This window comes from Ruegeria sp. CDSA236, from assembly GCF_059611285.1.
Map to the genome: position 1 here is coordinate 114,414 of NZ_JBXWPG010000009.1, position 55,259 is coordinate 169,672.

The 55,259-nt window shown below is 55.9% G+C and carries 60 protein-coding genes, 2 tRNA genes, 1 pseudogene and 1 riboswitch (2 of these 64 cut by a window edge); of the genes and pseudogenes, 22 read left to right on the top strand and 41 right to left on the bottom strand.

Annotated features, from left to right (window positions below; genetic code table 11):
• Positions 1–1,762, top strand: partial view of a hydantoinase/oxoprolinase N-terminal domain-containing protein gene (locus AC2FLB_RS14945; RefSeq protein ID WP_496709534.1) — the 3' portion only. The gene continues 242 nt to the left of window position 1, outside the view; the window shows 1,762 of its 2,004 coding nt (coding positions 243–2,004); its start codon lies off the left edge, out of view; its stop codon occupies positions 1,760–1,762.
• A gap of 21 nt (positions 1,763–1,783) precedes the next feature.
• Here the strand turns inward: AC2FLB_RS14945 and msrA are convergent, their stop codons facing one another.
• From msrA to AC2FLB_RS14960, 3 genes are all read right to left on the bottom strand, one after another.
• Positions 1,784–2,293: a peptide-methionine (S)-S-oxide reductase MsrA gene (msrA, locus tag AC2FLB_RS14950; protein ID WP_496709535.1), complete on the bottom strand. Its 510-nt coding sequence runs from the start codon at positions 2,291–2,293 to the stop codon at positions 1,784–1,786.
• Positions 2,290–2,739, bottom strand: coding sequence for a peptide-methionine (R)-S-oxide reductase MsrB (gene msrB, locus AC2FLB_RS14955; RefSeq protein ID WP_496709536.1), 450 nt, complete (start codon positions 2,737–2,739; stop codon positions 2,290–2,292). Before msrB ends, msrA begins: the two co-directional genes overlap by 4 nt.
• Before the next feature lie 93 nt (positions 2,740–2,832).
• Entirely contained in the window at positions 2,833–3,711 is an 879-nt protein-coding gene (locus AC2FLB_RS14960) for a DMT family transporter (protein ID WP_496703193.1), read from the bottom strand.
• A gap of 139 nt (positions 3,712–3,850) precedes the next feature.
• Between AC2FLB_RS14960 and AC2FLB_RS14965 the strand changes: the two genes are divergently transcribed.
• On the top strand, positions 3,851–5,047 hold the full coding sequence (locus tag AC2FLB_RS14965; RefSeq protein ID WP_142640264.1) for a BCCT family transporter: 1,197 nt from the start codon (positions 3,851–3,853) through the stop codon (positions 5,045–5,047).
• A gap of 222 nt (positions 5,048–5,269) precedes the next feature.
• Here AC2FLB_RS14965 and dxs read toward each other — a convergent pair whose 3' ends face one another.
• From dxs to AC2FLB_RS14995, 6 genes are all read right to left on the bottom strand, one after another.
• A complete protein-coding gene (gene dxs / locus AC2FLB_RS14970; protein ID WP_496692643.1) occupies positions 5,270–7,198 on the bottom strand; it encodes a 1-deoxy-D-xylulose-5-phosphate synthase in 1,929 nt (642 codons plus the stop codon).
• A gap of 16 nt (positions 7,199–7,214) precedes the next feature.
• Positions 7,215–8,081: a polyprenyl synthetase family protein gene (locus AC2FLB_RS14975; RefSeq protein WP_496709537.1), complete on the bottom strand. Its 867-nt coding sequence runs from the start codon at positions 8,079–8,081 to the stop codon at positions 7,215–7,217.
• A complete protein-coding gene (locus AC2FLB_RS14980) occupies positions 8,082–8,324 on the bottom strand; it encodes an exodeoxyribonuclease VII small subunit (protein WP_142640258.1) in 243 nt (80 codons plus the stop codon).
• The gene (locus tag AC2FLB_RS14985) at positions 8,321–9,247 is read right to left on the bottom strand and encodes a histone deacetylase family protein (RefSeq protein WP_496709538.1); all 927 of its coding nucleotides are present in this window, start codon (positions 9,245–9,247) and stop codon (positions 8,321–8,323) included. The genes AC2FLB_RS14980 and AC2FLB_RS14985 overlap by 4 nt, the downstream gene beginning before the upstream one ends.
• 68 nt (positions 9,248–9,315) lie before the next feature.
• Positions 9,316–10,017, bottom strand: a complete 702-nt coding sequence (locus AC2FLB_RS14990; RefSeq protein ID WP_142640254.1) for a response regulator — start codon at positions 10,015–10,017, stop codon at positions 9,316–9,318.
• The gene (locus AC2FLB_RS14995; protein WP_142640252.1) at positions 10,014–10,526 is read right to left on the bottom strand and encodes a MarR family winged helix-turn-helix transcriptional regulator; all 513 of its coding nucleotides are present in this window, start codon (positions 10,524–10,526) and stop codon (positions 10,014–10,016) included. Before AC2FLB_RS14995 ends, AC2FLB_RS14990 begins: the two co-directional genes overlap by 4 nt.
• 160 nt (positions 10,527–10,686) lie before the next feature.
• On the opposite strand from AC2FLB_RS14995, the gene AC2FLB_RS15000 reads away from it, so the two are divergent.
• From AC2FLB_RS15000 to AC2FLB_RS15010, 3 genes are all read left to right on the top strand, one after another.
• Complete coding sequence (locus AC2FLB_RS15000) at positions 10,687–11,553, top strand: branched-chain amino acid aminotransferase (protein ID WP_496709539.1); 867 nt, start codon at positions 10,687–10,689, stop codon at positions 11,551–11,553.
• 125 nt (positions 11,554–11,678) lie between these two features.
• Complete coding sequence (locus AC2FLB_RS15005) at positions 11,679–12,629, top strand: AraC family transcriptional regulator (protein WP_496709540.1); 951 nt, start codon at positions 11,679–11,681, stop codon at positions 12,627–12,629.
• Positions 12,630–12,738: 109 nt separating this feature from the next.
• On the top strand, positions 12,739–13,104 hold the full coding sequence (locus AC2FLB_RS15010; RefSeq protein WP_496692648.1) for an SPW repeat domain-containing protein: 366 nt from the start codon (positions 12,739–12,741) through the stop codon (positions 13,102–13,104).
• A 104-nt stretch (positions 13,105–13,208) separates the two neighbouring features.
• On the opposite strand, the gene cobO is transcribed toward AC2FLB_RS15010, so the two are convergent.
• The 5 genes from cobO to AC2FLB_RS15035 form a co-directional block, all read right to left on the bottom strand.
• Positions 13,209–13,808: a cob(I)yrinic acid a,c-diamide adenosyltransferase gene (gene cobO / locus AC2FLB_RS15015; protein ID WP_496709541.1), complete on the bottom strand. Its 600-nt coding sequence runs from the start codon at positions 13,806–13,808 to the stop codon at positions 13,209–13,211.
• A 56-nt stretch (positions 13,809–13,864) separates the two neighbouring features.
• Positions 13,865–14,800 (bottom strand): DMT family transporter, encoded by a 936-nt coding sequence (locus tag AC2FLB_RS15020; RefSeq protein WP_142640242.1) that lies wholly within the window; start codon positions 14,798–14,800, stop codon positions 13,865–13,867.
• A 54-nt stretch (positions 14,801–14,854) separates the two neighbouring features.
• On the bottom strand, positions 14,855–15,517 hold the full coding sequence (locus tag AC2FLB_RS15025) for an HD domain-containing protein (protein ID WP_496702828.1): 663 nt from the start codon (positions 15,515–15,517) through the stop codon (positions 14,855–14,857).
• Positions 15,501–16,601 (bottom strand): chorismate synthase, encoded by a 1,101-nt coding sequence (gene aroC, locus AC2FLB_RS15030; protein ID WP_271951712.1) that lies wholly within the window; start codon positions 16,599–16,601, stop codon positions 15,501–15,503. Before aroC ends, AC2FLB_RS15025 begins: the two co-directional genes overlap by 17 nt.
• A 94-nt stretch (positions 16,602–16,695) precedes the next feature.
• On the bottom strand, positions 16,696–17,136 hold the full coding sequence (locus AC2FLB_RS15035; protein ID WP_496694617.1) for a 6,7-dimethyl-8-ribityllumazine synthase: 441 nt from the start codon (positions 17,134–17,136) through the stop codon (positions 16,696–16,698).
• 128 nt (positions 17,137–17,264) lie between these two features.
• A riboswitch (FMN riboswitch) is annotated at positions 17,265–17,410 on the bottom strand.
• 54 nt (positions 17,411–17,464) lie between these two features.
• Between AC2FLB_RS15035 and AC2FLB_RS15040 the strand changes: the two genes are divergently transcribed.
• Positions 17,465–18,079 (top strand): FMN-binding negative transcriptional regulator, encoded by a 615-nt coding sequence (locus AC2FLB_RS15040; protein ID WP_142640234.1) that lies wholly within the window; start codon positions 17,465–17,467, stop codon positions 18,077–18,079.
• A gap of 13 nt (positions 18,080–18,092) precedes the next feature.
• On the opposite strand, the gene AC2FLB_RS15045 is transcribed toward AC2FLB_RS15040, so the two are convergent.
• Entirely contained in the window at positions 18,093–18,536 is a 444-nt protein-coding gene (locus AC2FLB_RS15045; RefSeq protein ID WP_496692653.1) for a c-type cytochrome, read from the bottom strand.
• A 485-nt stretch (positions 18,537–19,021) separates the two neighbouring features.
• On the opposite strand from AC2FLB_RS15045, the gene petA reads away from it, so the two are divergent.
• The 3 genes from petA to AC2FLB_RS15060 are packed head-to-tail and all read left to right on the top strand — an operon-like array spanning position 19,022 to position 21,752.
• Positions 19,022–19,606, top strand: coding sequence for a ubiquinol-cytochrome c reductase iron-sulfur subunit (petA, locus tag AC2FLB_RS15050; protein WP_142640296.1), 585 nt, complete (start codon positions 19,022–19,024; stop codon positions 19,604–19,606).
• Positions 19,607–19,617: 11 nt separating this feature from the next.
• Positions 19,618–20,949 carry a cytochrome b gene (petB, locus tag AC2FLB_RS15055; RefSeq protein ID WP_142640230.1) on the top strand — a complete coding sequence of 444 codons (1,332 nt, stop codon included), beginning with the start codon at positions 19,618–19,620 and terminating at the stop codon, positions 20,947–20,949.
• 17 nt (positions 20,950–20,966) lie between these two features.
• Entirely contained in the window at positions 20,967–21,752 is a 786-nt protein-coding gene (locus AC2FLB_RS15060) for a cytochrome c1 (protein WP_142640228.1), read from the top strand.
• Positions 21,753–21,831: 79 nt separating this feature from the next.
• Here AC2FLB_RS15060 and mtaB read toward each other — a convergent pair whose 3' ends face one another.
• Together mtaB and dapF are read right to left on the bottom strand one after the other, a co-directional pair.
• Positions 21,832–23,088: a tRNA (N(6)-L-threonylcarbamoyladenosine(37)-C(2))-methylthiotransferase MtaB gene (mtaB, locus tag AC2FLB_RS15065; protein ID WP_496709542.1), complete on the bottom strand. Its 1,257-nt coding sequence runs from the start codon at positions 23,086–23,088 to the stop codon at positions 21,832–21,834.
• Entirely contained in the window at positions 23,085–23,927 is an 843-nt protein-coding gene (gene dapF, locus AC2FLB_RS15070; protein ID WP_496703180.1) for a diaminopimelate epimerase, read from the bottom strand. The genes mtaB and dapF overlap by 4 nt, the downstream gene beginning before the upstream one ends.
• Before the next feature lie 212 nt (positions 23,928–24,139).
• Between dapF and AC2FLB_RS15075 the strand changes: the two genes are divergently transcribed.
• A tRNA-Lys gene (locus AC2FLB_RS15075) sits at positions 24,140–24,215 on the top strand.
• Between the two features lie 139 nt (positions 24,216–24,354).
• Here AC2FLB_RS15075 and AC2FLB_RS15080 read toward each other — a convergent pair.
• Positions 24,355–26,112, bottom strand: a complete 1,758-nt coding sequence (locus tag AC2FLB_RS15080) for an HMG-box domain-containing protein (protein WP_496709543.1) — start codon at positions 26,110–26,112, stop codon at positions 24,355–24,357.
• A gap of 199 nt (positions 26,113–26,311) precedes the next feature.
• Here AC2FLB_RS15080 and AC2FLB_RS15085 point away from each other — a divergent pair, with 199 nt between their 5' ends.
• Positions 26,312–26,524, top strand: coding sequence for a hypothetical protein (locus AC2FLB_RS15085; RefSeq protein WP_496709544.1), 213 nt, complete (start codon positions 26,312–26,314; stop codon positions 26,522–26,524).
• Between the two features lie 46 nt (positions 26,525–26,570).
• Here AC2FLB_RS15085 and AC2FLB_RS15090 read toward each other — a convergent pair whose 3' ends face one another.
• From AC2FLB_RS15090 to AC2FLB_RS15100, 3 genes are all read right to left on the bottom strand, one after another.
• Positions 26,571–27,062: a hypothetical protein gene (locus AC2FLB_RS15090; protein WP_496709545.1), complete on the bottom strand. Its 492-nt coding sequence runs from the start codon at positions 27,060–27,062 to the stop codon at positions 26,571–26,573.
• Between the two features lie 62 nt (positions 27,063–27,124).
• A complete protein-coding gene (locus AC2FLB_RS15095) occupies positions 27,125–27,316 on the bottom strand; it encodes a hypothetical protein (protein WP_496702812.1) in 192 nt (63 codons plus the stop codon).
• On the bottom strand, positions 27,313–27,549 hold the full coding sequence (locus AC2FLB_RS15100; RefSeq protein WP_496702810.1) for a hypothetical protein: 237 nt from the start codon (positions 27,547–27,549) through the stop codon (positions 27,313–27,315). Before AC2FLB_RS15100 ends, AC2FLB_RS15095 begins: the two co-directional genes overlap by 4 nt.
• Positions 27,550–27,605: 56 nt before the next feature.
• Between AC2FLB_RS15100 and AC2FLB_RS15105 the strand changes: the two genes are divergently transcribed.
• Positions 27,606–27,869, top strand: a complete 264-nt coding sequence (locus AC2FLB_RS15105; protein ID WP_496709546.1) for a helix-turn-helix transcriptional regulator — start codon at positions 27,606–27,608, stop codon at positions 27,867–27,869.
• Between the two features lie 485 nt (positions 27,870–28,354).
• Here the strand turns inward: AC2FLB_RS15105 and AC2FLB_RS15110 are convergent, their stop codons facing one another.
• A complete protein-coding gene (locus tag AC2FLB_RS15110; protein ID WP_496709547.1) occupies positions 28,355–29,071 on the bottom strand; it encodes a DUF4236 domain-containing protein in 717 nt (238 codons plus the stop codon).
• A 147-nt stretch (positions 29,072–29,218) separates the two neighbouring features.
• Between AC2FLB_RS15110 and AC2FLB_RS15115 the strand changes: the two genes are divergently transcribed.
• Complete coding sequence (locus tag AC2FLB_RS15115; RefSeq protein WP_496709548.1) at positions 29,219–29,902, top strand: hypothetical protein; 684 nt, start codon at positions 29,219–29,221, stop codon at positions 29,900–29,902.
• Between the two features lie 1,077 nt (positions 29,903–30,979).
• Here AC2FLB_RS15115 and AC2FLB_RS15120 read toward each other — a convergent pair.
• From AC2FLB_RS15120 to AC2FLB_RS15135, 4 genes are read right to left on the bottom strand one after another with little or no spacing between them, the layout of a single operon-like run.
• Positions 30,980–32,953 carry a hypothetical protein gene (locus tag AC2FLB_RS15120; RefSeq protein WP_496709549.1) on the bottom strand — a complete coding sequence of 658 codons (1,974 nt, stop codon included), beginning with the start codon at positions 32,951–32,953 and terminating at the stop codon, positions 30,980–30,982.
• The gene (locus tag AC2FLB_RS15125; RefSeq protein WP_496709550.1) at positions 32,950–34,848 is read right to left on the bottom strand and encodes a transglycosylase SLT domain-containing protein; all 1,899 of its coding nucleotides are present in this window, start codon (positions 34,846–34,848) and stop codon (positions 32,950–32,952) included. Before AC2FLB_RS15125 ends, AC2FLB_RS15120 begins: the two co-directional genes overlap by 4 nt.
• Positions 34,845–35,099 carry an HGGxSTG domain-containing protein gene (locus AC2FLB_RS15130; protein ID WP_496709551.1) on the bottom strand — a complete coding sequence of 85 codons (255 nt, stop codon included), beginning with the start codon at positions 35,097–35,099 and terminating at the stop codon, positions 34,845–34,847. The genes AC2FLB_RS15125 and AC2FLB_RS15130 overlap by 4 nt, the downstream gene beginning before the upstream one ends.
• The gene (locus tag AC2FLB_RS15135; RefSeq protein WP_496709552.1) at positions 35,075–35,500 is read right to left on the bottom strand and encodes a hypothetical protein; all 426 of its coding nucleotides are present in this window, start codon (positions 35,498–35,500) and stop codon (positions 35,075–35,077) included. The genes AC2FLB_RS15130 and AC2FLB_RS15135 overlap by 25 nt, the downstream gene beginning before the upstream one ends.
• A 196-nt stretch (positions 35,501–35,696) precedes the next feature.
• Here AC2FLB_RS15135 and radC point away from each other — a divergent pair, with 196 nt between their 5' ends.
• From radC to AC2FLB_RS15165, 6 genes are all read left to right on the top strand, one after another.
• Positions 35,697–36,635: a RadC family protein gene (gene radC, locus AC2FLB_RS15140; protein WP_496709553.1), complete on the top strand. Its 939-nt coding sequence runs from the start codon at positions 35,697–35,699 to the stop codon at positions 36,633–36,635.
• Between the two features lie 48 nt (positions 36,636–36,683).
• A complete protein-coding gene (locus AC2FLB_RS15145) occupies positions 36,684–37,082 on the top strand; it encodes a thermonuclease family protein (protein WP_496709554.1) in 399 nt (132 codons plus the stop codon).
• A 9-nt stretch (positions 37,083–37,091) separates the two neighbouring features.
• Complete coding sequence (locus tag AC2FLB_RS15150; protein ID WP_496709555.1) at positions 37,092–37,310, top strand: hypothetical protein; 219 nt, start codon at positions 37,092–37,094, stop codon at positions 37,308–37,310.
• 348 nt (positions 37,311–37,658) lie between these two features.
• The gene (locus AC2FLB_RS15155) at positions 37,659–37,838 is read left to right on the top strand and encodes a hypothetical protein (protein WP_496709556.1); all 180 of its coding nucleotides are present in this window, start codon (positions 37,659–37,661) and stop codon (positions 37,836–37,838) included.
• A 721-nt stretch (positions 37,839–38,559) separates the two neighbouring features.
• Complete coding sequence (locus AC2FLB_RS15160) at positions 38,560–38,922, top strand: hypothetical protein (protein ID WP_496709557.1); 363 nt, start codon at positions 38,560–38,562, stop codon at positions 38,920–38,922.
• A 236-nt stretch (positions 38,923–39,158) separates the two neighbouring features.
• The gene (locus tag AC2FLB_RS15165) at positions 39,159–39,479 is read left to right on the top strand and encodes a hypothetical protein (protein ID WP_496709558.1); all 321 of its coding nucleotides are present in this window, start codon (positions 39,159–39,161) and stop codon (positions 39,477–39,479) included.
• A 340-nt stretch (positions 39,480–39,819) separates the two neighbouring features.
• Here the strand turns inward: AC2FLB_RS15165 and AC2FLB_RS15170 are convergent, their stop codons facing one another.
• From AC2FLB_RS15170 to AC2FLB_RS15215, 10 genes and pseudogenes are all read right to left on the bottom strand, one after another.
• Complete coding sequence (locus AC2FLB_RS15170; protein WP_496702773.1) at positions 39,820–40,125, bottom strand: hypothetical protein; 306 nt, start codon at positions 40,123–40,125, stop codon at positions 39,820–39,822.
• Positions 40,122–40,565, bottom strand: coding sequence for a DUF5681 domain-containing protein (locus AC2FLB_RS15175; protein WP_496709559.1), 444 nt, complete (start codon positions 40,563–40,565; stop codon positions 40,122–40,124). The genes AC2FLB_RS15170 and AC2FLB_RS15175 overlap by 4 nt, the downstream gene beginning before the upstream one ends.
• A 145-nt stretch (positions 40,566–40,710) precedes the next feature.
• Positions 40,711–41,238, bottom strand: a complete 528-nt coding sequence (locus AC2FLB_RS15180; protein WP_496709560.1) for a hypothetical protein — start codon at positions 41,236–41,238, stop codon at positions 40,711–40,713.
• A complete protein-coding gene (locus AC2FLB_RS15185) occupies positions 41,239–41,445 on the bottom strand; it encodes a transcriptional coactivator p15/PC4 family protein (protein ID WP_496709561.1) in 207 nt (68 codons plus the stop codon).
• Positions 41,446–41,545: 100 nt separating this feature from the next.
• Positions 41,546–41,914, bottom strand: coding sequence for a hypothetical protein (locus AC2FLB_RS15190; protein WP_496709562.1), 369 nt, complete (start codon positions 41,912–41,914; stop codon positions 41,546–41,548).
• A 110-nt stretch (positions 41,915–42,024) separates the two neighbouring features.
• Entirely contained in the window at positions 42,025–42,231 is a 207-nt protein-coding gene (locus tag AC2FLB_RS15195) for a helix-turn-helix transcriptional regulator (protein ID WP_496702763.1), read from the bottom strand.
• Positions 42,232–42,327: 96 nt separating this feature from the next.
• On the bottom strand, positions 42,328–42,897 hold the full coding sequence (locus tag AC2FLB_RS15200; RefSeq protein WP_496709563.1) for a hypothetical protein: 570 nt from the start codon (positions 42,895–42,897) through the stop codon (positions 42,328–42,330).
• The gene (locus AC2FLB_RS15205) at positions 42,894–44,204 is read right to left on the bottom strand and encodes a tyrosine-type recombinase/integrase (RefSeq protein WP_496709564.1); all 1,311 of its coding nucleotides are present in this window, start codon (positions 44,202–44,204) and stop codon (positions 42,894–42,896) included. Before AC2FLB_RS15205 ends, AC2FLB_RS15200 begins: the two co-directional genes overlap by 4 nt.
• Before the next feature lie 266 nt (positions 44,205–44,470).
• A pseudogene (locus tag AC2FLB_RS15210) lies at positions 44,471–44,554 on the bottom strand (IS6 family transposase); the annotation flags it as partial.
• Between the two features lie 143 nt (positions 44,555–44,697).
• Positions 44,698–44,773, bottom strand: a tRNA-Thr gene (locus AC2FLB_RS15215).
• 176 nt (positions 44,774–44,949) lie between these two features.
• On the opposite strand from AC2FLB_RS15215, the gene AC2FLB_RS15220 reads away from it, so the two are divergent.
• From AC2FLB_RS15220 to arsJ, 3 genes are read left to right on the top strand one after another with little or no spacing between them, the layout of a single operon-like run.
• On the top strand, positions 44,950–45,783 hold the full coding sequence (locus tag AC2FLB_RS15220) for an arsenate reductase/protein-tyrosine-phosphatase family protein (protein WP_281973705.1): 834 nt from the start codon (positions 44,950–44,952) through the stop codon (positions 45,781–45,783).
• A complete protein-coding gene (locus AC2FLB_RS15225; protein WP_271951742.1) occupies positions 45,780–46,778 on the top strand; it encodes an ArsJ-associated glyceraldehyde-3-phosphate dehydrogenase in 999 nt (332 codons plus the stop codon). The genes AC2FLB_RS15220 and AC2FLB_RS15225 overlap by 4 nt, the downstream gene beginning before the upstream one ends.
• Positions 46,775–48,034: an organoarsenical effux MFS transporter ArsJ gene (gene arsJ, locus AC2FLB_RS15230; RefSeq protein ID WP_496699570.1), complete on the top strand. Its 1,260-nt coding sequence runs from the start codon at positions 46,775–46,777 to the stop codon at positions 48,032–48,034. Before AC2FLB_RS15225 ends, arsJ begins: the two co-directional genes overlap by 4 nt.
• Positions 48,035–48,445: 411 nt before the next feature.
• Here the strand turns inward: arsJ and AC2FLB_RS15235 are convergent, their stop codons facing one another.
• The 5 genes from AC2FLB_RS15235 to AC2FLB_RS15255 all read right to left on the bottom strand — a co-directional run.
• The gene (locus AC2FLB_RS15235; RefSeq protein ID WP_496709565.1) at positions 48,446–50,845 is read right to left on the bottom strand and encodes a trimethylamine N-oxide demethylase; all 2,400 of its coding nucleotides are present in this window, start codon (positions 50,843–50,845) and stop codon (positions 48,446–48,448) included.
• The gene (locus AC2FLB_RS15240; protein WP_142640214.1) at positions 50,842–51,213 is read right to left on the bottom strand and encodes a cupin domain-containing protein; all 372 of its coding nucleotides are present in this window, start codon (positions 51,211–51,213) and stop codon (positions 50,842–50,844) included. The genes AC2FLB_RS15235 and AC2FLB_RS15240 overlap by 4 nt, the downstream gene beginning before the upstream one ends.
• 1 nt (position 51,214) lies before the next feature.
• The gene (locus AC2FLB_RS15245; protein ID WP_271951749.1) at positions 51,215–53,197 is read right to left on the bottom strand and encodes an ABC transporter permease; all 1,983 of its coding nucleotides are present in this window, start codon (positions 53,195–53,197) and stop codon (positions 51,215–51,217) included.
• Positions 53,197–54,225 (bottom strand): quaternary amine ABC transporter ATP-binding protein, encoded by a 1,029-nt coding sequence (locus tag AC2FLB_RS15250; RefSeq protein WP_282027611.1) that lies wholly within the window; start codon positions 54,223–54,225, stop codon positions 53,197–53,199. Before AC2FLB_RS15250 ends, AC2FLB_RS15245 begins: the two co-directional genes overlap by 1 nt.
• Before the next feature lie 82 nt (positions 54,226–54,307).
• Positions 54,308–55,259, bottom strand: the 3' portion of a protein-coding gene (locus AC2FLB_RS15255; protein ID WP_142640207.1) for an ABC transporter substrate-binding protein. 2 nt of this gene lie beyond the right edge of the window; only the last 952 of its 954 coding nucleotides appear in the window; only part of the start codon is in view: it crosses the right edge, with 1 base visible at position 55,259; its stop codon occupies positions 54,308–54,310.

Consider the following 55,259-nt stretch of genomic DNA (forward strand, 5'->3'; position numbering starts at 1 on the left):
GGTTGCCCTTGTCTATATCGGGTTCAGGGAAGGAGATCTGGAAAAGCATGGTCTGCGGGATGCTTTGAAAGGGGATCCAGCTTTGGTTGTGGCGGGCGGTCACACGCATGCAGGAACAGAGGCCAGGCCATTGGATGTTCAGGCGATTGAAGCCTTTTTAGACTCTAATCCAGGGGTTTCAGGTTTCGCTGTGGCCGGTCAGTTCGCCACCAGAAACCCGGCGCATGAACTTGAGGTCGCCCGCATTATTACTGATCGGACGGGTGCGCCGGTGACATGTTCGCACCATCTGTCGGCCAAGTTGAATGGCCCAAAACGTGCGGTGACAGCGGTATTGAATGCACGGTTGATTGGCATGATCGACCGCTTGATCGGACGGGCACAGGATCAGCTTGTGACGCTAGGTATTTCAGCGCCAATGATGGTGGTTCGCGGCGACGGAGCGTTGATGAGCGCCGAACAGGCGCGGGATCGACCGATTGAAACGATTTTGAGCGGCCCTGCGGCCTCGATCGTCGGGGCGCGCTGGCTAACGGGAGCCGAGAACGCTCTGGTATCAGATATCGGAGGTACCACGACCGATGTCGCCTTGATCCGGGATGGCAAGCCCGCCATTGATCCCGAAGGTGCCAGGGTTGGCGGCTTTCGCACCATGGTGGAGGCCGTCGCAATGCGGACCCACGGGTTGGGCGGGGACAGTCAGGTACATGTTGTAACCGAAGGGCTGGGCGGCGGCATCTTCCTGGGACCGCGCCGTGTTTTGCCCGTATCTCTGATCGCGTCAGAGGCGCCCGACGAGGTTCACACGGCCTTGGATGCGCAGTTGCGAGCCCCAACCGTGGGTGAACATGACACCCGGTTCGCACGTCTGGTACCGGGTGTTCATGCCGAAGGTCTGGGGGCAAGGGAAACCGCCCTAGTGGATCGTTTGGGGCAGAAGGTCCTGCCGCTGTCCGATTTGCTTAAAACGCGGATGGAGACAGGCGCACTTACTCGTTTGGTGGATCGTGGAATCGTTCAGGTATCCGGCGTGACACCTTCGGATGCCAGCCATGTTCTGGGCCGTTTGGATGCCTGGGACGCAGAGGCTGCACGCAAAGCGCTGGAACTGGTGGCGCGAAAACGGATTGGCACCGGTGATATGCTGGCTGCAACACCGGATCTGTTGGCGCAGATGATCGTTGATCAGTTGACCGAACAGACCTCTTTGACCTTGTTAGAGACCGCTTTCTCAGAAGAAGCCGAGGAGTTCGGCGTTCCGGCACCCGATCTGGCCCGGCATGTTTTGACGCGGAAAGGTCTGGCCGGGCATCGCGGTTTGGTGGCGCTGGACGCGGCACTGAATGTGGATGTGATCGGTCTTGGGGCGTCGGCCCCCAGCTATTACCCCGCAGTCGGGGAAAGATTGCGATGCCGCATGATTTTGCCGGAACACACGGGCGTGGCCAATGCGATTGGAGCTGTGGTTGGCAGGCTGACACTGCGCCGGGCCGGGACCGTCACCGCGCCATCCGAAGGGCGGTACAGGGTGCATCTTGAAGACGGGCCTCAGGACTTTAGCGATTCTGACGAGGCGATGGCGCTGCTGGAATCCATCCTGAGGGCTGAGGCGGAAGGGGAAGTGCGCGGGGCCGGTGCCGAGGATATCCGAGTGATCGTCGACCGGGATATCCGCACCGCCCGTATCGAAGCGCAGGAGGTCTTTGTTGAGGCATTGGTCACCGTCGAGGCCAGTGGAAGGCCGCGGGTGGCGTCTGACTAGCCCCTGATTCGGGCCTAATCCTTACTCGGCCGCGTCGCGTTTGGGCAGAACCCAATCCGGGCGCGGGAAATGGCAGGTATAGCCGTTCGGGATGCGTTCAAGATAATCCTGATGCTCGGACTCGGCCTCCCAGAAATCGCCAACGGGTTCCAGCTCGGTCACGACCTTGCCGGGCCAGATACCACTGGCATTCACATCGGCAATGGTGTCCAGGGCGACCTTTTTCTGGGCGTCATCGACATAATAAATGGCCGAGCGATAGCTCATCCCCATGTCGTTCCCTTGCCGGTTCACCGTAGTCGGGTCATGGATCTGAAAGAAAAACTCAAGCAGATCGCGATAGGTGGTCACGGTAGGATCGTAAAAAATCTCGATCCCCTCGGCATGGGTGCCGTGGTTGCGATAAGTGGCGTTGGGCACGTCTCCACCTGTATATCCGACGCGAGTGCGGGACACGCCCGGGCGTTTGCGGATCAGATCCTGCATGCCCCAAAAGCAGCCCCCGGCAAGAACGGCGCGGTGTTCGGTCATTCGATCTCCTCCACATGAATCAGGAATTCGCCATAGCCTTCGGCTTCCATCTGATCGCGATGGACGAACCGTAATGAGGCTGAGTTGATACAGTATCGCAGCCCGCCATGTTCGCGGGGGCCGTCGGGAAATACATGCCCCAAATGGCTATCGCCATGTTTCGAGCGAACTTCGGTCCGGATCATACCCAGCGAGGCATCGTGAACCTCTTCAACATGCTCAAGTACGATCGGCTTGGTGAAACTGGGCCAGCCGCAGCCGGATTCGTACTTGTGCGCCGAGGCGAACAAAGGCTCGCCCGAGACGATATCCACGTAGATGCCGGGTTCTTTGTTATTCAGCAGTTTGCCAGTTCCGGGCCGTTCGGTGCCGCTGTTTTGCGTGACGTGGTATTCCTCGGGCGACAATGCGGCGATGGCCTCAGGGGATTTGGTGTAACGGGTCATGGCTCCTCCGGTCGCTTTGGTGGTTCGCTTTATAGATGGGGTTTGGCGGCGGAAAGCAAAGGGGGTTTTGCGTTCCTCGCGCTTATGTGTGGGTCAGGCCGGTTTTGCAGCGGGTTGGCGGGACAGTTGCACCGCCAGAATGCCCAGTGTTGTGATAAGAACCCCGACCGCATCCAGCGGCCCCAGTTTTTCGCCCAACAAGATCGCGGCGATGGTGACACCAAAGACCGGGTTGAGAAAGTGAAACGTGGCCGCCCGGGTTGCGCCGATCCGATCCAGCAGCAGGAACCAGATGAACGTGGCCAGAAGGCCGGGAAACAGAGTTGTATAGGTGAAGGCCAGGACCAGCGGCACCGTCAAGTGGATATGAATCGTTTCGAATACCGGTGCTGCAACAAACAGAATGGCCGATCCGACCAGCATCTGTAAGCCAACCACCATCATGAAATTCCCGCCCGATGTCGCCCCTCGCACTGCGAGCGTGGCAAATGTCAGCGCAAGCGCTCCAATGCCACAAAGCATGACGCCGAACAGATCAACGCCGTCGCCGATCCGACTGCTCATGATCAGAGCAACACCGGCGAACCCGGCACACAGGCCGACAATTCCAACTGGCCGTAATCTGTCGCCCATAAACAGCCAACTGGCCAAGGCAACCAGCAATGGCATGGTCGAGGCGATGATTGCGGCAACAGAGGCCTCGATTGTTTGCATCGCATAGAAGTTTAGGCCCAAATAAAGGGCATTTTGACATATCCCGAACAGGATGGTGGCATACCATTGTGACCGCGTCAGCCGCCAGCTTTGGCCCATCGCCCGTGCAATCACGACGCCAATCAAACCCGAGATCAGAAACCGCAGAGCCAGGGAAAACAACGGCGATGCGTCCGCCACGATGATCCGGGCCGAGGTGAAGGCCGAAGACCAGATAAACGCAAATGTCAGCCCCATGGCCATTGCGCGAAAATCCATCGCGACCCCCTGTTCAGATTTTCGCGCACTGTTGACCGAATAAGCGCGCACCGCAAGCAGTGCTGTTTTTATTGATTGATCAGCCAATAAACTATAACAGCGTCATGAACTGACATTAATGGGAGGATTGTCGGTGCTATTGGAGTACATACTATCATTTGGCGTCTTGCTGGCGTTGGGCCTTGTTGCCTTCTTTGTGGTGAAGTGGTGGAATCTGCGGATCGTTGGCGTAACGCCGGTTCATCTGTTCACCTTCATCGCGATTCTGTTCACATCCGGGTTGGATGTCGGCCTGATCATGTTTCCGCTGACCGAATTCGGCGGCTATGCCGAAGACCCCGCCTATGCGTTTGCCAACCCACTGGCGATCGAATTCGGGTTCTGGGGCTTTCTGATCTGGGCGTTCTACTTTCTGACCGCGTTCTATTTCTGTGTCATCGAGCCGCGCGTGAAGTTCTTTGAAATCCCACTGGTCAAGCTGATCAACAATGTGGTCATCATCGGCACCTGCGCTTTCACCGCCAGCCTGTTCCTGATCTACCTGCCCGGCTACCTGCCCGAGGTCGGAGACGGCGAGTCAGTGGTCACCACCTTCTATGTCATCGTGTTTGTCGTCATTCTGGCAGCGGCCTATTCTTCGACCGACCTGAAATACGTGCGTATCCTGTCGGTGGGCTCGACCTTTTTGTTCCTGGCACTGATCCTGGGCATGTGGGTTGCTGCGGGCATGGGCGTGAATGGCTTTGTGGAAACCGGAAGCAATGTTGGTGCCTATTTCACCAACCTGCACAAGTTTGTCCTGCCGCTGACAGATTATCACGCCTTCTACCTGTTCTGGTGGTTTGCCTGGTCGATCATGATCGGCCAGTTCACATCTCGCTTTGTAGGTGGGCTGAAGACCTGGCAACTACTGGCTGCTCTGCTGATCTTTCCGTCGATCCCTTTGGCGATCTGGTTCACCGTTCTCTACTATTACCACCTGAACGGCATCAGCACCGCAGGCATCACCAACATTGCGATGGTGATTGTGGGCGTGACCTTCGTGATCAACTCACTGGATTCGTTGATCAGGCTCTATACGGACAACCTGAACATGACAGTCGCCCGCTTTGGTAAAGCGATCTATGTGGCGGGCAATGTTGTGCTGCTGTTCGTCCTGACCTTGCTGTTCCAAAGCCAGTGGTTGCAGATCCAGTGGATCGGTGCAGTTGTTGTCGGCCTCTATCTGGCCTGTGTGGTTTATATCCTGATCACCAAACGCAAAGAGGTGCTGAGCATAACTGGGATGCCCGAAGACCGTGATCTGGATTTCCACAAGGTCGAGACGGTTCACTGATCAACATCGACAAAAAGCTAATACGGGCGCTGAGGCGCCCGTTTTTTTGGCCGGCACTGTGTAAGCAATGCAGAAAGAGTCAAAAAGGCGAAACAAAAGCGACACGTGTGAAATCACAAACTTGCAATATCTTTTACTTATGTTGGTTTAGTTCAATCTTCACTCACTGAAGAGCTATCTTGAGGCACGCTCTTCCTTGGAGTTGATAACCTTAATGGTCCCTCAGGCGCGTTTTTCACCAATCGTGGCCACACCCAGAACAGACAGGACCTTGGCCTCGATCTGTTCGGCATTCATACCGGCAACCGCATACATATCCGCCGGGTTTGCCTGATCAATGAAGATATCCGGAAACACCATCGAGCGGTATTTAAGGCCCTGATCAAACACACCCTCATCGGCCAGTAGCTGCGCCACATGGCTGCCGAAACCGCCAATCGCACCCTCTTCGATGGTAATCAGCGCCTCATGATCGGAGGCCAGATTCAGGATCAGGTCGCGGTCCAGCGGTTTGGCGAAACGTGCATCGGCGATGGTGGGGGTGATGCCGCGTGCGGATAAGGCCTCGGCGGCTTTTTGTACCTCGGCCAAGCGCGTACCGAAAGACAGCAATGCCACACGCGCGCCCTTCCGAATTATCCGGCCTTTGCCGATTTTAAGCACTACACCACGCTCGGGCAGGTCCACGCCCACGCCTTCACCGCGGGGATAGCGGAAGGCGATCGGGCCTTCGTCGTGGGCGACGGCGGTGGCCACCATATGCATCAGCTCGGCCTCATCTGCGGCGGCCATCACGACCATGCCCGGTAGGTTGGCCAGATAGGCAATGTCAAACGATCCGGCATGGGTCGCCCCATCAGCGCCCACCAGACCAGCGCGGTCGATGGCAAATCGCACGGGCAGGCGCTGAATGGCCACATCATGCACGACCTGATCATAGCCGCGCTGCAGGAAGGTCGAATACATGGTGCAGAATGGCTTCATCCCGCCCGCAGCCAAAGCCGCCGAGAACGTCACACCATGCTGTTCCGCAATCGCTACATCGAAACAACGTGACGGGTAGCGTTCGGCAAACAGGTTCAACCCGGTTCCATCGGGCATGGCGGCGGTGACGGCGACGATCTTGTCGTCCCGCGCGGCTTCTTCCACCAGGGTCTTGCCGAAGACCGACGTATAAGAGGGCGCGTTTGACGGCGCCTTCTTTTGCTCACCCGTCACAACATCGAATTTCGCGGTCGCGTGACCCTTGTCGCGGGCCTGCTCGGCGGGGGCATAGCCCTTGCCCTTTTTTGTCAGCACATGGATCAGGATCGGGCCGGTGGCCCGCGTCTTGACCGTGCGCAGCACCGGCAACAGCTGATCCATGTCGTGTCCGTCAATCGGGCCGAGATAGGAAAAGCCCAGTTCTTCGAATAAAGTACCCCCTACGGCCATGCCCTTGAGCATTTCCTTGGCGCGTTTGGCGCCTTCGCGGAACGGTTCCGGCAACAAGGACACCGCGCCCTTGGCGGCGGCCTTCAGATCGTGGAACGGTTCTTCGGCATAAATGCGCGACAGATAACTGGACAGGGCGCCAACCGGCGGTGCGATGCTCATTTCATTGTCGTTGAGGATAACGATCAGGCGCTTTTTCAGGTGGCCCGCATTGTTCATCGCCTCAAACGCCATACCCGCCGACATCGAGCCATCGCCGATTACCGCAATGGCATCGCCCAGACCTTCGGGCGTCACGCCACCCAGATCGCGCGCCACGGCAAAGCCAAGGGCAGCACTGATCGAGGTGCTGGAATGCGCCGCGCCAAACGGGTCATAGGGGCTTTCGCTGCGCTTGGTGAACCCGCTCAACCCGCCGGGTTGGCGCAGGGTACGGATCCGGTCGCGCCGCCCGGTCAGGATTTTATGCGGATAGCACTGGTGCCCGACATCCCAGATGATTTTGTCACGCGGCGTATCGAATACCGCATGCAGCGCAGTGGTCAGTTCCACCACGCCCAGACCCGCACCCAGATGCCCGCCGGTGACCGACACGGCCGAGATCGTCTCGGCCCGTAATTCCTGCGCCACCTGATGCAGCTGCGCGTCCGAAAACTGCCGCAGGTCGGCCGGGCGGTTCACAAGATCCAGCAGAGGAGTGTTCGGGCGGTCAGACATATGGCGCGTTCCTGGCTTAGCTGTCCCGGGCAATAACGAAGCGGGCGGCGTCCTTCAAGGTTTCAGCCGACGCGCCATAGCCTTCCAACGCGGCGCAGCCCTGTTCCACCAGCTCCGCGGCACGGGTTCTGGCGGCGTCGAGGCCCAGCAGAGACACAAACGTGGCCTTTCCCGCCTCGGCATCCTTCTGAAGGCGCTTGCCCGCAATTTCGGCGTTACCCTCTATATCCAAGATGTCATCTGCGATTTGAAAAGCAAGACCAAGGGATTGGGCATATTGGCGCAAGGGCGCAAGATCAGCTTGGGCCAGACGCGCGCCGGCGCATGCAGACCACTCGATCAGCGCTCCGGTTTTTCCTGCCTGCAAATGGGTGATTTCTTCCAGCGTCAGCGGAGAGTCTGCCGATTCCGCCGCGATATCCAGCGCCTGGCCCAGCACCATGCCCTGCGCTCCGCTTGCCTGCGCCAGAGACAAGGCCAATTCCGCGCGAATTTCGGCGGGGCCAATTTCGGGACGGGTGCAAAGTTCGAATGCCAGCGTCTGCAACGCGTCGCCTGCCAGAACCGCGATGCCCTCATCCCATTTCACATGAACTGTCGGGCGCCCGCGACGCAAATCGTCGTTATCCATGCAGGGCAGGTCATCATGCACCAGAGAATAGGCGTGCAATGCCTCGATCCCCGTGGCAGGCCAGATCGCACGCGCTGTATCCACATCATGCAGCCGCGCGCTTTCCAGCACCAAAAACCCGCGCAGACCTTTGCCGCCTTGCGTGGCATAGGCCATCGCCTGTGTCAAATCCAGATCGTCCAGCGCGCCCAGAACCAGATCAAAATGGCCCTGAATCAGCGTTGCATCCTGCGCCAGTCTTTCGCGAAACATTTACTGACCTTCGACAACCGTCGTCCCGGTCGGTTGACCATCGGCGTCCAAGGTGATCGCGGCCACTTTTTCCTCGGCCCGCTTCAGTTCATCCTCGCAGCGTTTCTTCAGCGCTGCACCCCGTTCATACAAGGCGATGGACTGGTCCAGCGCCACATCGCCACGCTCCAGCTGGCCGACAACGGCCTCAAGCTCTTTCATCGCCTGTTCGAATGTCATCTGGTCAACGGGTGTATCTGTCATCGGGCTGCCTTCATCAACTCTTCCACATGGGCACGTGTGGCCTCGGCCAAGGCTTTCAGATCATACCCGCCTTCCAAAGTCGAGACGATACGTCCCGCGCAATGCTCATCGGCAATCTTGCACAATTCGGCAGTGATCCAGGCGAAATCTTCGGTGGCCCAGTTCAGATTGGCCAGCGGATCATCCTGATGGGCGTCAAACCCGGCAGAGATTATGATCAGCTCGGGTTTGAAGGCGCGCAGTCGCGGGAAAGCCAATGTTTCATAGGCGGCGCGCATCTTGGCGCCGCCGGTTCCGGGGGACAGTGGAATATTCAGGACGTTTTCAAAGGCGCCGGTCTCGTCGGCGCGGCCTGATCCCGGCCACAAGGGCATCTGTTGGCTGGTGATCACCAACGCGCGCGGCTCATCCCACAGCAAATCCTGCGTGCCATTGCCGTGATGCACATCGAAATCCACCACAGCGACGCGGCGCAGACCGTGATGATCCAACGCGTGTTTCACCCCCAATGCGGCGTTGCCGAACAGGCAGAATCCCATGGCGGTTTCATTCTCGGCGTGATGGCCGGGGGGGCGAATGGCACAGAACGCATTTGGGGCTTCTCCGCCCAGCACTAAATCCACGGCTTTTACCACAGCCCCTGCAGCCCTATAGGCCGCATCTACAGATCCCGGCGACATGAATGTATCGCCGTCCACTTGCCGGAATCCCTCTGTCGGGCGACTTTTGCGGATGTCGCGAATATGGCTTTCGGGGTGAATACGCAGCAGGTCATCATCGGCTGCAAGCGGCGCGGTCACACGATCCAGGTCCAGCCTATCCAGCGCATGAAGGATATGTTCCAGTCGCGCGACTTGTTCCGGATGCCCCTCGGGTGTCACGTGCCCAAGACAATCCGCATGGGTCAAAAGGGCAGTTTTCATCACAATCCCCTGTTCATCTGGTCAAAATACCTTCGCCGAAGGCAAAGAACCGCCACGCAGCGGCTCAATCAATCCGGTGCCAGCATGTACCCGGCCCCGCGCACGGTCTGCAGGTACCGGGGTTGTTTCGGGTCTTGCTCGATCTTGCGTCTCAGCCGTGTGATCTGCACATCCACGGCACGCTCCTGCGCCTGACCCTTATCACGGCCCAGATCCTCGACCAGCTTGGCGCGACTGATAGGGGCGCCGGGTTGGGCCGAGAAGATCTTCATCAGCTGGCTTTCCGTTGCGGTTAGGCGGACCGTTTCTTCGCCCCGCCACATCTCACCGCGCTCAACATCATAGCGGATCGGGCCGAGATGCAGAATCTTGGTTGCGGCATCCTGTGCCGGGGTTTCCGGCATCCGGCGCAGGATCGCATTGATCCGCAACAAAAGCTCTTTGGGCTCGAACGGTTTGGCCAGATAATCATCGGCCCCCGCCTCAAGCCCGGCGATACGGTGTTCGGTTTCGCCCCGCGCCGTCAGCAACAGGATCGGGGTGGTGTGGGTCTCGCGCAGGGCTCTGGTCAGGCTGACACCATCTTCGCCGGGCATCATCACATCCAGAACGATCATGTCGAAATCCAGCCCCGACAGCACCCGACGTGCATGGGCCGCATCCCGCGCCGCGGTCACCAGAAACCCGTTTCGCATCAGGAATTTCTTGAGCAGATCGCGAATACGCTCGTCATCGTCAACGATCAACAGATGGGCGTCCATATCACTCATGAGGTCGTATCCCGCAATTTGGTATAGGCATGACGCATATCAGCATCCATCATTGCTTCAAGCACTTTGCGAAACCCAGACACCGCTTCTGGGCCTGCGTCCTTATAGGCCGCGCGCATCCGCACGCGCTGGGCCTCGGACAGCCTGGTTTCAAGCGCCCTCCCGGCTTCGGTCAGAAACAGGTGCCGTTCGCGCTTGTCCACTGTACCGACCCTGCTTTCGACCAACCCATCGTCAATCAATGTCCGAAGGACCCGGTTCAGAGACTGTTTTGTCACTCCTAGAATAGCAAGCAGGTTATTGACGGTCGTCCCCGGCGCGCGATTTATAAAGTGGATAGCACGGTGGTGTGCCCGCCCATAGGCCAGCTGTGTCAGAATGCGATCCGGGTCCGCCGTGAACCCGCGATAGGCGAAAAACATCGCCTCGATCCCCTGCCGCAGCTGTTCATCCGTAAGAAACAACAGGCTTTCTCCGCCAAAGGCCTGGGCGGGGCGGGTATCTGACATATTCTGCCTCATTCGTTACACAGGTCCGAGTTTATGTCAGCGTTGTTGACATTCCAAGAGCGGACAGGTATCGAATCGCAGTTTTTGCGCAACTTTATGTCCACTTCGGACCTATATTGCGCAATAACCGGAATATTCAACCCAGGCAGGGAGGTTTCGCATGGCGGGGTATGATGATCGTGACGGTGTCATCTGGATGGATGGAGAACTTGTGCCCTGGCGCGAGGCGAATGTCCACATTCTGAGCCATGCGATGCACTATGCGTCTTCGGTCTTTGAGGGCGAGCGGGCCTATAACGGCAAAATTTTCAAAAGCCGGGAGCATTCTGAACGGCTGGTCGCCTCGGCCGAGGCGCTGGACATGCCGATGCCCTATACGATCGACCAGATCGAAGCGGCAAAGGAAGACGCGCTGAAGGCAAGTGGCTTGCAGGACGCCTATGTCCGTGCGCTGGTCTGGCGTGGTTCCGGCGAGGATATGGGTGTGGCTTCGGCCAAGAACCCGGTCCGCATGGCCGTAGCGGTCTGGCCCTGGGGTGCCTATTACGGCGACGCCAAGATGCAGGGCGCCAAGCTGGATATCGCGGAATGGAAGCGGCCCAGCCCTGAAACCATCCCGGTCCATGCCAAGGCGGCCGGGCTGTACATGATATGCACCATTTCCAAGCATAAGGCCGAGGCCAAGGGCTGCTCGGATGCGCTGTTCATGGACTGGCGTGGTTATGTTGCCGAGGCGACCGGGGCGAACGTCTTCTTTGTGAAGGACGGCGAAGTCCATACCCCGCTGGCCGATTGCTTTTTGAACGGCATCACCCGTCAAACCGTGATCCAGATGCTTAAAGACAAAGGCATCAAGGTGCATGAGCGCCGCATCAAGCCCGAAGAGATGGCCGATTTTGAACAATGCTGGCTGACCGGTACTGCGGCCGAGGTCACGCCTGTGGGCCAGATCGGCGACTATACGTTCGAAGTCGGTGACCTCACCCGCGAAATCGCCGCAGATTATGAGGCGCTGGTCCGCGCCTGATCGCAGATTTGAGACAGATAGAGCCCCCGCGATTTTGCGGGGGCTTTTCTTTGCCGTTCATTCGCAATTCATTGCAGATCGTACAGGTAACTGGACGAACGCATGGCGGGGTGTAGGTTACGGTAATGTTAGACCTTCTCAGCGATATCCTCACCCGTCTGTCCTTGCGCGGGACGTTTTACTTCCGCACTTCTTTTACGCCTCCGTTCGGAATTCAGGTTCCAGCCTTTGAAAACGTCGCCCGGTTTCATTTTGTTCAACGGGGTGAACTTCATGTTTTCGTCTCTAATACAGGGGAAACTCTGCGTTTGAAGCAGGGTGATCTGATCCTGATTCCCCATGGTACGGCCCATGCGTTGCTGTGCAACGAAGTCAAGCCGTTGGACGCTTTGCCTCTGGAGCAGGTGCTGGAAGATGCGGGTTACACGGGGGATGGGGTTTTGATCTATGGCGGAGAGGACAAAGGTCGTGACACGCAACTGATCTGCGGCCACTTCTCGTTCACCGGCCCTCCGGGTCGACAAGGTACCGGGCATATGTTGCTGGATCGGTTGCCGCCTTACATCCTGATCGAGAATTACGGTGAAGAGGCTGGGGCCTGGTTCGAGTCCACCCTGCGCATGATCGGATCCGAGGTCAGCGGCACGCGTATCGGTGGCGACCTGATCGCGTTGAAACTGTCCGAAGTGCTGTTCGCGCAGGCCATCCGTGCTTATCTTGAACATCAAAGCCCAAGTGACTCGGCCCTGGCAGGATTTGCAGATCCGCGAATTTCACGCGCGCTGACCGCGTTTCACCGCGCACCAGCGGTAGAATGGAGCGTTGAGACCCTGGCCCGAGAGGCCGCTATGTCCCGCACGGCCTTTGCCCAGCTCTTTGCTGAAAAGATGGGGGCCACGCCCATGCAATACCTCACCGATTGGCGGATGCAGATCGCCTGTCAGGGATTGGTCGAAAGCCGCTGGAACGTTTCCGATGCGGCGGCCGAGGTGGGGTATGCCTCTGAGGCCGCGTTTTCCCGCGTGTTTAAGAAACAGATCGGTCTGTCACCGGCGGCTTATCGAGCCATGCATTGATCCTCCATCATTCTGAATGATCTGCAAGGTTTCATGGACGATCCAGAATTAAGCGTTCGACCTACTTGTCCTAGTTTGAGATCATCTCAAACAAGGAAAGGAAAATGCAATGTCTCTCCGTTTCGTTACCCGCAATATTCATGCCTACCTCGATTACCCGGTTGCCATCGCCCTGATGGCGCTGCCGTTTGTTCTGGGATTGGGTCAGTCCAATCCGATGGCCCTGTGGCTGTCGGTTGTGACCGGCATTGCAGCCTTTGTCCTGACCGTATTGACCGATCATCATCTGGGGATTTGGAGGGTATTGCCTTATCGCGTCCATCTGGGCGTCGATCTGCTGGTCGGGGTGGTGTTTCTGGCGGCACCCAGCCTGTTTGGGTTCCAGGGTCTGGATGCGATATTCTACTGGCTGAACGGCGCGGCGGTGGTGGCGGTCATCTCGCTCAGCGCGCCAGAGCAAGAGGCGTTTGCTTGAACGGGCACATGCCCTGACGCCTCGATACCATTGCTTCCCACTCGGAAAACAAAGCCGCCCGTTCAAACAACGGGCGGCTTATCGCGGTGACCTTGATAAAGCGCTCAGAAATCTACGCCGCGCTGGGCTTTGATCCCGGCTTGAAACGGGTGCTTTTCCTCGGTCATTTCGGTGACCAGATCAGCATAGTCGCGCAGTGGTTCTGGCGCATCGCGGCCGGTCAGGAACACGCTGGTCTTGTCGGACCGCGCCTTGAGCCCGTCGATCACCTGATCGACGGTCAGATATTCATAACGCAGGGCAATATTGATCTCGTCCAGAACGACCAGATCATACTCACCGCTCTCCATCAGCGCGCGCGCCCTGTCGAAGGCCGCATTGGCAGCGGCGATATCGCGCTCGCGGTCCTGGGTGTCCCAGGTAAAGCCCTCGCCCATCGTGTGCCAGGTGACCAGATCGCGCTCTTCAAAAAACCGCCGCTCGCCGGTTTTCCACTTGCCCTTGATGAACTGGACCACGGCAACCTTTTGCCCCCAACCCAGCGCGCGGATCACCACACCAAAGGCGGCCGAGGATTTGCCCTTGCCCTTGCCGGTATTGATCAGCACCAGACCGCGGCCCGGATCGACGGCCTCAGAGACCTTTTTGCGGTGCTTGGCCTGCACCTGCTGCATCTTTTCTTTGTGATCCTGCGCGTCGCTCATTCGGGCACCTCTGTGATTGTTGGGCCCAAACTAGGGCAAGTTTGAAAAAGGTAAAGTCACGCTTTGTGATCGGTCAGGGACCGAGCCTTGCCGCGTTCCAGCCCCAGCTGGTGTTCGCGCCAGATCACGACCACATTGCCCGCAATCACCAGCGTCGCACCCAACAGGATCGCAAGCGTCGGCAGCTCATCAAACCAGATATAGCCGATGAATATGGCAAACAGCATGGTGGTATAGTCATAAGGGGCCAGCATCGAGGCCTGACCAAAGCGATAGGACGAGGTGACCAGAATCTGTGCAACACCGCCGATCAACCCCATTATGATCATAATTAGAGCCTGATTAAGCGTCGGCATGGTCCAACCCCAAAACGCGGTCAGAGCTGAAAGCAGGGTAGCGGTCATCGAGAAATAGAACACGATCGCGGCCGGGTGATCCACCTTGACCAGCTGCCGGATGTGGATCTGAACAAAGGCACGGGCGAGTGTGGCCGCCAGCACGCAAAGCGCCCCGATTGTGGCTGCCATCTCCATCTGGGTGGTGCCCAGCCTGGGCCAAACCATAATCAGCACGCCCAACAATCCCAGCGCGACGGCACCGATGCGGATCATGCGAATGCGCTCGCCCAGAATCAGCGCGGCCAGAATCAGGGTGAAGATCGGGGTGGCATAGCCAATCGCGGTGACCTCGGGGAGTGGCAAGAGGCTGAGACCCGTAAAAGTCAGACCCATGGCGCTGGTGCCCAGAACGCCGCGCCAGAAATGACCCATCGGCTTTTTGACCACAAAGCCCTGCGCCAGCTCTCCGCGCCAAAGCAACCAGGCAATGATGACGGGAATGGCGAAGAGCGACCGGAAAAACACCAGTTCACCGGGGGGGAAGTCCTCGGACAGTGCTTTGACCAGCGCCGACATTGAGGTGAACAGAACCAACGCAGCCAGTTTCAGGCCCACGGCAAGCATGGGTCGGTGGGAAGTCAGGGATTGTGCCATTGGCCGGGAACCTGAGCCTTTGACTGCGAAAGATCAACGATTGGATTGTACCAATCAGGCAGATTTCCACGTGTCGGGCAGGGGTTGGCCGATCTCTTCGCTGAACGCCTCAAGAAACCGGATCATCCGTGCTACACGCGCCTGTGCCAATTCGCGCCCGTTGGGCGTCAGCATGTCTGCCGGCAGGCTCAACAGTTTGACCTTCCAGTGGTCAATCGAGAATTGCTGATCGTTCAGATCACGGGCGCGGGCAAAGGCATCCTCGGCGTCATACAAGTCGCGCCCCAATGCGCCAGCCACTACGAAGGTGCGCGCAATGCCGATGGCCCCCAGTGCATCAAGCCGATCTGCATCGCGTAGGAAGCGGGCCTCGGGTGTTTCTGGCGGTATCCCGGCCGAGAAACTGTGTGCAGCAATGGCGTGCTGGATGGCGTCGATCTCGGGTCGTGAAAACGTCAATTCCTCCAGAATAGGCTCTGACTCGGCAGCAGACCGGCGTGAGGCCAAGTGGCGGTCAGGGTCATCTTTGGGCAAGTTGACTAGGTCATGAAGATAGCTTGCCGCAAGCAGAACCCGAATATCTGCTTGCGTGTCCGCGATGGCCTGTACATTGATCCAAACGCGATCCAGATGCGCCAGATCATGGGCAGGATCTGTTTTCATGCGCTGTGCGACGATGCCGCGCAGCCGGGTGCGCAGCTCAGCCGATATGGCCACGGTTCTCGCCGATCTGACCCCGGTGCAACAGCAGGTGGTCAAGGATTACGCAGGCCATCATCGCTTCGCCAACCGGAACCGCTCGGATGCCGACGCAAGGGTCATGGCGGCCTTTGGTGATGATCTCGGTCTCTTCTCCGGATTTGGTGATCGTTTTGCGCGTGGTCAGAATCGATGAGGTCGGTTTGACCGCAAAGCGTACGACTATATCCTGCCCGGTCGAAATCCCGCCCAGTATGCCGCCTGCGTGGTTCGAGCTGTATTGCGGGCCATTCTGCCCCATGAAAATCTCATCGGCATTGGCCTCGCCCGTCAGTTCAGCGGCGGCCATGCCTTCGCCGATCTCAACACCTTTGACTGCGTTGATCGACATCATCGCTGCGGCAAGATCAGTGTCTAACTTGGCATAAACTGGCGCACCAATCCCGGCAGGGACACCTCGCGCAACGACCTCAACCACTGCCCCGACCGAATTGCCGGACTTGCGTAACCCGTCTAAATAGGCGGCCCAATCTTCGGCGGCTGTCGCATCGGGCGTCCAGAATGGGTTCTGTTCAATCTGTGACCAATCGAAATTCGTGCGGTCGATCTTGTGCGGGCCAATCTGAGTCATGTACCCGGTGATCTGGACATTCGGCGCGATCTGCTTGATGGCTTCGCGGGCCAGGCCCCCGGCGGCAACGCGCGAGGCGGTTTCGCGCGCCGAACTGCGGCCACCACCACGATAATCGCGGATACCGTATTTTTGCCAATAGGTGATATCAGCATGGCCCGGGCGGAATTTTTCCATGATATCGCCATAGTCTTTTGACCGCTGATCGGTGTTCTCGATCATCAGCTGGACCGGAGTTCCGGTCGTCTGCCCTTCGAACACGCCGGACAGGATTTTCACCTGATCGGGCTCGCGCCGCTGGGTGGTGTATTTATTCTGTCCTGGTTTACGCTTGTCCAGCCAGTGCTGGATCACCTCTGCGTCGATGGTCACCCCCGGCGGGCAGCCATCAACAGTGGCACCCAAGGCGGGCCCGTGGCTTTCACCCCAGGTGGTGACGCGGAAAAGATGGCCAAAGCTGTTCATCGACATAAGGCGTGCTCCTTCTGAGCATCGTGATTAGCGGGCAAGGCCCGTAGCCTCAAGCGGATTTGCGGTTGGGGCGCAGCACCCCAACCCTTTCCGGTCAGGCCGCCGAGGACAGCTGCGTCCGCATGGCGGTGATTTTCAACGCCGCCTGTGCCGCCTCGCGCCCCTTATCCACGAAATGCGCGCGGTAGATGGCATTGTGGTGGTCCGTCTCTTGATACTGGTGCGGCGTCAGCGAAACAGACAGAACCGGAACACCGGTATCCAGACCTGCGCGCATCAACCCGTCGACCACAGCTTGCGCCACGAAATCATGCCGGTAGATGCCGCCATCCACCACAAAGGCCGCGCAGGTCACAGCTGCATAGCGCCCAGTCTGGGCAAGATCGCGGGCCAGCAGGGGCATTTCGAATGCACCTGGAACGTCGAACACGTCCACTTGATCGGCGGGTATCAATTCCAGAAACCCGTCGAGTGCACGGTCGACAATATCGGCATGCCAGCTGGCCTTAACAAACGCATAGCGGGTGTGTGTCATCAAGATCTCCTTCCGGTTTGGTGGTCTGCTGGCGGTTGCGAAAACCGGTTCCCACTTTTCGCTGCCAGCACGACATGACACGTCACCCAAGGCGATCACGAGCAGGCGCGCGGGGTTACCGGCACACTGCACGTTCTCTTTCATCCGGACTGTAACCGTCGGCTCTGGCCTCTCACCAGATCTGCTGACACCCCGAAAAGGGGCCGCTCGCGGGCTTACGGGTCATCGCCCGCATACCGCCGGTGGGGAATTCCGCCCCGCCCTGAGAACGAGGCGCACCTTGCCAATAGGTGCGCGGTTCTGCAAGAGCTTTTGCAGGAGGACCGCCATGCACCCCAATCCCGCCTTCCGCGCCGAGGATCGTGACAGTCATATTGCTTTTGCGCGCGAGCGCGCATTTGGTGTTTTGGCTTTGTCAGCGGACCAGGGGCCTTTGCTTAGCCATGTGCCGTTTCTGTTGTCAGAAGATGGCGCAGAAGCCTCGCTGCATCTGGTGCGGTCCAATCCGATCGTCCGGGCATTGAATGAACCGCGCACGGTTCGAATCGCTGTATCGGGGCCTGACGGATATATCTCGCCCGACTGGTACGGGATTGAGGATCAGGTGCCCACTTGGAACTATGTGGCGGTGCACCTGACCGGAACGCTTTCGCTTCTTCCGCAGGACGCGTTGCGCGATTTACTCGATCGTCAGTCGGATTTTTATGAGCGCCGGTTGAACCCCAAGCCACCCTGGAGCGCCAGCAAGATGAGCGCGGAGGCTCTGGACAAGATGATGCGCATGATTGTGCCCTGCAAATTGCAGGTAGATGACATTCAGGGCACCTGGAAGCTGAACCAGAACAAGCCGGACGATGTCCGTCTAGCCGCCGCAGATCATGTGGCGGTAGACGGGTTCGGAAGCGAGACCACTCACCTCGCCGCGCTCATGCGGTCTAGGTGAGCGGACGGGCTGGTCAGTTGCTGAAGGTCGCCAGATAAGCGGCGACATCCTCAGCCCCTTTTTTCAGTTTGACGCTCATGTTCGGACGGGCGGTTTCGTCATCCAGATAATCCCTCAGGAAAACAATCGGGTCCTGCGAATATTCGACGATGTTTTCCTGTGTCCAGACCAGCCCTTCCTGGCCAGCACGGATCATGTCATCGGTGTACATCCCGATTGGTAGGCGTTCGCTTCCGTTCAGGTAATCGGTTTCTGTTCCGGCCACCCGGCCTACAACCCCATAGAGATTCGGCCCGGTGATGCCGCCTTTGACCAGAACTTTTCCATCTTTGATAATTGCATGGCACGAAGAGCACCGATTGTAGAGGCTTTCCCCCTTTGCCGGATCGCCGGCGGCGAAGGATTGCGATGAAAGAGTCAGGGCGAAGGTCAGAGTGGCTGTAAAAAGCTTTGGCATGGAAAAATCCCGCTAAGGTTGGTCCTGTTACAGGCCCTTCGGACATTCCAGCCAAATGTGCAATCGAATTGAGACTCATCTAGTGTGTTGAAAAATATCTATTTTTAACTCATTATTTTTACCAAGGTAGATTCAATCGAAGTGGATTTTTGCGTGGCAAAATCAGGTCAGAATTTTGCAGATTTTCGCCGATCAACAGTCTTCGGTTCTGTGTTGTGAGGGTGTTTTCGTTGCCTGGTTGCCATCCGAATCACTCCCTGTACCACCCGCGCGGCAGGGCAAACCTTCACGGGTAATCCGGCCCATCCCTTGAAAAAAACGCCTTTCGTTGTGACATGAATGCCAAGATGCGGCGTAGTGCGCGCCTATGACCGCTGGACGAACCGATTTCTCCCGGATAGATAGCCGCGATGAGACGCCGCTTTGATGCGGTGCTGATGCATGTTTGCCCGGTATTGCCGGGCGCCGGAATCGGAGAAAACCTCGTGTCCCACGCAGAAGACCACGAAGGCACCCGCAGAGATTTCCTCTACTACGTCGCTGGCGGCGCAGGTGTCGTTGCGACGGGTGCAGCCGTATGGCCCCTGATCAACCAAATGAACCCCTCGGCAGACGTTCAGGCCCTGTCCTCGATCCGCGTGGATGTGAGCGGTGTCGAGCCCGGAACCCAGCTGACCGTCAAATGGTTGGGCAAACCCGTGTTCATCCGTCACCGCACCGGTGTCGAAATCGACGAAGCGCAGAAGCAGGACGCCGATGGCGTGGATGCCCTGCCTGACCCGCTGGCCCGTAACTTCAATCTGAATGCTGATGCACCGGCCACGGATGCAAACCGCGTGATGCCGTCGCCGGAAGGCGAAGCCGCAGGTGCCTGGATCGTCCAGATGGGCGTCTGTACTCATCTCGGTTGTGTCCCGCTGGGCGATGCTGGTGACTTTGGCGGCTGGTTCTGCCCCTGCCACGGTTCGCATTACGATATGGCTGGCCGTATCCGCAAAGGTCCTGCACCTGAAAACCTGCCCGTTCCGCCCGCTGAGTGGACGGACGCCAGCACCATCAAACTCGGCTAAGGGAGACCCAGATGTCCGGAATTCCCCACGATCACTATGAGCCGAAGACAAGTGGCGAGAAGTGGCTGAACAGCCGCCTGCCCATCGTCGGCCTGATCTATGACACCCTGATGATCCCAACCCCCAAGAACCTGAACTGGTGGTGGATCTGGGGCATCGTCCTGGCGTTTTGCCTGGTCCTGCAAATTGTCACCGGTATCGTTCTGGTGATGCACTACACTCCGCATGTTGATCTGGCCTTTGCTAGCATCGAGCACATCATGCGCAACGTGAATGGCGGCTATATGCTGCGATATCTGCACATGAACGGCGCATCGCTGTTCTTTGTCGCGGTATACATCCACATCTTCCGCGGCCTGTTCTATGGCTCGTACAAAGCCCCGCGCGAGGTTACGTGGATCATTGGGATGCTGATCTATCTCTGTATGATGGGCACTGCCTTTATGGGCTATGTTCTGCCCTGGGGTCAGATGTCCTTCTGGGGTGCGACCGTGATCACCGGCCTGTTTGGTGCGATCCCGTTTGTGGGCGACGCGATCCAGACTTGGCTGCTGGGCGGACCGGCTGTGGACAACGCCACGCTGAACCGCTTCTTCTCGCTGCACTACCTGCTGCCCTTTGTAATTGCGGCGCTGGTCATCGTGCATGTCTGGGCTTTCCACACCACCGGCAACAACAACCCGACAGGTGTTGAGGTTCGCCGCGGTTCGAAAGCCGAGGCTGAGAAAGACACGCTGCCCTTCTGGCCTTACTTCGTGATCAAGGACCTGTTCGCACTGGCGGTCATCCTGGTTGTGTTCTGGGCGATTGTTGGTTTCATGCCGAACTATCTGGGCCACCCGGATAACTACATCGAAGCCAACCCGCTGGTAACACCGGCACATATCGTGCCCGAATGGTACTTCTTGCCGTTCTACGCGATCCTGCGTGCCTTTACCGGCGAGGTCTGGGTTGTTCAATTCGCCAGCTTCATCACCGGCGGCATCATTGACGCCAAGTTCTTTGGTGTTCTGGCGATGTTTGGTGCGATCCTGGCTATGGCTCTGGCGCCGTGGCTGGACACGTCGACCGTACGTTCGGGTAAATACCGGCCGATGTTCAAATGGTGGTTCTACCTGCTGATCGTCGACTTCTTTGCCCTGATGTGGCTGGGTGCGATGCCCGCAGAAGAGCCCTATGCGACCTTCTCGTTAATCGCATCGGCCTACTGGTTCGGCTATTTCTTCGTGATCCTGCCGGTTCTGGGTGTCATCGAAAAACCCGATGCACAGCCGGAAACCATCGAAGAAGACTTCAACGCGCATTATGGCAAGGCTGACGCCGATGCCACGCCGGCCGAGTAAGAAGAGGGACCGGAAACATGTTCAAGAAACTTGCAATCGGTGCCGCGTTTGCTATCGCACTCGCTCCTGTCGCGTCTAACGCGGCAGGCGGAGGCGAACAGCATATCGAGGACTTCCAATTCTCATTCGAAGGCCCGTTCGGAACCTGGGATCAACACCAGTTGCAGCGCGGCCTGCAGATTTACACCGAGGTTTGCGCGGCCTGTCACGGCCTGCGCTATGTGCCTCTGCGTGACCTCGAAGCGCTGGGCTATTCGGAAGACGAAGTCACCGCCTATGCGGCGGGCAACTTTGAAGTGTTCGACCCCGAGCTGGACGATTTCCGCCCGGCTAAACCCGTTGACCATTTCCCCGCCAATGATGGCGTTGGCGCACCCGACCTTAGCCTGATGGCCAAGGCGCGTGCCGGTTTCCACGGCCCTTACGGTCTGGGGATCAACCAGCTGGTCAACGGCATGGGCGGCCCGGAATACATCGCCTCGTTGCTGGATGGTTATACCGGCCACGAAAAGGAAGAAGCGGGAACGGTTCTGTACGAAAACACCGCCTTCCCCGGTGGTTGGATTTCGATGGCGCCCCCGCTGTCGGATGAGCAGGTCGAGTTTGCCGATGGCCACGCAAATGACGTCGAGCATATGTCGGAAGACGTTGCAGCCTTCCTGATGTGGACGGCTGAACCGAAGATGATGGAGCGTAAGTATTCGGGCTTTGTCGGTGTTGTCTTCCTGACGCTTCTGTCGGTGCTTCTGTATCTGGTCAACAAGCGTCTGTGGGCAGGCGTTAAAGGTAAGAAGAAACACTAAGCGCCTTTTCTGAAAAGTTAAAAACCCCCGCGCCACTGGCAGCGGGGGTTTTTTGTTGCATGCAGGTGGAAGGGGCGGATCAGGCGCTGAGCTGTGTTGCGGAGCGGCCGGTGATGGTGGCGGTCACGACTTGCCCTTCGGATTGAGCGGTTTTGAACGTGACTTCGGTGAACTGCTCGGTCCGGCCCATATGCGGGTTTTCCATCAGGATGTGATGTATCTTGCCAACCTGGGCGGTCAGGTGCTTGGCAATCTGCACCTCGCCAGCGGCACGCAGACGGGCGGCGCGGGTTTTGATGACATTGCCGTTGACCTGCTGCGGAATGCGGGCAGCGGGTGTACCTTCGCGTTTGGAGTAGGGGAAGACATGCAGCCATGTCAGATCGCAATCGGCAACCAGCCTTAGCGAGTTTTCGAAATGGGCCTCGGTCTCGGTCGGGAAACCGGCGATGATGTCAGCGCCAAAGGTCATCTCGGGGCGCAGCTTGCGGGCCTCTTGGGTAAAGCGGATCGCATCGTCACGCAAATGGCGGCGTTTCATCCGCTTCAGGATCAGATCGTCGCCATGCTGCAGCGACAGATGCAAGTGAGGCATCAGGCGGCGTTCTGTGGCAATGGCCTGCATCAGGTTTTCATCGACCTCGATCGAATCGATCGAGCTGATCCGCAGGCGCGGCAAATCCGGCACCAGTTTGAGGATGCGCATAACGAGATCACCCAGCTTTGGCTGGGCAGGCAGGTCAGCCCCCCATGAGGTCAGGTCGACGCCGGTCAAAACGACCTCATTATAGCCCTTATCGACCAGACGCTTGATCTGGTCCACAACAACGCCCGCGGGGACGCTGCGCGAATTACCGCGGCCATATGGGATGATGCAGAAGGTACAGCGGTGGTCACAGCCATTCTGAACCTGTACATAGGCGCGGGAACGAGTGCCAAACCCGTCGATCAGGTGGCCAGCGGTTTCGGTAACCGACATGATGTCATCAACCTGGACGGCTTCGGTTTCACCAATGAAATCCGCCGCCATGCCTTTCCAGGTTTCGGGTCGCATCTTTTCCGAGTTGCCAATAACGGCATCGACCTCTTCCATCAGGGAAAAGGTCTGCGGTTCTGTCTGCGCAGCGCAGCCGGTCACAATCAGCCGGGCATTCGGGTTTTCGCGGCGCAGTTTGCGGATTTCCTGCCGGGCCTTGCGCACTGCCTCAGCGGTCACGGCGCAGGTGTTCACCACCACCGCATCGGTCAGACCTGCCTGTTGTGACAGCTCTTTCATCGCCTCGGTTTCATAGGCGTTCAGGCGGCAGCCCAGCGTGGTGAATTTGGGCGGGTTCATCCCAGCGACCTTAGGAATTCCGGCGTCAGCAGGCCCGAGAAGACATGGGCCGTGGGGCCGGTCATCCAGACGCCATCGTCGCGCCAGTCGATCCAGATTGTGCCGCCGTCCAACTCGATCTGCACCTTGCGTCCGGTCAGGCCGCGCCGGGCTGCGGCCACGGCGGTTGCACAGGAGGATGACCCAGAGGCCAGGGTGATGCCCACGCCGCGTTCCCACACCCGCATGCGGATGTGATCTGGCCCGATGATCTGCGCGACCTGCACGTTGGTCCGCTGCGGGTAGAGCGGGTGGTATTCATAGCGCGAACCGAACTCTGCCAGCGGGATCGCCTCGGCATTTTCGACGAAAAAGGTGCAATGCGGGTTGCCCATGCCAGTGGCGGTTGGGGCGCCCTCAATCGGCAGCTCCAGCGTGTCCACGTCTTCGGCCAGCGGGATATCCTGCCAGTTCAGCTGCGGCGGCCCCATGTTTACCGAGGTCAGCCCGTCCCCCGCATCGCTTGCGTATAGCGTTCCCCGCTCGGTGGTCAGGGTAAGGGTTTGTTTGCCGGTTTCCTCCATCAGAAACCGCGCGATACAGCGGGTGGCATTGCCACAGGCGGCCGAGGTCGAGCCATCGGCGTTATAGAACACCAGATGCGCATCTGAGGCGCCTTTTTCGATGACGGCGAGCTGGTCGAAACCAACCCCAAACTGCCGATGCCCAATGGCTTGAGCCAAGGCTGGTGTCACCCCGACCTCATGCGCGCGCGCATCCACAATGACAAAGTCATTGCCCAGCCCATGCATCTTCATAAAGGGCAATCCGGTGTTCTGAATTCCTTGCATGGCGGGCATATAACGTTGCTGCGGATGGGAATCCACCCTGTGGCGCAGATTCGTGAAAAAAGGGGTTGACCCCCTTGCGCCACCTGCCTAAGTAGGCCGCCTATCGGGACGCCGTTTCGAAAGAAACTACAGGCGTAACGAGGTGTGAAATAAGGCCTTGAACCCAGTCGGGAAAATGCCTTACAGAGCGCCACGGATCCAAAGGATCCAAACAAAAGAGTGGGCCGTTAGCTCAGTTGGTAGAGCAACTGACTTTTAATCAGTGGGTCGCAGGTTCGAATCCTGCACGGCTCACCACTTTTTTATTAAATAGAGCAAATGCTTGGAAGGTTCTCCGCATCACCAAACTGGGTGACGTGGATGTGTCATTGTTGTGAGGGGGGACATATGGGGGACAATTGGTGGGATTTCTCTGCTTAATCAATGCCCAATACCCCTATTCCAGCGTTACTGGAAAATGGCTTGAATAACGCCATGTTCGTGCCTCTGATTGTTTGCCCATTATAGTCATGTCTATGACATGTTCAGACCAGAGTGAAAGCAACACTCCGCGTGCGTCCTTCCCAGGCGGCATTGGAATCTCGACTATCTTGCCTGTGTCGTCTTTCCACATTGCAATTGAGTGATTGGCATCGAAATGGCCTTGCTTATTGGACCTATCAATCAGCCCATAGGAGGTAAAAGTGAGCACAGAACTGCCTGGGTCATCGGCCAAATTCGACGCGTATTGAGCGGGCCACCTGTTTCTAATTTGAGGACCATCCAGAAGAAGTGCAAAAATCAAGTTTGGGGCCACCGACCTGAGAATTTCATGGCAGGGGTCCGAGCGCGCCAACTCCTCACATATCAACACCGAAAAAACGGATTTCTCGCGAAACCGATGAAAATATATTTCTCTCCTTCCGAGAGGGGTAGTTTCCCACCAGTTCTGGATCTTTGGATTTAGCGATGCTGACAGGGCATACGTTTCAACCTGTTTGCGGTCCATCCGCCAGCGGTGGTGTTTCTTTCTGCTAACAGTAGTGTGCAGGTTCCTCTCTACCCACACACGCGTCAGTACAGTGTTTCCAACCTCGCCATCGCAGTTGTCTCTACTGCCCGAAATGATGAACTCTAAACCCTCTTCTTCCGCCTTCAACTCATCGCAAAGCAACTCGAAAAAATTGTAATCTAGGGCATATTCAGGTAAAATGACACCATTTACGCAGTTTGACTCTTTCTGCGCTTGCTCAAGCAGTGCCTTGCACTTTGCCAGTAAGCTCTGTCTATCTTCTTCAGATTTTATCCAGTTTTGGTCTAAGTGAAAGTTCTCCCAATTCTTCTTTGAGTACCTGAGGTCCTTCTTGTTGACTTTACCATTGTCGTGTGCACGGAAGTCCTTTGAATGCAGTAGAAAAGGCGCTGGGATCAATAGGATATCTAGGGTTTCGTAGTCCTCGTTGGACGGCAGATCAACTGAAAGGTCCCAGTAGCATCTGACTTCCCCTTTTGGAGGAAGAAGAGAAAGACTCCTTGTGGCATTACGGAGGGTTGCACCAACTGGAGCGACGCGTACCTTCGGCTGCACGCATGCAACCATTGGATCGGCCATAAACCCTAATGTCGCGGGTGGCCTGAAGTCGTCTTCGTCCTTGCCTTTGTACAGCAGCTTAACGCCTTTTTCGAACTTGCTGACAGGAACATTTGGGAGCGGATCGCGAAGAATTCTGTCGCATACCATATCGGAAACCAACACCAAGAACATCGCAGCGCGCCACCAGTCTGGTGCTGACTGTTGTTGGTCGTCATAGGTCGCTGCGTAAATGGACATGTCCCAAGCTGCGATCAATTCACGCCAAGCGGAGTTTACAGATTCCGGTGGTAGGCTCTCTGCGTTGTTCTGCCATGTTTTGGCTGCACTGTCCGCCAAGTTTCGTACTTTTCGTGACAGTGTAAAATGGCAGCCGGGCAAGTCTTCAGCGAAAGGTGATGGATCAAAAAAGGGGATGACACCTCCCACTTTGCAAAGAAACCCGGACACTGCAAACATGTCGGGTGGCAATAAAGGAGGCTCCAACCAGAGAGCATGGGGGGCTTGTTCGGCGTTGTTGTTGCCGATCAATTCGTGAATAAGGTCATGCACGGTTGATGGGTTCGTGCCTTGAGGTAGAATGCGGCTAATCGCATCACCGACCGTCATAAAATGTGTCGTCATAACGCTACTTATGCTATAATTCGGCGTTGAGGCTTTTAGATATGATGAATTATGTCAAGAAAACTTTTCAGGCACGTTTCCGCGCGCGGGTGGTCAACGCCCTATTAAAGCCGCATTCTGCATGATATTCAGCACTTGACAGTAGGCTACTCGAGTATAGCTCACTGTCACATACACCGTTTTGGCTGGGAGCTAAAAAATGACTCGGATCGTGTCCGAAGAACTTGTTTTGAAGGTGAAAAACGCCTCTGAAAGCAAGTGGAAAGAGGCATTTGAAGAGCTCGTATCTACCTACGAGGCCTATATTTCTGCGCGCGCAAAAGCTGCAGGGAAACCCCATAAAAAACTCAACGAGAAGCAACGCGAGCGTCTTGAGGAGAGTGTGAAAATTCAGCTCGAGGCAGCCGAATAGCAAGAGATTGCTTCGTGTAAGGTGGTTTTTTACGCTGAAGATTCGATTAGCTTTTCGCCACCACCAACGGTGGATCTTCAGGGAAAGACCGGATATCAAACCACTTGAAGCACGTCCCGTCTGGGTTGCGCTTGTCACCCATGTGCAAATGAGCACCTGATGTCCTGTGCCGGATCAGCGCCGCCCTGAACGCCCGCAGGTCAATCAACCACCAGTTTACAATCGATTGTCCGTTCGGTCCTGCATGGCCGTAGAACATCCAGTCCCCGTAGCCGTTCACTATCTTGGACAACTCTGTTTCAGCGCCAGTTGGCAGCTTGGCCCGAATGGTGAATTGATGCGGGTATCTGGCTGCATATCCATGTCGCCGCACCCTCGCCGCGATCCGCATGTCCTTGGCGTCCAGCATCAACAGGTCCGTGGCTTGGAAATGGTCCAGTGGATCTGGCGCGGCCTGCAGGAGTTGCGAACCAATGATGCTCTTTATTTCGGGCAAGAACTGGTCCGACCAATGCCGGTTGGTGCTGTATTGGTACATATCAAATCTCAAAATGTAAAACGGGCGCAGGAAATGCCGCGCCCTTCTTTGGTACTTAAAATTCAGGTGTTGTCGGCAACCAGCCTTTCTAAGCCATCGCCTATTCCGATGACGGCGCTGCGGAGCCGATTCAGTTCTGGGTCCTGAATCGCTGCCTGAGCAAAATCAGAACAAACCAGTTGCAAGGCTTCAACTAGATTTCCGACGCTGATTAGCTTGAATTCAAAAGCCATCGCTTTTTCTCTGTCCGTCATGGCTGCACCCTTGGCAAGCTCACGCTGTCCAATCTTGCCGCCAAATGGTTTGCCATGCCACCGGACACTTTCAGCAGAGCCGTAACGCCGTTGGGATATGTGCCTTCGTTGTCGATTACAGCAGCCGACTCAATCAGGCTGGAAATATCTGTGGCCATTTCCTGGCATTCCTGGATGTATTTTTCGAGCGTGGCCGCACTTTCCCGGTTCGCGCTGGCGCGTTGTTCTTGCATTGCTATGTCCTCCGGCTGTAGTATTGATAGAAAATATATCATAACGAGCAGTGCAAATGTCAATAGAAATTCTATCAATTAGGCAAATCAAAGCGGCAAGGGCCCTTTTGGCTTGGTCCCAAATGGACTTGGCTGAGCGTTCAGGGGTTTCTTATCCAACCATAGCAAGGCTCGAAACCAAGGACGGACCTATTGGTGGCCGCAAGGATACAGCGGATGCGATACGCTCAGCTCTCGAAGCCCAAGGCATTCAGTTCCTGGACGAAGGCGACACGGCTAGCGGGCCGGGTGTGGTATCGGTCAGGAAGGATGGTCAATGATATTCCGCTTGGCACCCTATCACAAATTGAGCCGAAACTTCGCTCCGCCTGGGTATACAGAGCCCCAACTCGGCGGGGTTTTTTCTATCCATTTAACTAGGTGATCGTCTCTGAGCTAAAGACACTGCCTTTTGCGAATTCCCAACGAATTGACGCGTGAATCCCAATAAAGCTGCCGCCAAATCCCGCTAAGGAGATGCATTCAGACCGATGGCCCTAATCGCCGTGCCACAGGCTACTTCGCGGCAGAGGCCACCAAGTGGGCATTCGCTGCAGGTGCGACACTGGCGGTCGCGAACCGCAGCAGTGGGCTCGGTGCAGCCATTTTCTGCAGTGGGTTCAGACAGGTAGTTTGAGCCCAAACCAGACCTTCACCGTATGTGTCGCTTCGTTCGTGAAGTATGTTACGAACCGCCGAGTGCATTACCGCTATGAGTGTGACTAAGCGTATACCATACTCCACCAAGGCGTCTAAACGGACCTGATCAAATTTTGCTTTCGGCGTTCGAAAGCTCGAACCCGACTTCGCGCCGCAGGCGGTTCAGGGCATCCAGTAGTTTTTGCGCACCGTGCCGATGTTCGTCAGCCAAAGAAAGCAAATCCTTCTGTGCGGCCTTCAGCTTTCCACCGAACATGCCGAATCTTATGCCGCATAGGCGATCCGTAATTGCCTGCAACTCTGCATTTTGATCGGCAGCGGCATCTTCGATTTTTTGGTACCCAGTCATCGCGGTATCAAAACGCTTTGTCAGGGTCTGAAACTTTGAGACGCTAGGGCCGCGACCGCCCTCAAAGCTTGCTACAGCCTTGTTCCAGCTTTCTGAGACCTTGTTGGTTTTGGGGGAAAGGGTGTTAAAAGCACTTGCTTGGCGATCTAAGAGTTTCCCCAGTTGCAACAACTCGTCTTCTGGCCTCATGGTTTTGGCATCGGACCACCCGGTTAGCTTGGACCAAGACAGGCCCGCCCCCGGAATGCCTACCGTAGTGCGCACGCCCTTGGAACTGAGATTGACAGTTCCACCTCTGCCACCAAGACTTGTGCTTACACCGCTTTTGGACACGTTCAGCCGCACACCCGGCGCGAATTTAATTCGTTTCTGAAATCGAAAAGCCATCAAATTATTTCCTTTGAGTAACAGCTCAGAGCTTAACCGCGCTGCAGAAGAGCAGCAATGGAGCTCGAACCTGACTTTCTCCGCCATTACAGGCCTCGCTCATGCAGTAAGTTGCAAGCCGCACAAATCGGAAAATCGTACGCGCCATGTCTGAACCAGAAAAACACTGCCGGAGCGAACCTCTTATTTTATACTATTCAGAGAAGAATAGTGAAGACAAAGGAGTGCAATTCCATGACACGGTTCGAAAAGTTACTGACTAATATGCCTTTCTTTGATCCGCTGAGTCGGTTTGGCCGCAGTTGGTGGTGGTTAGGAGAGAGGCTTAGAAGTAAAGCTGTCAAATCTGCCTTAGTTTGGGTTTACATGGTGCCCCCTCTTGCTTGGCTTATGAGCATAGCAAAAGAAAAAGAAATTGAGATTTTTCATACAAACTTCCTAGATAAAGTAGTCGTTCCATTTGCTTGGGAGGTTTTTTTCTTCGGTTCTCTCTGCTTTTTTTTGGCAAACTTGCTTTTCTCGCTGTACTGTCCAAAATTCATTGTCGATTATGGTAACGAGGCTAACTTTGGCTCCAAAGTTCTTCATCCAAAACAACTCGCGAACTATCTCGCAATTCACCTCCATCAAAACCAAAACGAGAGTCAAGACATCGGTGTAACCGTGCTTCGGAAATACGCATTGGACGTGGACCCCAATCTACTGGATTCACAGGTTACTACATCAGTGCTCATGATGGTTGAGTACGATGAAGGTAAGCTAGTTGAACTTTATGTCGAGGTTAGAGATTATTTCAACGTTTGCCGCCGACTAACTAGAGATGCCATTTTTTCACTCTATGCGCTTGGCATGGTTTTCTTCGGGTATGTAATTTCCGTGAATTTGGTATTTACCTGTTGGGTACTGTTGTTCAATTAACTTCGGCAAGAGAGATCCGGCCTTCCATCGTTGAGAATATAATTGTCTATTCCGCTCAACTTTTAACACCGCCGGCCTTCGTCAATTTGCGCCACTAGCGGAATCACCCTCTGCCAAGGTACCGTCAGGCATATTGGAACCAAAAGGAATTGGTTAACATTCTCCGACAGTCGATTTCGGATGCCATCCATAAAAAACGACAACTGACCTTTATCTATCACGGCGAACATCGCACGCCTGAACCTCATTGCATTGGTGCTGACACCAAAGGCCATGATGCGCTCAGGGCCTAGCAAATTAACAAGGCTTGGTGTCTTTTCTATGTGGCCGACATGAGCTCTATGAATGTTGGGGGCTGCTTTCTAGATTCGCGTCTAAATAATCACCGGAATGACTAACATATGGTTCGGATTTACGCCCAGTTGTAAGGCTACAATCACACGATCCCGCAGGCACATTACGAACAGCGTAATCTGAGGCGTGATCGATTTCGGGGTTCGAAGAACGTTTAGTCATATGCGCTAACCTCACTACGCTTACGCGCCGCCATCTTTCGACACGCTTCCTTGCAATACTTGGCATCAACTCGTTTCCATTCAGGCATGAGGTTCCCGCAATAGACGCAATGCCAACCCTGCGAATAGTTACGCGCAAGCTTATTTGCCCGCTTTGCGATACGGTGCGCGTTCTGCCACGGGTAGTGCGTGAAGCTGAGCCGCACATGAGGAGGGTTCAGCTCTTCAATCCAGATTGTTGTGTTTTCACGGTCAGTCATGCTTTACCTTTTCCGGGAACTGCCATTGATATTGTTGGAGAGTCTGGAGCTAACTCCCCCTTCAAGGTTTACAGCCCATCACCGAGGGGCCATCTTTAGCGTATGACAGTTGCCGACCTATCCATTTTTGAACTGTATTGCGTCATTGCTGCGTCGGCCTCCCTGTTTGCCTTCATCTGCTGGTCACTGTGGACTTTGGCTAATGACACCGACCGACAATTTTCCTTACTCGGTTGGGGTGCTTTGGGCTGTGCCGGGATGATTGGAGTAGTAGGCCCCGTGCTATACGGGGCCTGGATACTTTACTCAGGACTTAACTGAGGCCCCGTAGCATTCATCATCAAGGCGCGAACAATCGTTTCCCGAACCTTATAGGGGGCTTTGGATATTGTGCTTTGCAGTTGTGCTGGCACACCGGCCTCAGTCAGCATTTTAGCAATCACCGGAGCAACCTTTGCTTCCCGGCCTGCTGTGGCCTTTCGGATTGCCGCTGCCCCGCCGTGTCGTGCCGCCAACAGAGCAGCTGCACCTGCGCCAGCACCTTGCAGGTCACCCGTGGTTGCAAACCCCGCACCGCCGCCGATTCCACCTAACAGGCTTTGCTCAATGAGCTGGCGCGCTGTAGTGGAATTCGCTGTCAGCGCTCGATGGGTATCAGCGAAGGTGCGCTCGTTCGCAATCTGACTGCGTACCGTTCGGGCTCCTTCCAGCCCCAATGCGGCCTGCATGGCGTCCTGCTGCCGTCTCGGGCCGAACAGAGTGTCTAGCGCGCTGGGTGTGTCCCTGCGGTTCTGCAGGGCGTCTATCTTGCCGCTAGCATAGCCCTGCGCGACTTCTTCGGGGTTGGTCTTTGTGGCTGCCCGCGCCCGATCCGCATAGTTCGCCGGGATCCGAGGTTTCGCGCCTTCTGCACCAAGGCGCACCGCGCTCTCCTTGGCAAATCTTTCGGCGGCCATATCCCGTGCGCCACCATAAGCCGGTGTCAGGGCGTCTGTGCGCTCCCTAAGCCGCTTTGCCAGCATCCCTGCAACCGCCTGCTCGTTGGTCGGTCCCTGTCCGAGTGCAGGCCGAGCCATGGCGTCCAGTGTTTTTTTAGCTTCATCCAGCACGGCAAGAGCGGAAGGTTCACCGGAAACACCCTCGGCGGCCATACGATCCCCGGCGAGACGTTTTCCTTGCTGGAACGCCTTGCGACCCATGTCGGTCTGCAACAGATCATCAAACGCCGTTATGTCGATGTCATGACCCAGAGAACGCGCCTCAGCATATGCACGGTCTATGTCAGGCTTAGCACGTGCACGAATGCCCTGAATTAAATCGTCCGCCGTTTGCGGTTGATCCATGCGCGATGCTCTAAGCAGCTTATCTGTCATCCGATCGCTCTGGCCCGCCATCCGGGCCTTGGACGCGCTTTCCAGCAACTCACGGGCCTCTGGGCTGGAATTGGCCGCAGAACGCGCCAGGGCGCGCCCACGTTCGCCCATGGCGTCCATCAGCATACCTTCGGAGCCAAGGTCATCCAGCTTAGCCGACGTATCAGGTGTCAGGGCCCGTGCGATACGTGCTTGCGCCTGAGAAGCAGGTTTACCGGCTCTGCGGGCGACATACCCACGGACGGCAGGGGCGGCAGAAAAGACGCCCGCTGCAGCACCACCAGTAGCCGCGCCGATACCGCCACTTTCTAAAGCTCCTATGCCACGATGCGCCAAGTCACCGTCTGTGTGACCAGCGCCTGCTAGGCCACCATACAGCAAGCCATCGCCCGCAGACCCAGCGACCACTTTACCCGGTGTCGAAGCCTTAGCCGCGAGACTCAGCCCAGCTTTGCCAATTCCCGCGACACCAGTTGCCAGCCCGGCCACATCACCAACTGTCGAGGCCGTTGGGTTGTTAGCCCGCGTAGCTTTTGAGCGCGCCTGTTCTTCGCCAAGGTTTTCACCGAAACTGTCTGTCTCGTGTGGAAACAAGCCGGGGGGCATTCCATATGCAACCGGACCAAGCGTTTCGGATAGTGCGCGGGCTTCGTCACCGAACCCGAACATTGCGGTATCAACCGCGCTGCGAACACCGGCCCCGATACTTTCGAAGTCGCGGATGTTGGCGCGCGGTACAATGCCGCTCTGGCGCAGGCCTGTCATTGCCCGTTCGAAGAAAGACGGGTCATAGGGGGCAACTGTCGAGCCGTCGCCATGTGGAGTGTCCTGTGCGGCCTTTGCCGCTGCTTGCCGCGCTTTCAATTGGCGCAGTCTGAGGTCTGAAATCGGATCGTTACTCAATATCCCAACTCCTGAAAGCGACGCGACAAGGCCTCTTGCTGCGCAGGCGTGAGGGTGTCTAAGTCAAGGTTGATGAGGTCGTTAAGACCCATCTTGGAATACTCGGCGACACCAACCTGGGTACCAGATCCGCTTGGCGCCAATCCGCCAACCTCTATTTGGCGGTACATCTCGCGCGCCTCTTCTTCCGGAATGCCCTCGTGAATGACGCGGGAATAGAGTTGTTCCAGTCGATCGAGGTTATAGAGGATATCTTCCTGATTCTGTGCCTGTTCCAAGCTGCCGAAAACTGACTGTAGCAAACGGTTTTCGAACTCGGACACCTGACCAAGCGCCCCGCCAGTGGGTGAGGCGTCGCGCATGCTTTGAAGTTTATCAAAGCCGATGTTGGCTTTGACGGTTGTCAGCCTGTTTTTCAGTGCGCCGGCACGGGTGCTGTCAATGGTAGACGCAATACTGCCAGTCAGCCCTGTTGCTGGGGACAAGGCTGATTGTCCCGCAATCAGTTCTTTAGCAATGCCGATTTCATCCATGACGATGTTGGCCGATGTGGTTTTGGCTTCAGCCGCTTTGGCGTCTGCAGCGCTAGTGTCCTCAGGCCCACCCGGAACCGGCTCATAGGACAATAATCTGCCTTGCTCATCCCTAATTGCACGGTAGCCTTTCGGGATCGCGGCTTCGGTCGAAACACTGACATTCGTTCCGCTGCCGCCAATCTGGGAAACCTTGCCGTTCAGCCCAATCTGATAGTTACCCGTTGGATCAAGGCCCATCTGGATTTCTTGCTCATCGGTCAGGAGGGAGTAGCCGGGCTGCGGGTTCTGCAACCTCTCAAGTTCAAGCTGCGCGCGCTTTATCTGCATTTCCCGCATTGGGTCATTGGCTTGCTCCCAGCGGTCATAGGCACGGGCGTCTGCCGCCCTGCGGTCTTTTAGTTCCGCCATGAGCATTGCACGTTGACCTTGGTTGACCCACGGGCTGGAAAGCGCCTCATAAAGCGCGCTGTAATCAGACTGCGGAGGTTGTGAAGGTTGTGGAGAACCGCCACCAAACTTGCTTACCCACTGATTTGCGAAGTCGCCCGCGCTCATGCCCGCTTCACCAGCATTCAAGGATACAGCGTCATTCCCCACAATGCTTGCGGCTCTTGCTTTGGGGTTTGATAGAAGTTTGGCCGCACCGCCCGCACCCTGTTGGTGGGCAAGGTACAATTCCCCAGATGTGGGCTCTCGGCCCAGTGCATTGCGCAGATGCGCCGCGTTGTCTGCTGCCAGTCGCGCCGCGGCTCGTGCGGCCGCCTGCGGATCGGTCTTGTCTGTCAACCCGTACTGCTGCGCTGTGCTGTCAATGAACTGGAAAATTCCACCGGCGCTGGAATTTGGATTCTGCGCATTGGGGTTCATGCCGCTTTCAATTTGGGCGGTTCGTTCCAAATATCCCGCTGGCAAGCTGTGCTCTTGCTCCAAGCTCTCGAACAAGCCGGGAAGGGACATGGCGTTGGGCTTGCCGAGTGCCGCCATGGCATCGTCACCGATTGCCTGCGCCTCTGAGCGCGGCTGAGTAAAAGAAACACCTGGGCTTGGGTTGGATGAATCGAATACACCGAAGCCCGTATTAGACGTAGCGGGCTTACCACCTGACAGGGCGGCGGCTATAAGGCTGTACGCCTTTTCCTGGCCCTGCGTTTCGCTGCGTTTGATTTGCTTGTTCAATCCGCGCACCATCAAGGCATTCCCGATAGCGTGAAGACCTTCACCAAGATTTTGTGGCATCCGGTTTGAGTTTGCCATCAAGGCGTCTACAACCTGTCGCTTACGCTGCAAGTCATCATACGATACTCCAGTATCGCCACCAAAGACGAACCCCGTCTGCTTTTTAGTTGGTAGCCTCATCATGGCCTTACCTCATTTGATTTTTGATCCCTGGCTTTCATCATGGCCATTGCTTTGTTGATTTCCGCCCAGCGGGCCTTTGCCGCTTCTGATTGCTTTCTTCGGCCTTCCGTAGTCTTAGCCCCAGTGGACGCGCCGCCATGCAGGCGGCAGCGTGTCTTGCCCTGCACTGGCTCCGACATGCAGCGTGTACCGCCTCGCAGCTTTGCGCGGCAAATCCGTGTTTCTTTCAGTGACATTTGCGATACCCCCATGTGATTGCGGGACCGTGCGAAAGGGGCAGCACCCCGGTTTGATGAAAGCCCGCTTGCTGATGTAGCCAGATGTTAGGCCAGTCCGTGGGGCTTACCGCAGTGATGTACTCGGGGCTTTCTTCGTCCCAGAACGCGTTGACGATAGCTTTAAGTTCCTCGTCAGGGCATTCGCTGGTGTCGCCCAAAAAGTGCGTCTCCAGATTCCACACGTTTTGAATGTGGCTCAGGGAGAAAATGCCGAAAGTGCCGTTCAGCCTCCAATACTGAACCAATCCGCTACGGATCATCTCTGCGGCATTACCGGCCAATTCTTCAAACTTGTCTTGTCCGAATTCACGCGCCAGCGATATGCGTACCGCCTTTGGTTGTGAATCCTTCTTTTCTTCCTGCGCCACCTGCATTTCCAGCCCTCATTACCTATTCAAGTATACGGTATCATAATACCCCATAAAAACAAGAACAAGATAGGAACATAGCTACACAATTGGTTCAGGTTAGCTTCAAGTCGACAGATGAACAGCCAAAGCAACTCTAGGGCTGTTTACCATCCGTTAACCAACCCGCCGTCATTGTTGTTGTGTGCAGGAAGGTACGGTGATGAAAAACCAGATATTGGGACAGTTGATGGAAGTCATCGGCCGGGACAAAACGAGGTTTGGCAAGTTGGTCAAATACGACGGGCAGAATGGTTTTTCAGAGGAGGCGAGGCAGGGGCTTGAGGATCTGGAAGCACGAACGCCGCCACCTGAAGCAATCACTGAAACGGCGCACGCACCCTGTTATGCTTACCGCAACCGCCTCTCGCCAACGAACGCAGCAGGGGGCGGTCTTGTAAAGGGCGATGACGGGTTGAAAAGACCGCACTATTGGGGGCATCGTGAGCGTTTGAGGACTCGGTTTCTCAAGGGTGGGCATGCACCAATGCCCGAATACGAACTGCTGGAACTTCTGCTGTTCAACGCAATTCACAGGATCGACGTCAAGCCATTGGCAAAGCGTTTGCTGGCTGAGTTCGGAGATTTGAATGGGGTGATTGCAGCTTCGAGGCACCGTATTCTGCAAGTCGATGGTGCAACCGAATGGGTTTACTATCACCTGCGCCTTGTTGAGGCCTTTGGGCAAAGGATGGCGCAAGCGAAAGTTCTGCAGCGGGATGTCGTTTCATCCTGGGAATCGTTGGTCACGTATTGTCGCACGGCAATGGCGCACCGCGAAGTTGAGCAATTCCGAGTTCTGTACCTGAACCGTAAGAACGTTTTGATTGCGGATGAAGAACAGGCCGAAGGAACTGTAGACCATGTGCCCGTCTATCCGCGTGAGATTGCGAAGCGCGCACTTGAACTGAACGCAAGTTCTCTCATCCTTGTTCACAACCATCCGTCCGGAGATCCTACACCTAGCAGGTCAGATATAGAAATGACCGAGAGGGTACAGGCGGCCTGTGACACACTTGGGGTTATGATTCATGACCACGTCATCATCGGTAAAGAACAGGAGTATTCGTTCAGCGCAAACGGGTTGCTCCTTGGTGTGTAGCCGATAGATTGGCGGAAGAATTTATAGCCAAGAAGAAGTTCTTATCCGATGAAGTACCTTTTCATAGCTGCGATATTTATCGCCCCGCTTGCGCATGCTGGCACCCTACACGTTCGGGACGCTGACACTATCGTTGTTGACGGAACACCCGTCCGGCTGAACGGCGTCGATGCACCTGAACTCGGCACTCGATCTGGCCAGAACGCGAAACGGTGGATGGTGAACTATCTGCGCGGCAAGTCCATCTCCTGCGACCTGAACGGCGAACGTACTCACGACCGCTGGGTGGGTGTCTGCTATGCTGACGGACAGGACATAGGCGCGGCAGTCATTGCTGCTGGTCATGCTCTGGATTGCGCCCGCTATTCGGGCGGGCGGTACAGGCACTTAGAGACGCGCGCGGCCAGGTCACGGCTCAAGCGGGCAGGGTATTGTAGATCACGATAAGGAGAAGGCATGGGTAACTGGAAGGGTTTCAGGCTGTGGGTAGTGGTTGCGGCCAACTTGGGATACGCAGGTTGGTCGGTAAACACGGGTGATGCCCTGAGTGCCGCTGTTTTTTCTGCTATTGGAGCGTTCTTGGCAGCTATCCTTTTGTCTCGATGGATTTGGGCCATTAGTGACGAAGAAGCGGAGATGCGTTTCGATAGGCTTTGGAGCAATGTCAACAAATAGGAGCCAAGGCCGAATGACGTATGAAGAGTGCTTTCAATCCACGTTCTTTGATTGGCAAGGCTGGACGATAGCATTCGCTGGCTTACTCGGGTCTCTAGCCTTGGCGAAATACGGAAAAAGGCGTCTCGCATTCGCAGCTGTTTGTACTGGCCTAATAGCAGGTGTTGTGTGGGGGTATTTGTACTACGAGATGAACTGCGTTGAAAAGATCCGCCCGTATGGTTTGAGTTTCGCAGCAATTTTTTGAGAGTCCACAAATAGGAGAAATTTTCATTGCACGTTACTCATTTCAAATCGGCTTTATTGAAGGCTTTGGTCGTGTTGGTTCCGTCGTACACCGCAGCTTATTTGAGCGATAAAATGGTCTGGGTGGTTCCCACACTTGCAGCCTCTAGTTTTTTCGCGGCCACGATTGGTGTGCGGGACGACCACTTCGAAAAACGGGTTGATGAGGACCATCAAGATCAGGAAACGGCAGATCAGATTGATCAGTACGAAAGTCTGCAGGCAGAAATCGAGAGTTCGTAGAGGGGGCGGGGTTGGCTAGATCGAGAAGTCCACAATAGGGAGCAACGAGTTGGCTGATACTAGAGCAATTATTGTGCCTTTGCTTCTACCCGCGTTGATTGCGATGGCAGGATGCCGCGGTGAAAGTTCTCAGGCCCAAATAGAATCTACAAGCAGTGCCTCGTCATCCGCGCCCACATCGAATCCTGAAAAGCCTGTTTCTGCTGGCATGACGAGGGCTGAGGTTCTAGAGATTCTTGGGCCTCCTAAAGAAACCGAAAAGGCAACTATCCGCCCAGCCAGATGCGATTTTTTTGAAATATGAGACAGCGTTTCCGAAAGGCATCTGATAGTTTTTACTTAAACGAAGTTGCGAAGAGAGTGGTCTGGACATCTCCTGAGGGCTGTTACTTCGTCATAGAGTGAAAGCCTCTGAAAACCTGGGTCCGCAATATGGCATGAATACTTGGGAAAACTGTAGACGACAAATAGGAGGGCGAGCAAATGGGTCGCTACAGGGGAAAGTGCGTGGATTGTGGTTGGACAGCACATCCCAACGCTAGGGCTATCAATACTAAACGCTGCCCAATGTGCGGAGGGGGAGTTTACATCCCCGATGAAGACCGACCCTTGGTTGTTAAGTTTACCCTGTTTGTGGTTTTGTTTTTGCTACTTTTCGCGGCTTGGACTTTCAGTCGATAGTTGCAGTACAGCCTGTAGTTCACAAAAAGGAGCGACGGTAATGAGACGCAGAGCACTTATCTTTCTCGCCGCGACCTTTGTGTTTGGGCAATCACAGACAGCTCATGCAGACTCCCTCACGTTTTTATGCAGCTGGAATGAGCAGAGCCCGGTTGAAATCTCAATAGACAGTCAGAAAATGATCGCAACTCGAAGCGATAGTGACAGCGCCTATGACGTTATCAAGATAAGTGAATTCGGTGTTTGGCTTGCTCTTCGCGAAGTGCAAAACGTGCACAGCGTCGCGTTTCATATGATCCAAAGGTCCAAAGAAAAACCTGGGCGATGGGTTGATGTGGTTATTTCGTCTATTGGAACAGTTTCTCCGCTTTTCTCGGGGAAGTGTTGGGAGACTTCACAATAAGGAGCCCGGCTTGAGGACCTTTATCCAGTACTTAACGGGGTACGACTACGCAAAGCCCGACGAAAGACGGGAAGTAAACAAGTTGTTCCGGTCTCTTGGATTAGCTGTTCTGTGCCTGATCATATTGATCGTTTTCAAAGATCAGTTTCTGTACCTTGCGAGATTTGAGTATTAACAAATAGGAGCGGCAAAAATCGAATTGGATAAGTTGGGAATGTTCTCTAAATGTTCTCATCATGCCCGCCGCGAATCCGCCGATACGAGAACACCCGGGAAAGCCGTCTCGAAAGATGGTCGACGCGGCCCGCGCTCATCAGTTAATCACGCTGCGCTGTAACCTCTGCCACAAGCGCATGAACTACCTGGCTTCGGATCTGGTTGAGATATTGGGGCCGGATTGGCCGCTGAATCACGCCCCTTTTCCCTGCAACAAGCACGGGCGCGAATATCTCGACGTCAAGGTCTGGTCGCCAACGGCTGAGGATCTTGGCCGCGTGGCAATCAGGCGACCGGCCCGGGTGATCCAGACCTGGAAGACTGTGATGCTTGGGGACTGAGCAACAGGGCCTCAAGCGGAACTAGAGGTAAATCGCTCCAACACCCAGTATGAATATTGCGATCCGACCGGGCCAACCCTGGAAGATATCGAAAGTCCGCCCTAACAGAAGCCAAATCAACAAAGTAACAGAGACTGCGCCTAGAAAGATTCCCAAGACCTCGGTCCAGGTCCGCGACGTCTCTTCCACTTTGTCGAACGGCTCGGCTTACTACTTGTGGGTAACGCCAGTCTCTCGACCAAAGGGTACACAGTGTGGTGTTGTGTTCCGTTAAAACTCTGAGAAAACTGGAAAAAGACACCTTATTCCAATGGCCATTCTAGATTTTCGACGTCGTGGGCTAATAGCTAAAGTTGGTTGCTAATTGGTCACCCCACTTTTGCACTACATTCTGTTTTTTCGCCTCTTCCCAACTGAGTCGGCTTATACGGTCAAGCCGCAATTCAAACGCGAAAATGGTCTCAGATTCAGTGCGGCTAACCGTTGCACAGCGACCCTGTCCCCAATCAACAAGAGCGTAAACAACCCCCGCTTCCTTATTCACGTTCCCTTCTTTGTCTTCAAACAGAGTATTGAAAATGGTGACTTTGGGTTTCACACAGCCATTTAGTTGCTCGAGTCTCTTCATGCGATTTTTCAAGCTCATTTTTCTGCCTCCAATGCTGTTATCCTGCGCTCTAGCTCTGTGATCTCAAGTACCCGCCTGTATTGTTCCACCAGCCCCATGACAGTTGCTCCTTCCAACGGGGTTACTTCTCCTTCAGATACAGCCCGCAGAACCGCCTGGGCCGCTTCTGATGCTTCTTGCGCAGATCCGATAGGCGGGAGGTCGAAGTTAATGGGAGCGTCCTTCCTTGTTGGTGCTATTCGTTCTAGACACAGGCGCAGTGCCGTGCTGTCGCCCTCTAGGGCCAATTCCACCGCTTTTTGGGTGATGGCCTCGGATTGCCCCTCAAGCAATTCTTCAACAGCCCGCGTAACCCTGTGCCGGGTGCCGCGTGGTTTGCCAGGGTTGCCCTGTGCAAATTTACCGCTTTCGTCTGTGTACGTATTGCCCACGTTTTTACGTTCGGAGTCATCCGTCATCGCTCATACCTCGCTTGATTGATCGTCGGTGCAGAAGGTGTCTATTTCCCCGAGACCCCCTGGTAGATTAAAGATGTCTTAAAAACTGAGACGTGCGGGCGCCGAAAATGGCGGTTTACGTCTTCAAAATTGCGACGTGCTGTCTTCATTTTTGAGACGTCCTTTCACGACACGTCTCAAAATCTAAGACGTCCCCGTCTTCAAAATTGAGACAGGGTTTTGTTTTTCCGCCTTTGCCCGTCGGGTTGTGTGCTGCTGCTTTATCCACTCGGAAATCATTGCCGGGTGCCCATTGCCGATAGAGCATTCTCCCGCCCCTGCGGTCGCTGTGCGGCAGTTCGATTTCCGTCAGTTCATACAAGGGCGAGCGGGCCTCGCCCCCTAATCCAAGCTGGGCCGGTTTCGTAACCACCAGGAAGCCCTTGGCCTGAAGGTCATGGAAACCGCGCGCTGCTGTGTTCAGCGCCACTCCCAGTACTTCTGCAGCCTGTCTGACGCTAAATTGAATCTTGCCGTTGTTGTTATTCTGAGAGCCACGCCACTGAAGCTTGAGCCATGGGTACAGCGCCTGTGCTGTAGCTGAGAGGGCCCGCCAAGCGGGCTCCTCCATTGTGTGCCGGATCATCTTGGCGAAGTGCTCGCCCCGTTTTTCGTTCTTCTTGTCACGCCCCATCTATGCAGCCTCCGCCTTGCTGAGCGCGTCAACGAAGTCAGGCAGCAACTCAGCCCGGAATGACACACCCTGTTTGCCAGGACGCATCTCACCGTCTTCTGAGACGAAGTAGACGCGGATGTTGATGAGGTCGTGCCCCCGGAACTCATCGCGGCTGACACGGTATTCCTCACGGCTGTTCTTGGGGATCTGTGTGATGAGGGCCATTAGCGGCCCTCCCCATAGTACAAGGTTGCGACAATGCGAGCTGCAGCCTCTGAGAGACCATGCTTGCGGCGAATGACGTGGATCTGGAGGTCGCGGGTTCTCATGCCGCCACCTCGCGATTGTCGATCAGTTCAACCTTCGAAACCAAGAAGTAGATGCCGAAGCGTTCGCGCCCGGTTTCAGGGTCGTTATTGTACAGCTTGCACTCAATATTCACGCCGTCATCGCGTCGCAGCGGCAGTACCTTGTCCGACAGGCGGCAGTAGCTGGCAGCGTACAATGGCGACCGCCTCAGCCCTTCAAGGACTTGGCGCTTGTGCTTGGACGCGTAGATTTCGCGCGGTTCCTGACCAGGATCAGTAACCCGATAGAGGGCAGAGGCAGTCAGGTTGGGAAGGTCTGCCCAGCGATAAACGCGAAGTGCGTTTGAAGGAGGGAGTTCGGACTCCGGGTTCTGCTCGGTATTCATGTTTATTCACCTTGGTCGTTGCACCAAGGGCGATAAACGGTTACATTCACAACTAATCCACTAGCCGCAATCGTATACCGCCCGCGCCCTGATTGGGGTGCGGGTTTCGTTTATGCGGCGGCCTCTTTCGACTTGGCATCAAACCAGCGGTCTAACTCGCCATATTCGATACGAGTGGAGTTGCCGATTTTTACATATTTGAGGCGCCCGGCTTTCATTTCCTCATAGAGGGTACTCCGGGACATTCCGGTGTAAGTAACCGCCCCTGACACATCCGTTGCGCGTGGGCGGACTTCATGTTTTCCAATAATATCCATGCTCGTTTCTCCGTATCCGAGTCGATACGGAGGAAGCTAAGCCTCTAAATTTGCTTTGAGAGGACCAACATTACCGGCGCTTTCCGTTGGCCCCTGCTACACTCCATCCTTGTCGGTTCCGTAGAATCCCCACTTCCGGTAAGCTTCACCTGCGCGCCTGAGTTCTTCCCTTAGCTGTCCGGGTATCAGCCTCGGGTCGGGGACCCCACGAAGTCTTTTGTCTTTTTCTCGCATCCACTTTTGAACAGTTTGGGGCTGGACGCCAAATGCTTCGCAGACCGTCCGAGTGTGCCGCTTGTCATTAATAACACCGGCCTGCGCCGCACTCTTGTAGCGGATCGCAACCGCAATACACTGACGCTCACCCAAGGAAAGCGCGCCTTTTTTCTTGGCGTCCGTGACAACCGGGTGAATGCTTCCGCCGGCAAGACCCTCGGCTATTTTTGCAAGCCTTGCGATTAGAGCTGTCGGAAATGGGTTAATTTTTTCGTTTTTTGCGCCTCTGTTGTTTATGGCGCGCAATATCTTTGCGGAGACTAACCACCAATCGCGTACCAACCTTGCCTTCACCTCCCGGTTGCCATCGATAGAGTTATCCATTTCAATCAACCTTTTGAAAAGAATTTCAGAGTCTTGAATCAATTCCTCTAAGTCGGTGTCAATCACAGGCCAACTCCAACTGAAACTACATCCGCGCTCTCCTGAGTCACCAGTTCTGCCCACTTGTTCAATGCGACCGCGCGCTCAGATAACAGTTCAGCCTGATTGTAGACACGGGCCACAGCGCTGGCTTTTGAAGCTGTAGCGGCGTGGTTCAATACCCGATCCACCACAGATTCAGATATTCCGCGTTCAGCCATGTGGGTTGCAAACGCCGTCCTGAAATCATGTAGGCGCCATGGCTCGAAATCATCGCCAAGCAACTTATCAAGCCGGGCTTTCATCTTGCTCCACCCGGATATCGGGGTGCGGCCCGTGGTGGTGAACAGGAAATCTGATGTAGCGGATGTAGCAGGGGTCTTTCCGGATCTTTTACTCTTCTTAGCTTCTGCCTGAGCTTGCTCGCGGCGGGCTAGAACCTGTTCAATCTCATCCATTGCCGGGGCCGATAGGTGGGTGATGTGTCCTCGGTTGTTCTTCTCCTGAGAAATGGCTTTTTTGAATCGGGACTTTGAAAGTTCCAGTTCGCTTTTGCGCAGGTTGTTGATTGAGGTGCGGCGTTGGACGGTCAGCAGTAGAACGCGGACCGGCGGCCCCCACAGGTTCCCGAGTTCATAGGTTTGTTTCCAGATTGCCCGAATCTCATCCAGGCTAAGTACACGATCCCTGATTTGCTCCTTGGTGGCGCGTTCCAGCCGGTCGCCCACATCCTCACTCAGATACTCTCGACGCCACGCCCAGCGCGTGAAGTGTTTCAAAGCCGCTCTGATCCGGTTGGCCATAAACATCTTGCCTTCCTTCGCCTTATCATCAATCGGCTTTTGCAGGCTGGCTCGGGTCAGGTCACCAATTGGCCGGGTTAGGTGCTTGCGCAATGCATCCTCAAGCTGGCGTTTCCGCTCTCCCTGCCTTTTCAGCGTGGCTAGGTGCAATTCGTCGTATACGTCCAGAACGTCTTGAAGGGTTTGGGCGGTCGCGGCGGCGCGCTCATGATCCTTGCGGGTTTGCTGGGCTTCAAGGACGCGGTCAAAGCCCCGCGCAGCTTCGGCTTCTATCTCTAGCGCCAGAGCCCGTGCTTCCCCCAGCCCAAGCACTCCATCTTCACGCTTTCCGGTGCCGGACCATGTGCAGTAAGTGCCAAATGTGTGCTTGCGCTTCGCACCGCCTTTGACCCTCTTTTCATACATCCATACCGCGCGAGCGGGATACACCCGCAACCGCAATCCGATGCGCTTAGTGTCGGAAACCTCGACCCGCCCTTGGGCCGGGGGCTTAAGCTTCATCAGGAAAGCATTCGTAAGCTCTTTCTTCACGCTTTAGCCTCTGGGGGACACTTGGGGGACAAAATTCGTCGGATTTTGGCGGACAACTACGGACAAAGATAGATGCTTTCTCTCTGGGGGACAACATACAACCGGCCAGAAACCATTTTGAAATATAAGGTTTTAGGGACGCCAGTAGACAATTGTGGACGAAGACAGATTCAAGATTAAGAGAAGAGTATTTCTGACTTTTAATCAGTGGGTCGCAGGTTCGAATCCTGCACGGCTCACCACTTTTTACATAACACCAAGGCGTTACGCAGGATCAGATTGAAGCGAACGTATAGCCACACCGCATGTGCGATGATCTGCCGAGGAGATCCGTGGCGATTGTAGCTGATCGGCGATGGCTTCTTCGATGTCACCTTCGTCCAATAGCGGGTGTGAGAAACCAAACGGCAAGTTGACGGGACAAAGCCCTTCGAAGTGCGGAAATCACTTTACGTTCAAGTGGTTGCGATTTCTGCTGACCTCTGAAATTAAATGGTGCCTCAAGAGGGACTCGAACCCCCGACCTTGTCCTTACGAAGGACCTGCTCTACCAGCTGAGCTATTGAGGCAAGCGAGGCTCGTTTAAACCCTCGTGCGGGTGCTTGCAAGCGGTGAAACCCCGGGTTTCATGACCTCAGAAGCACCTGTTTCCGCATTTTGTTATCACCGTTCATTGAGAGTCCGGCGCGCACTGGAAATCGGAACCGGGTTGACTGTAGTTATATATTTCCATATTTCATGAAATATGGATATTATAGCAACAGAACAACTGGCGACTTTGGGTCACCCGCAACGGCTTTCAGTGTTTCGCATGTTGATGCGACGCTTTCCTGACGCTGTCCCGGCCGGAGAGCTTGCCTTGGGGCTGGGGATCAAGCCCAACACATTATCGAACTATCTGAACGCGTTGCGACAGGCGGGGCTGGTCCGGCAGAATCGGTCTGGTACCTCTTTGCTCTACTCGATCGAGATGCAGAATGTGCAGCAGATGCTGGATTACTTACTGAACGACTGCTGCCGCGGACGCCCCGAAATCTGTATCCCGTCAGGCTGGGAAAGCGACAGATCAGCGGACCGAAAATATAACGTTCTTTTCCTGTGCGTTGGCAATTCCGCCCGTTCGATATTTGCTGAATCTATCCTTCGCGCGCTGGCGGGTGAGCGTTTCAACGCATATTCTGCGGGAACGCAGCCTTCATCCGGGCTCAACCCTATAGCGGTGCAGGTCCTTAAGGACAAAGGGCATGATGTTTCGGCTCTGCGCTCGAAACATATGTCAGAATTTGCCGCCTCTGACGTGCCCGAGATGGATTTTGTCTTTACCGTCTGCAATCAGGCCGCGAATGAGGAATGCCCGGCATGGGATGGCCAGCCGATCAGCGGTCACTGGGGCGTGGTCGACCCGGTCATGGCGACAGGCACGAAGGCTGAAAAAAGCCTGGCCTTCCAGAACGCCTATGGTTCGCTCAGGCGCAGGATCGAGGCCTTTACCTCGCTGCCGGTCGAAAGCCTCGACCGGATCGCGTTGCAATCTGCTGTCGACGATATTGCCAGAACATCTGACGAGGACATGACATGACAACCTACGCCGTGAATGGCCTTGGCCGGATGGGCAAGCTGGCCCTGAAACCACTATTGGAGAAAGGCGCAAAGATTGCCTGGATCAATGACGGGATCGGTGATCCAGAAATGCACGCGCATTTGCTGGAATTCGACACGGTTCATGGCCGCTGGGAAGCAGATTTTGACTATGACAAAGACAGCGTCACCATAGAGGGTATGCGCTTGCCGTTTGTCGGTACCCGCGACCTGAACGCGCTGCCACTGGACGGGGTCGACGTGGTGATTGACTGCACCGGCGCCTTCAAAACCGAGACCAAGCTGGCGCCATATTTTGATGCAGGCGTCAGGAAGGTTGTCGTCTCGGCACCGGTCAAGGATGGCCCGACCGCCAATATCGTGATGGGCGTGAACGAAGGCACATATGATCCGAGCGCGCATCACATCGTGACGGCTGCGTCCTGCACCACCAACTGCCTGGCGCCGGTGGTCAAGGTGATCCACGAAAATCTGGGCATTCGGCACGGGTCGATGACCACGATCCATGATGTGACGAATACGCAGACCATCGTGGACCGACCCGCCAAAGACCTGCGCCGCGCGCGCTCGGCCCTGAATTCGCTGATCCCAACCACCACCGGCTCGGCCACGGCAATCACCTTGATCTACCCCGAGCTGACAGGCCGGTTGAACGGCCACGCGGTCCGGGTGCCGCTGCTGAATGCCTCGCTGACCGATTGCGTGTTCGAAGTGGAGCGGGAAACAACCGTCGAAGAGGTCAACGCGTTTTTCAAAGAAGCCGCCGATGGAGATTTGAAGGGTATTCTGGGCTATGAAACTCGCCCTCTGGTGTCGACCGACTATACCAATGATCAGCGTTCTTCGATCATCGACGCCCCGTCGACGATGGTGGTGAACGGCACCCAGGTAAAGATCTACGCCTGGTATGACAATGAGATGGGATACGCGCACCGTCTGGTCGACGTCGCGCTCATGGTCGGAGCCGCGCTGTGACCCAGCGGCCCGAAGGTTTGTCGGCCTATATCGCGGTCACGGCAGCCTATTGGGCATTCATGCTGACCGACGGCGCGCTTCGTATGCTGGTGCTGCTGCATTTTCATACGATGGGCTTCTCGCCGGTCCAGCTGGCCTATCTGTTTGTTCTGTATGAAATTGCCGGTATCGGCACCAATCTGGCGGCGGGCTGGATTGCGGCTCGGTTTGGATTGACCTCGACACTGTATGCGGGGCTTGGCCTGCAGGTGGGGGCGCTGCTGCTGCTGACTCAACTAGACCCTAATTGGGCAATTCCTGCCAAAGTGGCCTTTGTCATGATCGTTCAGGGTGCCAGCGGCGTGGCCAAGGATCTGGCCAAGATGTCATCGAAATCCGCTGTGAAATTGCTGGCTCCGACCGAGGATGGCGGCCTGTTTCGCTGGGTTGCCCTGCTGACCGGGTCCAAGAACGCGGTCAAAGGGCTGGGCTTTTTGCTGGGTGCAGGTCTGCTGGCCACGTTTGGCTTTAACTGGGCGGTGCTGGCCATGGCTATGGTGCTGGGCGTCATCATGATCGCGGTCGTTCTATTCATGCCGCCGGGCCTGCCCAAAGGGCGTAAAGGCGCAAAATTCTCTGAGGTTTTTTCGAAATCCCCCAATATCAACTGGCTGTGCCTGTCCCGCCTGTTTCTGTTTGGCGCGCGCGATGTGTGGTTTGTGGTCGGGATTCCGATCTATTTCTATGCGGTGCTTTCCGACGGGTCCGAAACCGGGAACCGAGCGGCCTTTTTCATGATCGGGACATTCATGGCGGCCTGGATCATCCTATACGGCGCAGTTCAGGCCAGCGCCCCGAAGATCCTGCGCGCCTCTGACCGGTCCGAGCCCCAATTGATCCGCGCCGCGCGCGATTGGGCCGTAGCCCTGTTCTGCGTGCCTGCCGCCCTGACCGTCGCTGTGGCCTTATCCTCGGGGCCCGCCACTTGGCTGACCATTACGCTGGTGATCGGCTTGCTGATCTTTGGAGTGATCTTTGCCGTGAACTCCTCGCTGCACTCCTATCTGATCCTGTCCTTTTCTCAGGCCGAGCGGGTCACGATGGATGTCGGTTTCTATTACATGGCCAACGCGGCCGGCCGATTGCTGGGCACAGTGCTGTCTGGCCTCACTTACCAGATCGGTGGTTTGGCAATGGTTCTGGGAACAGCCGCAACAATGGTCGCTCTGTCCGCGATGGCCTCGGACAGGATGCAGGACCGTTTGGCGGTGGGTTAGCATTCTCACCAAGCTTGCTCGCGAATGCGGCATGGACGTCATTATTTTTGCGGATGAATTCAGTGACGGGACAAGTGGAATTAGCCCCTACATGTTACGCTATCCGGTAGAAACGCTTTGTTGGCGATGCCGCAGGGCATTTCAGCGGATCCAATTTGTTGTTTCAAAATCTCAGTGGCACAATCGGGAAGCGCGCAAAGCCACGCGTTCGAAAGCTCACTGAAGCAAAAGACTATTTTGATTGGTACCCAAGCAATAAGGCTTGCAGTGGTTCGTGGCCGACCGCTCAGTCTTAACAATCCGATATCACTGCCCAGAGGCATTTGACCTGGAAAGCCACCACTCGAGTTGCATGAGGTCCGAGCATCAGCATTCCTTGGTCGGGTAGAAGTTAATGTCACACCACCGTGGCTATTCTGCAGCGTTCGGAACCGTCGCTTCTGCGTACATTCCCTTCACACGTTCCTTTGTTGGATCGAAATGCGGGAATGGCACGATCTTGGCTTTCAACCGCTTTTGTTGGCCGTCCAGCTGCCCGATTTCGATGTCCGCTCCAACGATGGCATGGGTAACCGAAACCCGACCCAAAGCGATGACCTTGCCGAGGATGGGTGATTTCATCGCGCTGGTAATCTCTCCGACCTGCGCTTTCCCAACGCGCACGCAGTCACCGGGCGAGGGGACAGTACCCCCTTCGATCTCAAATCCAACCAGTTTGTGGTGTGGGTGGGCCTTGCGCTCCTCTATCGCCGCCCGCCCGATGAAGTCGTCGGTCTTTGATTTCAGCGGCACAGTAAAGCCGATGCCGGCCTCGAACGGATCGGTCTGATCGTCGAATTCTGACCCGGCAAAGATCAGACCGCCCTCGATCCGCAACATGTCCAATGCGGTCAGGCCCAGAGGCGCAATGCCATACTCTTGGCCCACCTCCCAGACACGATCAAAGATTTCGACGGCATCCTTGGGATGGCAGAAGATTTCATACCCAAGCTCTCCGGAATAGCCGGTCCGAGAAATTACAACAGAAGTCCCCCGCACATCACCAACCCGCGCGACCGAAAGCCGGAACCACGGCAGTTCGTCGATCGTTGGTTGCTGAGGCGGTGTCCAGAATATCTTGGAAAGTATGTCGCGGCTATGCCGCCCCTGAACTGCAATGTTGTGCAACTGGTCCGTAGAGTTGCGCACCCAGACATTCATATTGCGTTTGAGCGCCTGTTCCTGCAGCCACAACCCGCTGGTGTCATTCCCACCGATCCAGCGGAAGTTCGTCTCACCCAACCGGTAGACGGTGCCATCGTCGATCATACCGCCGTGCTCATAGCACATGGCGGTATAAACGACCTGACCAACGCTCAGTTTTTTCATGTTGCGGGTCACGCAAAGCTGCATCAGTTCTTCGGCGTCAGGTCCCACGACTTCGTATTTGCGCAGCGGGCTGAGGTCCATGACAGCAACCTTGTCCCGGCAAGCCCAATATTCGGCAATCGCGCCATGATTGGTCATCGTGTTGGGCAGCCAATAGCCATTGTATTCGACGAAATCACGGGTGTGCCGTGCAAAGCAGTCGTGAAATGCTGTTTTCTTAGTTTCTTCCACATCCGCCTCCGCAGATTTTCTATAGCCATAGGACCGCTTGAATTCCTCGGTCGCCTTATAGGTTCGCACTTGAATGTCTGTTGGATTCCAGCCATTTGCCGGGTCGATATCGCAGGGACAGCCCGTGCTGACGCAAACCAGATCGGTCAGGGCGCGCAGCAGGACGAAGTCACCGGGTCGCGACCACGGATCGTCCATGCCAATGGCGTTGGTGTCATCCAGCATCGTGTTGAAAAAGAAGTTGATCGCTGGCCAGCCACCGCGCGGCTTGATGCCATATTGGTCCAGATCCTTGTTGATATTGTCCGAACAATTCACATGGCCGGGATAGCCAAGGTCTTCGTAATATCGCGCCGTACAGGCCAGACCGAACGTGTCATGGCGCCCACAGGTATCTTGAACGATTTCGATCAGAGGCTCTTGATCTACTGACCAGTACTTTGAGAAAATCCCGGGTTGAGGATACAAGCTGCCCATCAGGCTGCGTGTTGTTGTCGGGTCGATTTCACGCTCGATCCCCTGATCCAGTGCGCGGCGGCTGAATGCCTGAAAATCGGAACACTCTCGGCCACGTATATCGACGATCTGGATGAATTCACCGGCCTTCACTTCATATGAGTGCGCATTTCCCGGCTGAATATTGAAATCCTTAAGCGGATCGGCCAGCGGATCGGGCGGTCCGACATCAGGCTTTTCCAATCCGGGCGCTGAGCGCTGGATGTACAAGATGATATCCGTAGGAGGGTTGTTGTCCTCGGGGCGCATAGCCTTGCCTGGTGCAGCGACAATCAAAAGACCATCGCTTTCTGCCACGAAATGCACCATGTCGCCCGGGCGTGAACCGCCAGCGAATGCCCGGATTGCGTCACCTTTTCCGATGTCGAAGCCCGCGATTTCCAATGCACGCAGAACTTTTTTGCCAGATGCTGATCCATTTGCGAGGGTTGTGATCAAACCTTCGGGCCGTCCATGCCCCTGAGTGCCCAGCATGGCTGCATCGGAGCTTCGGTCAGGAGAAAAGAAGACCATCTCAGCCGGTTGCATCCCATCGCGGTCCAGCAGCGTGATGGTATCGCCCTTGGACACCGGTACCGCGCGCGACCCCATTCCGGGGATCGGGTGGCGTTCCGTTCCATGCGGCAGGATCGGAAGGCCGGGGACCAGAACCCCGCTGCGTTCGAATGGAACTTCGAAGGCCGGCTTCACATTCATAGTGTGTTTTCCTGAATGGCTTCGGTTGCACCGCGATGGGTGACCACCAAGAGGCATCCCGCCTCGGTTCGCGAATAGTGGCTGAACCCGGCAGCAAGGCTGACAAAATCGCCGCTGCGATATCGAAACCCGTCGTGGTCGGTCAGATCGCCCTCAAGCACAAAGAACTCTTCCGGCCCGTAATGGACATGAGGGTTCGAACGTGTGCCTGGCGCCATCTTCATCAGATAGCTGCCTTGTCCGGTTTCTTCATCGAAACTGATATTCTTCCACCAGACCTGCGCATCGGGCAGGCCGTCCATCCGCATCCGGACAAATCCGGGGTCATCGAAGCGGATAACGGTGCGTGCGCTCTGTTGTTGTGCCATCTTAGTCGAGCCCCAACCGCTTTTTGCGCTGATCAGCCCAGCTGCTGATCGCCATGTCGAAGGTAAGCGCCATCAGCGAGACATTCATGCCGAGCACAAAGTTCTTGCCCAGTTCGGTACCTGCCAGAGTTCGTTGAAGTTCCTGCCCCAGATCCTGCGTTCCAATGAAGGCCGCGATAATGACCATGAAGAAGGCGAACATGATGGCTTGATTAAACCCGACCGCCATAGTTGGCAGCGCCAGAGGGAACTGTACCGACATAAGTTTTTGCCGGCGGGTCGAGCCGGACATATCTGCTGCCTCGGTCATTTCCGGCGGCACGTTGCTGAGGCCAATAATAGTGTACCGGATCAGCGGGACGGCGGCGAAGATCAGAATCGAGAACACAACCGCGACATCATTGACCCCGAACAACATGATCGCAGGGATCAAGTAAATGAAGCTGGGGAAGGTTTGCGCAGTGTCGCAAGCCAGCAAAATGCTCTTGGACCAACGCGCGGACCGCGCAGCGACAACGCCCAGGGGGATACCGATCATGGTTGCCAGCGCAACGGCCGAGATCACGGTATACAAAGTAATAACCGACCGATCCCACCAGCCCGAGAACGCGACAATCGTAAAGAAGACTGCTGCGTAGATGCCGGGCTTTCGGCCACCAACCCAATAAGCAAAGGAAACAACCAGAAGGATGAACGCGGGAGTTGGAATGGCGAGTAGCGTATTCCGGAATGGAATCAGAACCTTGACGTTCAGAAACCAGCGCAACCATTCGGTTGTCCCTTTGATCATGTCGATGGCCAGGAACGACTTGATAACCACGTCGATTTCCTTGCCCTGGCTTAGATGCTGCTTGCGGCCAATTTCGGCCAGGATCGGGAAGACCTGAGACAGCAGAGTGAACCCAACAAACAGACCCAGTGCGACCAGCGAAATCTGGTGGCGCTTCCACCATGGGGTGCCGCGTTCGAAGTGCACTGGCTGTTTGACGACCCAGGCCTTTGACATCCGATCCAACGTGACAGCCAGAAGGACGATGGTTACGCCAATCTCGAAAGAACGGCCCAGCTTGAAACTACCCATCATCGCCAGCAGTTTCGCGCCAAGACCGGGCATTCCGATAAAGGCGGTCAGAACAACCATCGCAAGACACAACATGATCACCTGATTGACGCCGACCAGAACCTCGGTCCGCGCGGCTGGAACGTAGACGTGGCGCAACATCTGCCATTTGGTACATCCAGACATCTGGCCTGCTTCGATCACTTCGGGGCTGACTTTTTTCAAGCCCAGAGTGGTCATCAGGATCATCGGCGGGATGGCAAAAGTAATTGTTGCGACGGCCCCAGCTGTCGGTCCGACCTTAAAAAAGATCACTGCTGGCAAGAGATACGTAAAGAAGGGCAGGGTTTGCAGCACGGACAGCATGGGTTTCAGCATCCGCTCGAACCAGCGGTATTTCCAGGCGGCGATGCCCAGTATCAAGCCCAAAAGAAACGCCAGCGGTGCGGCAACCACGATGACAGACATCGTCTGCATGGCGATCTTCCACTGCCCGATCGCGGCCGTCCAGATGAAGGTTCCCGCGCCTAATGCGGCCAGACGCCAACCACCTACGGCGTAGCCGACGACGGCTGCCACTGCGGCGATTGCGGACCATGGGATCGGGCCTAGATTGGGCCAACGGCGCTTGCCTTCCAGAAGGTTCGCTGACGTATCCAGCAGGAACTCAAGCGGACCTTCGGCGATAAATCGTGTGACATAGATCAGGCCAAGATCATTTTGGATAAAGTAGAAGACTGCATCCAGAACCTGCGCCGTCGGCGGAATCGCGGCTTCGGGGATGCGGTTTAGCCATTCGGGCAGAACTCCGACAGCTTTGGCAACGATCAGCACGAAGGCGGCGGCCAGCAGTGTAGTCAGGACTCTGGTTTTTCCCCACGTCCCGTCTGAAGTGTCCGGTACTTCGGTGGACAGCGCCGCCATCATTCAGCTCCAAGCAGAACATTCAATGCGGCGTCACGTTCCAAAACACCGGTGACAACGCCTTTGTCATCCGCCACCGGCAAAAGAATGCGGTTGTCGTTGACAAGAACCCGCGCCAGTTCGTGAATGGTTGATCCACCATTGATTGGTGCGCCCTCCAAGGCATGACCGTTCACAGGTTTTGCCAGGCCTTTGGCATGTACGACCCGGGCCTTGTCGACATCTTCGGTAAACTTGGCCACGTACTCGGTGGCAGGGTTCATCACAATCTTGTCGGGGGTGTCACATTGTTCGACCGCGCCGTTGCGCATGATTGCAATCCGGTCTGCCAGACGTAGCGCTTCGTCAAAATCATGCGTGATGAAAACGATGGTTTTGCCCAGCATCTCTTGCAATCGCAGGAATTCATCCTGCATTTCGCGGCGGATCAGTGGATCAAGCGCCGAGAATGGCTCGTCCAGAAACCAGATATCGGGTTCAATGGCGAGCGACCGGGCGATTCCCACTCTTTGCTGTTGGCCGCCGCTCAATTCCCGTGGGAAGTATTCTTCCCGACCTTCAAGGCCCACCAACTTGATGACTTCCAGCGCGCGTTCGCGCCGATCATGACGATCTTGTCCGCGCATTTCCAACGGAAAGGCCACGTTGTCCAAAACCGTGCGATGTGGCAGCAGTCCGAAAGACTGAAACACCATGCCCATCTTGTTTCGGCGCAATTCAATCAGATCGCGCTCGCTCAGGCTCATGATGTCCTGACCGTCAACCTCAATCGTTCCACCTGTAATGTCGTGCAGGCGCGAAAAGCAACGTACCAGCGTCGACTTGCCTGACCCTGACAAACCCATGATGACCAGCATTTCGCCGCGGCCAACCTCAATCGAGACATCCTTGACACCGGCGATATAACCATCTGCACGGATTTCATCAAAACCGCGGCCAGCGGGCATGGACTTCAGGTAGCTCTCTGGCGAGGGCCCAAACAGTTTCCATACATTTTTGGCTGAGATGACAGGCGCTGTGGCGGACATGGCTGCCTAACTTTCTTGTTGAGCGCGGCCTTGCATCGATCAGATGGTCAAGGCCGCGCCAGTTTCGGTGGATGTAGCCGGATTATGAGCTGCAGGAACTGATCCAAGGATCGATGACAGCGCGGTTGGCGTCCAGCCATTCTTCGGCGGCTTCTTCCGGTTCAAGCTCATCTGTGTCGACCAGCTTCGCCATCTCAGCAATCTGCGGATTGGTGAAAGAAATCTCTGTCAGGGCGCAATACGCGGCCGGCCATTTGTCTTTCATACCATCCCAGGCTGCCTTTTTCAGGTAGCCTTTGGCGGGGTTGCCGCAATCATACAACGCATTCGGATTAGGACCCTTGGCCGGGTCTTTGTCGCATCCGTCTTCCCATGCTGGGAACTCAACGAACTCACCAGGCCAGACGGCTTCGGCAAAGTTTGGCGTCCAGTTAAAAACCAGTACCGGCGTTTTGTCGGCCTCAGCCGCGCCAATCTCGGCCCAAAGGGCTGCGGCTGAACCCGCATTGATCACGGTAAAGTTCAGATCAAGTGCTTCGGCGCGTTCTTTACCATGCTTCAACCAGTCAACTGGACCATCCAGATACCGTCCCTTGTCGCCGGTTTCGGCTGTCGCGAACAGGTGCGCGCAGTCGTTCAATGCATTCCAATCTGGCAGGCCCGGGCAGGATTCCTTGGTCCACATGGGATACCACCAATCCTCACGTGTAACGGCGTCATGATCACCTGCGTCATGCAGGCCACCTTTTTCCAATGCCGCCCTGTAGGACGCGCCAAACGCGCCTTCCCAGACTTCCATCTCCAACGCCACATCGCCCAGACGCACCGATTCATAGACCGCCTGGCTGTCGGTGGTGACGTATTCGACGTTGTTGCCCATCTCTTCAAAGATCAGGCCGACAACGTTCGACATCACGATCTGGCTGGACCAATTGTGAATTGGGATCACGATCGGGTCGCTGCTGTCTTCTGCAGTCGCCCCTGTTCCCGCTACTGCTGCCAAAGTTGCAGCAGAAAGGAGGTTTGTAAGTTTC

Coding starts and splice junctions, on each gene's coding strand:
- msrA (WP_496709535.1), bottom strand. CDS start 2,293: ATGACCGAACACCGCGCCGTTCTTGCCGGGGGCTGCTTTTGGGGCATG.
- msrB (WP_496709536.1), bottom strand. CDS start 2,739: ATGACCCGTTACACCAAATCCCCTGAGGCCATCGCCGCATTGTCGCCC.
- AC2FLB_RS14960 (WP_496703193.1), bottom strand. CDS start 3,711: ATGGATTTTCGCGCAATGGCCATGGGGCTGACATTTGCGTTTATCTGG.
- dxs (WP_496692643.1), bottom strand. CDS start 7,198: ATGTCTGACCGCCCGAACACTCCTCTGCTGGATCTTGTGAACCGCCCG.
- AC2FLB_RS14975 (WP_496709537.1), bottom strand. CDS start 8,081: ATGTTTCGCGAAAGACTGGCGCAGGATGCAACGCTGATTCAGGGCCAT.
- AC2FLB_RS14980 (WP_142640258.1), bottom strand. CDS start 8,324: ATGACAGATACACCCGTTGACCAGATGACATTCGAACAGGCGATGAAA.
- AC2FLB_RS14985 (WP_496709538.1), bottom strand. CDS start 9,247: ATGAAAACTGCCCTTTTGACCCATGCGGATTGTCTTGGGCACGTGACA.
- AC2FLB_RS14990 (WP_142640254.1), bottom strand. CDS start 10,017: ATGAGTGATATGGACGCCCATCTGTTGATCGTTGACGATGACGAGCGT.
- AC2FLB_RS14995 (WP_142640252.1), bottom strand. CDS start 10,526: ATGTCAGATACCCGCCCCGCCCAGGCCTTTGGCGGAGAAAGCCTGTTG.
- AC2FLB_RS15000 (WP_496709539.1), top strand. CDS start 10,687: ATGGCGGGGTATGATGATCGTGACGGTGTCATCTGGATGGATGGAGAA.
- AC2FLB_RS15005 (WP_496709540.1), top strand. CDS start 11,679: ATGTTAGACCTTCTCAGCGATATCCTCACCCGTCTGTCCTTGCGCGGG.
- AC2FLB_RS15010 (WP_496692648.1), top strand. CDS start 12,739: ATGTCTCTCCGTTTCGTTACCCGCAATATTCATGCCTACCTCGATTAC.
- cobO (WP_496709541.1), bottom strand. CDS start 13,808: ATGAGCGACGCGCAGGATCACAAAGAAAAGATGCAGCAGGTGCAGGCC.
- AC2FLB_RS15020 (WP_142640242.1), bottom strand. CDS start 14,800: ATGGCACAATCCCTGACTTCCCACCGACCCATGCTTGCCGTGGGCCTG.
- aroC (WP_271951712.1), bottom strand. CDS start 16,601: ATGTCGATGAACAGCTTTGGCCATCTTTTCCGCGTCACCACCTGGGGT.
- AC2FLB_RS15035 (WP_496694617.1), bottom strand. CDS start 17,136: ATGACACACACCCGCTATGCGTTTGTTAAGGCCAGCTGGCATGCCGAT.
- AC2FLB_RS15040 (WP_142640234.1), top strand. CDS start 17,465: ATGCACCCCAATCCCGCCTTCCGCGCCGAGGATCGTGACAGTCATATT.
- AC2FLB_RS15045 (WP_496692653.1), bottom strand. CDS start 18,536: ATGCCAAAGCTTTTTACAGCCACTCTGACCTTCGCCCTGACTCTTTCA.
- petB (WP_142640230.1), top strand. CDS start 19,618: ATGTCCGGAATTCCCCACGATCACTATGAGCCGAAGACAAGTGGCGAG.
- AC2FLB_RS15060 (WP_142640228.1), top strand. CDS start 20,967: ATGTTCAAGAAACTTGCAATCGGTGCCGCGTTTGCTATCGCACTCGCT.
- mtaB (WP_496709542.1), bottom strand. CDS start 23,088: ATGAACCCGCCCAAATTCACCACGCTGGGCTGCCGCCTGAACGCCTAT.
- dapF (WP_496703180.1), bottom strand. CDS start 23,927: ATGCCCGCCATGCAAGGAATTCAGAACACCGGATTGCCCTTTATGAAG.
- AC2FLB_RS15080 (WP_496709543.1), bottom strand. CDS start 26,112: ATGACGACACATTTTATGACGGTCGGTGATGCGATTAGCCGCATTCTA.
- AC2FLB_RS15085 (WP_496709544.1), top strand. CDS start 26,312: ATGACTCGGATCGTGTCCGAAGAACTTGTTTTGAAGGTGAAAAACGCC.
- AC2FLB_RS15090 (WP_496709545.1), bottom strand. CDS start 27,062: ATGTACCAATACAGCACCAACCGGCATTGGTCGGACCAGTTCTTGCCC.
- AC2FLB_RS15095 (WP_496702812.1), bottom strand. CDS start 27,316: ATGACGGACAGAGAAAAAGCGATGGCTTTTGAATTCAAGCTAATCAGC.
- AC2FLB_RS15100 (WP_496702810.1), bottom strand. CDS start 27,549: ATGCAAGAACAACGCGCCAGCGCGAACCGGGAAAGTGCGGCCACGCTC.
- AC2FLB_RS15105 (WP_496709546.1), top strand. CDS start 27,606: ATGTCAATAGAAATTCTATCAATTAGGCAAATCAAAGCGGCAAGGGCC.
- AC2FLB_RS15110 (WP_496709547.1), bottom strand. CDS start 29,071: ATGGCGGAGAAAGTCAGGTTCGAGCTCCATTGCTGCTCTTCTGCAGCG.
- AC2FLB_RS15115 (WP_496709548.1), top strand. CDS start 29,219: ATGACACGGTTCGAAAAGTTACTGACTAATATGCCTTTCTTTGATCCG.
- AC2FLB_RS15125 (WP_496709550.1), bottom strand. CDS start 34,848: ATGATGAGGCTACCAACTAAAAAGCAGACGGGGTTCGTCTTTGGTGGC.
- AC2FLB_RS15130 (WP_496709551.1), bottom strand. CDS start 35,099: ATGGGGGTATCGCAAATGTCACTGAAAGAAACACGGATTTGCCGCGCA.
- AC2FLB_RS15135 (WP_496709552.1), bottom strand. CDS start 35,500: ATGCAGGTGGCGCAGGAAGAAAAGAAGGATTCACAACCAAAGGCGGTA.
- radC (WP_496709553.1), top strand. CDS start 35,697: ATGAAAAACCAGATATTGGGACAGTTGATGGAAGTCATCGGCCGGGAC.
- AC2FLB_RS15145 (WP_496709554.1), top strand. CDS start 36,684: ATGAAGTACCTTTTCATAGCTGCGATATTTATCGCCCCGCTTGCGCAT.
- AC2FLB_RS15150 (WP_496709555.1), top strand. CDS start 37,092: ATGGGTAACTGGAAGGGTTTCAGGCTGTGGGTAGTGGTTGCGGCCAAC.
- AC2FLB_RS15160 (WP_496709557.1), top strand. CDS start 38,560: ATGAGACGCAGAGCACTTATCTTTCTCGCCGCGACCTTTGTGTTTGGG.
- AC2FLB_RS15165 (WP_496709558.1), top strand. CDS start 39,159: ATGCCCGCCGCGAATCCGCCGATACGAGAACACCCGGGAAAGCCGTCT.
- AC2FLB_RS15170 (WP_496702773.1), bottom strand. CDS start 40,125: ATGAGCTTGAAAAATCGCATGAAGAGACTCGAGCAACTAAATGGCTGT.
- AC2FLB_RS15175 (WP_496709559.1), bottom strand. CDS start 40,565: ATGACGGATGACTCCGAACGTAAAAACGTGGGCAATACGTACACAGAC.
- AC2FLB_RS15180 (WP_496709560.1), bottom strand. CDS start 41,238: ATGGGGCGTGACAAGAAGAACGAAAAACGGGGCGAGCACTTCGCCAAG.
- AC2FLB_RS15185 (WP_496709561.1), bottom strand. CDS start 41,445: ATGGCCCTCATCACACAGATCCCCAAGAACAGCCGTGAGGAATACCGT.
- AC2FLB_RS15190 (WP_496709562.1), bottom strand. CDS start 41,914: ATGAATACCGAGCAGAACCCGGAGTCCGAACTCCCTCCTTCAAACGCA.
- AC2FLB_RS15195 (WP_496702763.1), bottom strand. CDS start 42,231: ATGGATATTATTGGAAAACATGAAGTCCGCCCACGCGCAACGGATGTG.
- AC2FLB_RS15220 (WP_281973705.1), top strand. CDS start 44,950: ATGGATATTATAGCAACAGAACAACTGGCGACTTTGGGTCACCCGCAA.
- AC2FLB_RS15225 (WP_271951742.1), top strand. CDS start 45,780: ATGACAACCTACGCCGTGAATGGCCTTGGCCGGATGGGCAAGCTGGCC.
- AC2FLB_RS15235 (WP_496709565.1), bottom strand. CDS start 50,845: ATGAATGTGAAGCCGGCCTTCGAAGTTCCATTCGAACGCAGCGGGGTT.
- AC2FLB_RS15240 (WP_142640214.1), bottom strand. CDS start 51,213: ATGGCACAACAACAGAGCGCACGCACCGTTATCCGCTTCGATGACCCC.
- AC2FLB_RS15245 (WP_271951749.1), bottom strand. CDS start 53,197: ATGGCGGCGCTGTCCACCGAAGTACCGGACACTTCAGACGGGACGTGG.
- AC2FLB_RS15250 (WP_282027611.1), bottom strand. CDS start 54,225: ATGTCCGCCACAGCGCCTGTCATCTCAGCCAAAAATGTATGGAAACTG.